The following is a 57,100-nucleotide window of genomic DNA, read 5'->3' as shown; positions in this document are numbered from 1 at the left end:
TAAAATTACGACACTGGATGATTTAGACATTTTTAAAGCACTTATAAAAGAGGAAAAACATGTTTAGTCAAAATAAAATTTATCAAAAATCTCTGGAAGTATTCTCGGAGGATATAAATTGGGATATATATTCTAATAAAAAAATTTTGATTGTTGGTGCTACTGGTTTGATAGGAAGCTACCTGATTGATATGTTGATGTATGTAAATAAAAGACAAAACAAAAATATTGGAATAGTAGCAGTTGCACGTAGTGAAGCTTCTGTGAAAGAAAGATTTGAGGAATATCTTTGTAATAGAAATTTCAGATATATAATCGCAGACATAAATAATGGCTTTAATTATCAGGAAAAAGTCGATTATTTATTGCACTTAGCAAGTAATACACATCCACTGGCCTATGCCGAAAAACCTATCGAAACATTAATGACTAATATTCATGGCACATATAATTTACTTAATTATGCAAAAGATTTTTTGAATAAAAGATTGCTCTTTTTGTCAAGTGTAGAGATTTACGGACAGATGGAAAATAATATAACAGGCTATAAAGAAGAAGATTGTGGTTATATTGATTGTAATTCGTTAAGAGCATGTTACAACGAAGGTAAAAGAGCAGGTGAAGCTTTATGCCAGGCTTTTATTAAAGAGTATGATTTAGATATAGTTATTCCCAGGTTATGTAGAATTTATGGACCAACTATAAAGCTGGACGATAGTAAAGCTTTATCGCAATTTTTAAAAAAAGCCATTAAAAAAGAAAATATTGTTTTAAAAAGCCCAGGCGAGCAATATTTTTCTTACTTATATGTTGGAGATGCGGTTACTGCACTTTTGCATTTACTAGAATTTGGAATAATGGGAGAAGCATATAACGTTGCAGATCAAAAATCAAATATAAAATTAAAAGATTTAGCTAAAATGATAGCCGATCATGTTGGTGTTGATGTAAGTTTTGAAATTGCAGATGAAATTGAGCAAACTGGATATTCCAAAGCAAGTAATGCAATATTGGATACTAAAAAAATAAACAGGCTTTCTTGGAAGGCAAAATACTCAATAAATGATGGTGTCAAAGAAGTTATTAATATTTATCAAGTTTAAAATAGTGGAGAATTTGTAAATATGAGTATGGCAAGTAAAAATAAAATATTGATAGTTCTACAAGGTATATTATGGCATTTTAAGTCAAAAAATAAGTTTAAAAAAGATAAACATAAAAATATTTTAATTATTCTTGAACTTCCAGGAATTGGCGATGCTGTATTACAGATCAACGTTTTGTATCATTTAAGTAGAGTTATGAAAGATCAAAGTGACTATAAATTATATATTGCTGGAAGTAAAATTACTTGTAATTTTCTCGAAAATATAAAGAGTACGTTTGATATAGAATTAGTCGAAGTAGATTTTTCATTTGAAAACAGAAGTAATTTTTCTATATTTAAAGATAATTATTTGAAACTTAATAGTAGATATTATTGTTATATAATTTCGTTTGATAATTTAAGTTCCTATACTAAGGCTTTAATTATTGGACTTGAATATGGTGGAATAGTTTTTAGTGAAGATCAAATTACAAAAAAATACTTATCTAAAGATTTTATTCTTAGATTACTACTTAAAAATATTAATTTGATAAAAACTAATTACTCAACACAATTATTAACGCATAAGTTACTTGTTTATAAAAATATTTTAAATTTTTTCTTGAAATGTGTAAATAAGGATTTGTTTGTTAATAAATATGAAGAATATAAGATTCCTATATTGGTTCAAACAATCAAAATTGAAGATAATTATTGTATCCTCAGTGCTGGGATAGCCCAAGGTCATGATTATCCCTATAGAAGTTGGAATATAGAAAAATTTGCAGCTGTAGCAAATTTTATTTTAGAAAATACAGATTTAACAATTTGCTTAGTTGGAACTAAAGATGATGAAGTGGCTAATTCGGAACTTTATAATATGATAAAAATGAAAAACAGAGTTATTGATTTGACAACAAAAACATCTTTTGCTGAATGGGTCGAAGTTTTGCGTAATGCAGAATTTGTTTTTGGAAATGATAGTGGTTATATACATTTGGCTTCTATGTTAAGAACGAAAAGTTTTGTTATAGCAGGTTTTTGGAATTATGGAAGATTTTTACCCTATAGTGATGATGTTGAAGTGTGCGCAAAACCGATAGATATAAGAACAGATAAACCCAAGTGTGCATTATGCAATTTTATTAAACATAAATGTATAGAAAAAGTAGAATGTGATAAAAAAGTTATTAAAGATGGTATTTATAAGTGTATAGATGATATTACTGCAGAAATGGCGATAGAAGCTGTAAAAAGCTATTATATTGGCCAAAAGGGATGAAAGCTTATGAATATTGATAATAAAGAAAATAATGATTTAATAAGTGTTATTGTTCCTGTGTATAATGTTGCTGCTTATTTAAGAAAGTGTTTAGATTCTATAGTTGGTCAAACATATAAAAATTTAGAAATAATTTTAGTCGATGATGGAAGCACTGATGGAAGTGGAAGTATTTGCGATGAATATGCTAAAGAAGATCGTAGAATAAAAGTTATACATAAAGACAATGGTGGAGTAAGTTCTGCACGAAATATCGGTATTTATAATGTTGAAGGTAAATATATTTTATTTGTAGATGCAGATGATATTGTTAACGAAAGATATGTAGAAATTTTATATACTGAGTTACTAAAACATAAAGTGGATATTGTATTTTGTGGCATAAAAAGTATATATGTTAAATCGAGAGAAGAAATAAGCATAGGAGTGGAAAAAGAGTTTCAAGGAAATATAAACAAGGATTTTATAAAATTTTACAGAGAAAATTTATTTCTTATAACAGCTGCACCTTCTGCTAAAATTTATAAAACTAATATAATAAAAAGTAATGAGCTAAAGTTTGACGAATCGTATAATAATGTTGAAGATTATTTGTTTAATTTGCAATATTATTCTTTTATTAAACTATTCTACGTTTCTCTAGACGTTTTATATCATTATTATCATTATGGTAGAGGTAGCGCAGCTGAAATATTTTCTGAAAAAAGGTGGAGTGATGAATTTAGAGCGCTATCTTTTTTAAGACAATGGTTAGAAGAGAGGAAAATAGCAGGAAGATACTTTATTATGACTACTAGAATAGTAGATATAGTTAGAATGTTTTTTGGAGATAAAACAAATAGATCTATCTGTAAAAAGTATTATGAATATAAAGAATTATGTAAAAAAGTAAATGAATACATTGATTACGAATATGAAGATGAATGCAAAGTAAAGCATTATTTTATTTTAATGACTATAAAAAATAAATGGTATCTACCATCATTTACATACTACTATATAAAATATTTGAGTAAAAAATAAATTTTAAAATTTTGATTGGAATATAGATATGAAAAATAACTATAAAAATATATTATTTTTTTTAATTTGTTTTTTTCTGATTTTCAATAACATACCCAAAATAATACAAATGAATTTCTGGGGGGGACCTATAGGAAATAAATTAGTATTTTATCCTTTGATAGTTGGATTTATTTATACGGGATATTGCCATTATAAATATAGAAATGTGTTAGTTTATTTTAATAGGTTTCTTAAATTTTGTAGTTTATATATTGTAGCAGCGATGCTGTCGTTGATAGTTGGATTATACACTTATCCTTATTATGACCTGGTGCTCAACGGCCCTATTGGTCAAATAGAAAAACTCCCTCACGTACTTGCTTTTTTTGCAAGCCACGGTATAGTTGTTGATCAAAAATTTGCTTTGGGTGCGTGGATGATAGCTCGTCAAGTAAAAGGTGTTTTTTTAGAAACATTTTGGTGTTTTGGCGGTGCTTATATGATTTTTTGTTGGTACTATAATAACTGGGAAACTGCTGTAAAAATTATTGCTAAAAGTATTTTTACATGTTTAGTTGTAATTTCTGTTTATAGTATAATAGAAATGTTTTATCTTGCAGGAAATGAAAATGCTAAAAATTTGCTTGTGGTTCTTACACCATATTTCCATTCTGTTAAAAATGATGGAACATGGTGGCCGCCGCTTCTATGGAGGGGTCAATTACGTTCTGTTTTTGCAGAACCTTCATATTTGGGAATATATAGTGCCTTTGCAATGCCATTTTTATGGAATAGTTTTACTAAAATTAGAACAGACAAGTCTAAATATTTATATTGTATAGTTTTTATCTTATTAAGTTTCTTTATTTTTCTAACTAAAGCGCGAACTGCCGTTGCGTTATTTGCTGGAGAACTTTTTTTATTAATAATTTTTACGATTTATCTGCGAGAAAAGCTTTTCTTTAAGCGTACTTTTACAATTATGATCTGTTCTATACTTGCTTTTTGGGGTGCTAACTATTTTATAAATAATTGTATGATAATCTCAAATATTACTGCTGCTTCTGACTTGCTTGAACAAACAGATAAATATTTTTCAGAAAACTTTACTTCCTTAGCAAGTAATAATAAGAGAAGTAATGGTGCAAGATATTCTATTATTTTAGCAGACTTAAAAATTGGTTTGGACAATCCTGTTTTAGGAGTGGGTGGTAATTTAAGAAATGCCTATATACCGCATTATTTACCTGAGATGGGTAAAAATAATAGTGAAGTAAAAATGTGGCTAACGAATCAAAGCGAAAAAGGCGTATTGCGATCAGGCTTTCCGCGATTAGGAGAATACACTGTACGATTTGCAGAAAATGGTGTTGCAGGACTTTTTTTATTTTTTATGCCATCAATATTTCTAATTTTGAATTTATATAGAAGAATAAAGAAATATCCAATGCTTTTATCTGGAGAAAAATATAATTACATATTTTTTAGTATCGCTTTCATTGGTGTTTTGATATCTGGTATAGGTGATAATTTGAATCTTACATATTGTTACTGGCTGTTATTGGGGTTAGGGTATGCAATGTGCTTTAGTGATGTTGGAGTTAAGCAAGATAAATGCGCATAGAACAGGCAAGTAAAAATATCAAATATTCTACAATTGCATATGTAATAAATAACCTGCTGAAGTTTGTGGTGCGTCTTGTTTTTGTTCGCTCGCTGCCCATAGAGTATTTAGGCATAAATGGTTTATTTACTAATTTGCTGGCCATGTTATCGTTAGCAGAGTTAGGCGTTGGCCCGGCGATTGTTTATAGTTTGTATAAGCCGCTGGCGGAAAATGATACAGCAACCGTGAATGCTTTGATGAAGCTGTTCCAAAAAGCGTATACCGTCATTGGCATTTTTATTATCGTTGCCGGCATTTGTGCACTGCCGTGGTTGGACTGGTTTATCAAAGGAAATGCTGTTGCTGATATACAATGGTTCTATATAATTTTTTTGCTGAATACTGGTGTTAGTTATTTTTATTCATATAAACGTAATTTATTGATTGCCGATCAAAAGCAGTATATTAACAGTATTTATCAAAGCTGTGGTCAGATTGTGCTGGCAGTACTGCAAATTGTTGTGTTGCTTGTATATCCAAGTTATTGGCTATATATTGTTTTGATGCTACTCGTAACAATTGGTGAAAATTTTGCGGTAGCTAAAAAAGCTGACCAGGTTTATCCTTTTTTGCAAGATAAAGAAGTGAAAAAATTGGATAGCGGCATTAAGAATACTATTATCAAAAATGTTAAGGCTATGGTCGCGCATAAAATAGGTGGCATGGCAGTCTTTTCAACCTCTAATCTGATTTTATCCAAATTCGTTGGACTGGCGGCTGTAGGCTTATACAGTAATTATTATCTGGTTATCAGTGCAGTCAACAGCTTTGCCAGTCAGTTTTTCGCTTCAATAACGGCAAGTATTGGTAATCTGCTTGCCTTGGAAAGTGGAGATAAGAAAAATAAAATTTTTCAGGTTATGGAGTTTACTGTTGCCTGGCAGGCGATGATTGTCAGCTGTGGTTTTTATGTGCTTTTCAATCCACTTATAGAACTGTGGTTAGGCAAACGTTTTTTGTTTGAGAGTATTATTGTGGATTGTTTAATAGTGAATTTTTATTTGATGTATATGCGTAAAGCTGTGAGTACTTTTAAAGATGCCAGCGGTTTATATTGGAATGACCGTTATAAGCCGCTGGCAGAAGCAATAATAAATCTTGTTGCTTCTGTGTATCTTACTATTCATTACGGCATTATTGGCGTTATCTGGGGCGGCATCATCAGTACCTTGCTGACTTGTTTTTGGGTGGAGCCGTATGTTTTATTCAGAAACAGTATTGAGATCAAACTGAAAGACTATTTTAAGGATTATTTTAAATATACCGCTGTGACTTTGCTGATAGCTGTTTTCAGCAAGTGGCTGTATAGTAAGTTGTTCAGTGAAGTTACCATCGTTAACTTTGTACTTGGTGTGGTTTTATGTTTAGTTATTACTAATGTGGTGTGGATAGTTATTTTCAGGAAGCGTGAGGAAATGGCCTATCTGCGCAAAGTTGCCAGGGATAAATTTGGCATGAAATTTTTGTAGTTTTACATTGAACGTATTAAGTGTTGTGAAAGTGGACGTAAGTATTAGGAAAGATACTGATTTTGAATAAAGGAAGAATTTACGATGTATATCAAACGTCATTTGGAGACGACAATCGAAAAGCTGAGCAGTTGTTTTAAGGTGCTGCTGGTTACGGGGCCGCGGCAGGTAGGCAAGACTACTTTACTGCGCAGGCTTGCTACGGCTGAACGCACTTATGTGACTATGGACGACATCAACGTGCGCAGCCTGGCGATGACAGAGCCGGCGCTCTTTCTGCAGCGTTATAAGCCGCCGCTTTTGATCGACGAGATCCAGATGGCGCCGAAGCTATTGCCGTATATAAAAATGTATGTTGATGAACAGGGTAGGAACGGTGATTTTTGGCTGACCGGGTCGCAGGCCTTTGAGCTGATGAACGGAGTCAGTGAAAGTCTGACCGGCAGGATTGCCGTCGTTAATTTATTGGGTTTGAGTTATGGTGAATTGCTTGCCCGTCCTGCTGCGACATTTGTGCCGGAAACTGAATTTTTGCTGCATCGGGCTCAGGATTCGCTACTGCTGCCGATGAGCGATCTGTTTGAGCGGATCTGGCAGGGCAGTATGCCTGCTTTGAATAATGCTTCTGAGCAGGATTGGAATTGCTATTATTCGTCTTATGTGCAGACTTTTTTGCAGCGTGATGTGAAAGAGCTGGCACAGGTAAATGATGAATTGCAATTTTACAGGTTTTTATGTGCCGCTGCCAGCTATACTGGCAGTATGCTAAATTATGCAGCTTTGGCTAAAGAGGTGGAGATTACGCCGCCGACAGCCAAGCAGTGGTTAAAGGTTTTGGCTGCCGCAGGGCTGGTGTATTTTCTGGAACCGTTTGCACATCCTAATTTAAAGTATGCTGTCAAAGCGCCGAAGCTTTATTTTACTGATACGGGACTTGCTGCTTATTTGCTGCGCTGGAGCAGTGCGGCGACTTTGGAAGCGGGAGCGATGGCGTCTAATTTTTTTGAGACCTGGGTAGTGAACGAGATTTATAAAAGCTTTATTAACTGCGGTCAGGTGCCGCCGCTCAGTTATTTCCGTGATTTTAATACAAAAGAAATCGAATTGCTGATTGAGACAGATGGATGTGTATATCCGCTGGCAATTCGTAAAAGTGCCCAGCCTGCTCGTGAAATCAAAAAGTTTGAAATTTTGAAACCGGTTACAGAAGGTGAAAGACCAATGATAATCGGTAACGGCGGTGTTATTTGCCTGGCGAGTGATTTACTGCCTGTCGATGCTAAAAACTGGTATATACCTGTGGGGTTATTGTAAAAGTAAAGCGGACTGCCTTTAAAGGCGGTCCGCTTTACTTTTACATACTTATTTAGTATATTTTTTGATAAATCTGGCGATACGTTTCAGTGCTTCCCGCAGATTGTCCTCGCTGTAGGCATAGGAGCAGCGGATAAAGCCTTCTCCGCTGGCGCCGAAGGAGCTGCCGGGAATAACAAGTACTTCTTCTTCAGCAAGCAGTTTTTCCACAAATCCCATACTTGTAAGTCCGGTCTGTTGAATGCAGGGGAACACGTAGAAGGCTCCTTCTGGTTCATAGAGGGGCAGGCCGATCTCTTTAAAGCCGTCAATCATGATCTGGCGGCGTTTTTCGTATTCGGTGACCATAGCCTGCATATCTTTTTCGCAGTATTTAAGTGCGGCGATCGCACCATATTGGGCCGTGATATTGGCGCAGAGGACTACATTTTGATGGAGCAGGTTTGCTGCCTGGACGAATGCGGCCGGAGCGGTAAAGTAACCGAGACGCAGTCCGGTCATGGCATATGCTTTGGAGAAACCGTTTAAAACCACGGTACGGTCTTTAAATTCAGGGAAAGCAGTAAACATGGTGTGCTTTTTGCCGCCGTAAGTTAGGTGGGCATAAAGTTCGTCGGAAATGATCATAAGGTCATGTTTTACGGCCCAGTCACCAATGGCTTTGATCTGTTCTTTACTCATGATAGCGCCGGTAGGGTTGTTGGGATAACCCAGCAGGATAGCGCGGGTTTTATCGGTCACAGCTTTTTCCAGGTCTGTTATAGCTGGTACGAAGCCGTTTTCTAATTTTGTTTCTACTGGCACTGGTTTGCCGCCTGCTAAAATGATGCAGGCTTTATTGGCAACGTAGCATGGTTCAGGAATAATGATCTCGCCGCCCGGCACCATGATCGTGCGGATAACGACGTCTAAGGCTTCGCTGACGCCTACAGTGACCATGATTTCAGTTTTAGGGTCATATTGCACGCCGTAATTTTTGAGGGTATCAGCGGCGATCGCTTCGCGCAGCTCCAGCATTCCCAGAGTAGAGGTGTAGTTGCTTTTACCTGCTTTCAGGCTGTCGATGCAGGCTTCGCGCACTTTATCCGGAATATCGAAATCAGGCTCGCCGACGCTGAGCGGCACAATGTCAGGGTTGTTGGCTGTGATTTCCAGAAATTTTGCCAATCCGGACGGCGGAAGGGCTTTAATAAAGGGGGAGATCATTTTGTCGATGTTGAAGCTCATGGAAGTCATTCCACCTTTCATATATAATACTAATAATAAACAAACTCAATCTAACACATCTGCATATCGCTTGCAAGTTTAATTGTTAAAATATTTTGTATACATGTTAAGTGTAAAGGATTAAACAGGTTTTGCAGTTATTTATTAAGAAAAACTTGTGCAGAGGGCGTAACTATGATATAATATCACACGGTGTAAAAATACACACGCAGAATGATCGCCCGCTGTCCGCTTGCGGTGAGGGTTAGAGACGATTTCTGCGGAGGAAAAAACAGGAGGCAAATAAAAATGGCTATTATTTCCATGAAACAATTACTTGAAGCTGGTGTTCATTTCGGTCACCAAACCCGTCGCTGGAACCCTAAGATGGCTCCGTACATTTTCACTGAAAGAAACGGCATCTACATCATCGACCTGCAAAAAACCGTTAAAAAAGTTGAAGAATGCTACAATTTCCTGCGCGATGTTGCTGCCCGCGGCGAAAACATTTTGTTCGTAGGCACTAAAAAACAGGCTCAGGAAGCTATGCGTGAAGAAGCTTTACGCTGCAACATGTTCTATGTCAACGAACGTTGGCTGGGCGGTATGCTGACTAACTTCAAAACTATCCAGACCCGTATCAGCCGTCTGCGTAAACTGGAAGCTATGGAAGCTGACGGAACTTTCGACGTACTGACTAAAAAAGAAGTGCTTGGTCTCCGTCATGAGATGGAAAAACTGAACAAATATCTTGGCGGTATCAAAGACATGAAAAAATTGCCGGGCGCGCTCTTTATTGTTGACCCCCGCAAAGAAAATATTGCTGTGCTCGAAGCACGCAAACTGAACATTCCTATCGTTGCTACTGTTGACACCAACTGCGATCCTGACGTTATCGATCATGTGATCCCGGCTAACGATGACGCTATCCGCGCTGTAAAACTTCTGACTGCCAAAATGGCTGACGCTGTTTTGGAAGGCCGTCAGGGTATGCAGATGGAAGAAGCTGCCGCAGCTGAAGAAGTTGCTGCTGAAGACGCTGAATAATAATCAAATACTGGAGGACGAATAAATGGCTGAAATTACTGCTGCATTAGTAAAAGAACTGCGCGAACGTACTGGCGCAGGTATGATGGACTGCAAAAAAGCTTTGAGCGCAACCGATGGCGATCTTGAAAAAGCGATCGACTTCCTGCGTGAAAAAGGCCTGGCTGCTGCCGCTAAAAAAGCTGGCCGTGTAGCTGCTGAAGGTTTAGTTGAAGCTTATATCCATGGCGGCGGACGTATCGGCGTTTTGGTAGAAGTCAACTGCGAAACTGACTTTGTTGCTAAAACTGATGCTTTCAAAGAATTGGTAAAAGACATTGCTATGCACATTGCTGCAACCAATCCGTCTTACCTCAAACGCGAAGAAGTTCCTACTGCTGAGCTTGAGCATGAACAGGCTGTTTTGGCTGAACAGGCTCGCAACGAAGGCAAACCTGAAAAAATCATTGAAAAAATGGTTGCAGGCCGTATCGAAAAATACTACAAAGAAGTATGCCTGATGGAACAGCCTTTCGTTAAAGATCCCGATAAAACTATTTCTGATCTGATCACCGAATCCATTGCAAAAATCGGTGAGAACATCTCTATCCGCCGTTTCTCCCGTTATCAATTGGGCGAAGGCATTGAGAAAAAAGAAGAAAACTTTGCAGAAGAAGTTATGTCTTTTGTAAAATAATGAGAAACCGCATAAGAGAACACTTCGGTGTTCTCTTATTTTTTGCCCGAATGGCTGTAATTCACAAAAAACTCAAGGTAAAAAAGAGGAAATATTGGTACAATGTAGAATATGAAATAGGATATAGAGTTGCAGAAAATAGGAGGTCGTGGAAGTGGCGGAGAAATCAAAGTACAAGCGTGTCATTTTAAAATTGAGCGGTGAAGCTTTAGCAGGTGATAAAGGGTTTGGTATTGACCCGGAAACAGTTGAATCCATTGCTTCACAAATCAAAGATGTTACGGAATGTGGTTTAGAAGTCGCTATTGTCAACGGCGGTGGCAACATCTGGCGTGGCTTATCGGGAAGCTCGAAAGGTATGGACCGCGCTACTGCAGATTATATGGGGATGCTGGCTACAGTTATCAATTCTTTGGCGCTGCAGGATGCTTTGGAAACTTTAGGAGTTCCGACCCGTGTACAGACAGCGATCGAGATGCGGCAGATCGCGGAAACGTATATTCGCAGACGTGCGATACGTCATATGGAAAAAGAGCGTGTAGTTATTTTTGCCGCTGGTACAGGTAATCCTTACTTTTCAACAGATACCACGGCTGCTTTGAGAGCGGCTGAGGTGGAAGCCGATGCGATTTTAATGGCTAAAAAGGGCGTTAACGGTGTTTATGATTGCGATCCGGCTAAAAATAAAGATGCGGTAATGTTTGAGAAGCTTGATTATCTTGAAGTTATTCAAAGGAAATTGAGCGTAATGGATTCTACGGCGATCAGCCTGTGCATGGATAATAAAATTCCTATCGTAGTATTTAATATTGATAAACCGGGTAACATTTTGCGTGCTGCCTTAGGCGAAGAGATCGGTACCCTGGTGGGAGGGAAATAATCATGGCAACAGTAAAAGAAATTATTGAATTAGCAGAAGGTAAAATGCACAAAACTACTGACGTATTGCGCGTCGATCTTGCTTCCGTTCGTGCGGGACGTGCTACTCCGGCCTTGCTGGAAAAGGTTATGGTGGATTACTACGGCACGCCGACACCTGTCAACCAGGTGGCAAGCGTTACGGTCCCGGAACCGCGAATGATCATCATTCAGCCCTGGGAGAAAAATCTTCTGAAAGATATTGAAAGAGCGATCATGAAATCTGACTTGGGCCTGAACCCTAACAGCGATGGTTCTGTGATCCGTTTAAATCTGCCTCAGCTGACGGAAGAGCGCCGTAAGGAGATCGTCAAAACTGTGCATAAAAAATCTGAAGATGCACGTGTTGTCATACGTAACCTGCGACGTGACGCTAACGATGCTGTGAAAAAAGCTGAAAAAGCCAAAGAGATCACTGAGGATGAAGCTAAAAAAGGTACTGAAGATATTCAGAAGATGACGGATAAGATCATCAAGGAAATCGACACTATCATGGCCAATAAAGAGAAAGAAGTTATGGAGATCTGATGCTGATACCTGATGTGTTGGCGCTGCCTTTGGCAGAAGCTATTGCCAGACTGGAAGCTGCCGGGATCGGATATACGGTTGCAGTTACGCAGCCGCCGCGCCGGCAAAACGAAGTTATGGCGGAGAAGATAGCTGTTGAATATGTAGTTAGGCAGAGTTTGCTGTCTGACAATAAAGTAGCTCTTGTAACAGTAAAAAGATACAGAAAGGAGGTGCTGGAGAATGGCATTGTCAATCAATAGAGAAGAATGTATCGGTTGCGGTTCCTGCGCTTCTACCTGCCCCGTAGGTGCTATCAAAGAAGCTGACGGTAAATATGAAATCGGTGAAGAGTGTGTTGAATGCGGCGCTTGCGCTGGTGTTTGCCCTGTAGGTGCTATTAAACAACCTTGATTTTAAGTTTTTAGGACTGCAAGGCCCCCTCTCAGAGGGGGTCTGTCAGTTTTATTTATCCCAGGGAAGGGTTGGTGTGCTTGTGTTTAACAGCTTGTTCAAAATCAAGAAGAATACAAACCCCGACGTAAATATCGATATTGACGGCATCGATTTAGACAACGTGCCGCAGCATATAGCAATTATTATGGACGGTAACGGCCGCTGGGCCAAAGCGCAGGGAAAAGTGCGGACCTTTGGACACCAGGCTGGAGCTGAAACCTTAAAAACTATTGTCAAAACTGCCGATAAGATCGGCGTTAAAGTTATCAGTGCTTATGCTTTTTCAACAGAAAACTGGAAACGGCCTGTTACAGAGGTCAGTTTCATTATGGAGCTGTTAAGCCGTTATCTGACCAGTGAGATCGAAGAATTTAATCAAAACAATGTTCAGGTTCGTTTTATGGGCTCGCGTGAGGGTTTACCGGAAGTTGTAAAACAGAAAATGGATCATGCTGTAGCAGCAACTAAAAACAATACCGGTATTATTTTAAACTTGGCAATAAACTACGGCGGTCAGGCTGAAATCCTGCAGGCAATACAGCGTATTGCGGCAGATACAGAAAAAGGCCTGCTGAAGGTAGAAGATATACAGGCAGGAACTTTTGAAAATTATCTCTATACGGCAGGGCTGCCGGCGCCTGACCTTTTGATCAGACCGGGCGGAGACAACCGTATCAGTAATTTTATGCTGTGGCAAATTGCCTATGCGGAAATTTGGACTACGGATGCATATTGGCCTGCTTTTACTCCTGAGATGTTTTTGCAGGCGATCAGGGAATATCAGGGGCGCGAACGCCGTTTCGGCGGGTTGGTGACAAAATAAATTAAGCAGGTGCAAAGATATGTTGACTCGTATTTTGACAGGGTTGGTAGGTATTCCGATAGTAGTCTGGCTGCTGCACAGCGGCGGTATGCTTTTTAATGCCGCAGTATTTGTGCTGGCGGCTATCGGCTGGCTGGAATTTTATAATATGGCTAAGAACAAAGGCTATAATGTTTTTTATTTTTCCTCCGGTATCATGACTTTGGTGCTGGTAGGCAGTTTGATGTATCTGGATGATTCTATTTATACCTTGTATTCACTGCCGCTCTTTTTGGTCGTAACGATCATTGCCATTTTGCTGGAGGGCTTACATAAGCACTGCAAGGGCAACTTGGTCGAGAACGTAGGTTTATCGGTGATGGCGGTTTTGTATATCGGCATCCTGTTTTTCCACTTTGGCCTGCTGCGGCAGCTGCCTTTTAAACCGGTAGTTCTGGGGTCGTTTGTTTTAGAAGGCGGCGAATGTTTTTTCTGGCTGATCATGCTTGGAACCTGGGCCAGTGATACTTTTGCCTATTTTGTCGGCTGTGCGGTCGGCAAACGCAAATTATGCCCCAATGTCAGCCCTAATAAATCTGTAGAAGGCGCCGTGGCCGGATTTATCGGCTGTCTGGCCGTAATGGTTTATCTGGGAGTGCAGGTGTTGGATATGGCCGTATTACAGGCGGCTGCTTTAGGCTTATGTGTAGCTGTTTTTGCACCGCTGGGGGATTTGGTAGAGTCTATTTTGAAGCGTTCTTTTGGCGTTAAAGATTCAGGTAAGATCTTTCCGGGACATGGCGGAGTTTTAGACCGCTGTGACAGCTTGCTGTTTGCTATACCGCTTGGTTATTATGTTTTGGTGTTTTCGGTTTTACTGACTAGAACACATTGATTATATGATTCGGAGGCTTGAAAATGAAAAACATTTCTGTGCTTGGCAGTACCGGGTCCATTGGTAAACAGACGTTAGAGGTTGCGGCTGCCAATCCTGATAAAATAAAAATCAGAGCGCTGGCCGCGCATACAAGTGATGTTTTATTAGAAGAGCAGATCAATCTTTTTCAGCCTGATATTGCGGCGTTGTCGGATGAAGCTGCTGCAGCGAGACTGAAAAAACGCTATACCGGCAAGACGAAAATCCTGGCTGGCGAAGCTGGTCTGCTGGAAGCTGCTACTTTCAGCGAAGTCGATACTGTTTTAGCTTCAATGGTTGGTTATGCAGGCCTGCGTCCTACACTGGCCGCTATTGAATATGGCAAAAACATTGCTTTGGCTAATAAGGAAACGCTGGTTGCTGCTGGCAGTATCGTTATGGATGCTGTAGCCAGGCATAAGGTCAGTTTATTGCCGGTCGACAGTGAGCACAGCGCTATTTTCCAGGCTTTGGCAGGCGGTAAACATCAGGAAGTCAAACGTTTACTGATCACTGCTTCGGGCGGACCTTTTCGCGGCAGAAGCAAAGCCGAGCTTGCAGATGTGACCTTAGAACAGTGCCTGAAACATCCTAACTGGAGTATGGGCAGAAAAATAACAGTTGATTCTTCTACTCTTGCTAATAAAGGGTTGGAAGTGATCGAGGCGCATTGGCTTTTTGCTATGCCTTATGAAAAAATCGATGTGGTGGTGCATCCGCAAAGTGTGATCCATTCTCTGGTGGAATATCAGGATGGTTCGGTTTTGGCGCAGCTGGGGCTGCCTGATATGCGGCTGCCGATCCAGTACGCTTTTTCTTATCCCGAGCGTTTTGCTAATGCTTTCGGGCAGCTGGATCTGGTTAAAGCGGGGCAGCTGACGTTTGAAGCGCCTGACCTGGAAGCCTTCCCGGCACTGAAGCTGGCGATCGAATGCGGCAAAGCCGGCGGTACCTTGCCCTGTGCTTTCAATGCTGCTAATGAAGAAGCTGTGTACGCATTTTTAGATAATAAGATAAAATATCTTGATATTCCGCTGACTATCGAAAAAATCGTTGCCGGACATCAGAATATATTGCAGCCTGCTATTGAGGATATCGAGCAGACAGATGCTGAAACTCGCAGGCTGACCAGAGAAATCTTACAAAACTTGTAATGAGAGGGGGAACTCGGACATGACAACTATTTTAGCGGCTATTTTTGTTTTTGGTGTTTTGATCACCGTACATGAATTTGGCCACTTTATTACGGCGAAGATGACAGGCATGCGCGTGGACGAGTTTGCCATTGGTTTCGGGCCTAACATTTTTCAGAAAAAAGTTGGGGAAACCTTATATAGCTTAAGGATCATCCCTTTAGGCGGATATAATAAAATAGCCGGGATGGACCCGGATGAGCCTGCTACTGAGGATTCGTTCAAATCAAAATCCATTCCCGCCAGAATGCTGGTCATTTTGGCAGGTTCACTGATGAATTTTCTGCTGCCGGTAATTTTATTTTTCAGTATTTTTATGATCAACGGTATTCAAAAACCGGTCGATCAGCCTGTTTTAGGTACGATCATGGCAGATAAAGCGGCGGCAAAAGCCGGGCTGCAGGTTGGTGACAGGATCATTTCCATCAATGGTGAGAAGATCGTTACCTGGAATGATCTGGTTGTTACTTTGCAGAAGTATCCAGATAAAGAGATCACGGTTACAGCAGAGCATCAGGGTGAAGTGAAAAACTATCAAATGGTGCCGGCTTATGACGCGCAGTACGGCAGGCCGTTGATCGGTATATCGCCCAAATACGAGCATTATCAGCCCGGCGTAGCGGAAGCTGCTGCTATGGGTGCCGGTTATACCAAGCATATTATTTTTGCAATGATTGATGGCTTACAGAAAATCATTACCGGGGCTGCTCCTGCCGATGTTGCCGGACCTATCGGCGTGGCGAAGATGGCAGGCGAGATGGCGCATCAGGGTATGCTGCCGCTCCTCAATTTTATTGCGTTTCTGAGTATCAATTTAGGTGTGATCAATTTATTGCCATTACCGGCTTTGGACGGCGGGCATTTTGTTTTGCTGCTCTTGGAAGCGGTACGCGGCAAGCCTTTAGGCGCACGTGCGACCAATGCCATTCAGATGGTGGGTGTGGCGATCATTCTCAGCATTACTGTTTTGGCGGTGTTTAACGACATCAGCCGATAGAATAAAGAGGTGTCTTTATGAAGCGCAGAATAACCAGACAATTACAGTTAGGATCGGTATTTATTGGCGGCGATGCTCCTGTTTTAGTACAGTCGATGACGAATACGCGCACAGATGACGCTGCTGCTACCTTGAAACAGATCAGGGAGCTGGCGGCAGCCGGTTGTGATATTATTCGTTGCGCGGTGCCTGATATGGCCGCAGCGCAGGCTTTGCGGGAAATAACTGCCCAAAGTCCGATCCCGGTAATAGCTGATATTCATTTTGATTACAAACTTGCTTTGGCGGCTATAGAAGCAGGTGTCAACGGACTGCGTTTAAATCCTGGCAATATCGGCGGCAGGGAAAAGGTGGAAGCGGTAGTTGCTGCAGCCAGAGTGAAAAATATACCTATCCGCATCGGTGTTAATGCTGGTTCTCTGCCAAAGGATTTATTGGAAAAATATGGGCATCCAACAGCAGAAGCATTGGTAGAAGCGGCCTGGCGGCATATCCGTATTTTAGAAGAGCTGGATTACCGTAATATCAAGATTTCTTTAAAAGCACATGACGTACCGTTAACGATTGCGGCTTACAGACTTTTGGCTGCTCAATGTGATTATCCGCTGCATGTGGGGATCACTGAGGCCGGCACTGTCAATTCAGGTATCATCAAATCGGCAGTCGGCATAGGTACGCTGCTGGCGGAGGGGATCGGCGATACGATCCGTGTTTCGCTCACTGGTGATCCTGTTAATGAAGTGAAGGTCGCCTACAATATTTTAAAAGCGCTGGGACTTAGAGAATATGGCCCAACTTTGATTTCCTGCCCGACCTGCGGCAGGACCAGAATCAATCTGGAGAAGCTTGCTTTAGAGGTCGAACGCCGTTTAGACGAAATAGCAGAGCCGATCACGGTCGCAGTTATGGGCTGCGTGGTCAACGGACCGGGTGAAGCCCGGGAAGCCGACATTGGTATTGCCGGCGGTATTGGCGAAGGCCTGCTGTTCCGTAAGGGCGAGATCATAAAAAAAGTCAGCGAGGATAAAATCGTTGACGAGCTGTTTGATGAAATCAAGAAAATTTTGGTTGAGAGGAAGATGAAATAATGCGAGTTTCCAAACTGTATGCTCCTACTTTGCGTGAGGTACCTGCAGAGGCGGAGGTTGTTAGTCACCAATTGATGCTGCGTGCTGGTTTTATGCGTAAGGCTGCCGGAGGTATTTATACTTATCTGCCGCTTGCCTGGCGTGTATTGAAAAAAATAGAAAGAATAGTACGCGAGGAAATGGATGCCAAAGGCTCGCAGGAGCTTTTGATGCCGATCGTACAGCCGGCCGAGATCTGGCAGGAAAGCGGACGTTGGGACGTATATGGTGCGGAAATGTTCAGATTGCAGGATCGTCATAATCGCTGCTTCTGTCTTGGACCTACACATGAAGAAATGGTAACTACTTTGATTCGCGGCGACGTGCGCTCTTATCGCCAGCTGCCGCTGAGTGTTTACCAGATCCAGAATAAATATCGTGATGAACGCCGTCCCCGTTTTGGTTTGATGCGCGGTCGTGAATTCATTATGAAAGACGCTTATTCCTTTGACCGTGACGAAGCTGGCCTTGATAAGTCCTATCAGGATATGTATGATGCTTACACCAATATCTTTACCCGTTGCGGGCTGAATTTCCGCCCTGTTGAAGCTGATTCCGGAGCTATCGGCGGCAGTGGTTCCCATGAATTTATGGTAATTGCTGACAGCGGTGAAGCGGAGATCGTTTTCTGCAACAGCTGCAATTATGCTGCCAATGTTGAAAAAGCAGAGCTGTTCCCGCTGGAAGCGGCAGAAGAAGCACTGCTGGACAAAGAAGAGGTAGTAACTCCGGACTGCAAAACTATTGCCGATGTCTGCGCTTATTTGAAACTGCCTGTTGATCATTCGGTTAAAGCAGTTGCTTATAACAGTGAAAAAGGCCTGATCCTTTGTTTTGTACGTGGTGACCATGAGGTCAACGAAATCAAAGTGATCAATACCTGCGGCGTTATCGATCTGGAAATGGCAACAGAGGAGCAGTTGGCTGAGGCAGGTACTGTCGGCGGTTATATGGGCCCTGTCGGTATTGATAATAAAAAAGTTATGGTGATAGTTGACGCTACCGTTATGAAAATGCATAATGTTTGTTGTGGAGCTAATAAAGAAGGCTATCATTTTATCAATGTCAATCCGGGACGTGATTTCACGCCTACCCATGTAGCAGATATCCGTCTGATCCAGGAAGGTGACCCATGCCCGCATTGCGGCGGCGAAGTGAGCAAGGCCCGCGGCATTGAAGTTGGTCAGGTCTTTAAACTGTTTACCAAATACAGCTCGGCTTTGAAAGCGACCTATCTTGATGAAAATGGCAAAGAACAGCCAATGGTCATGGGCTGCTATGGTGTTGGCGTCAGCAGAACGATGGCGGCTGCTATCGAGCAGAATTATGATGAGAACGGCATTATCTGGCCGATAGAAATTGCTCCGTATCATGTGCTGGTCGTACCTGTTAATACTAAGGACGAAGCCTCTGCCGCTAAAGCGGAAGAGATTTATATGCAGCTGAAAAAAGTAGGACTGGAAACAGTTATCGACGACCGTAACGAGCGCCCTGGTGTTAAATTTAAAGATGCCGACCTGATCGGCTATCCGCTGCGCGTTGTCATCGGGCCGAAAACCCTGACCGAAGGTAAGCTGGAAGTAAAAATCAGGAAAACTGGTGAGATCAGATATTTACCGCTGGACGGCGATTATATCCAGGACATCAAAAATATTATTGCAGAACTTGCGTTTACAAAATAAGTACTTAAACGGACAGTAGGGAGGTGCCGATAAATGGGTTCTCATGATTGGGAAATGCTTATGCGTCTATTATTGGCTGCTGTTTTAGGCGGAATCGTCGGCATCGAACGCGGCAGCGGTGACAGGCCGGCTGGTTTTAGGACGCATATTTTAGTTTGTGCCGGTGCGGCGTTATTCATGCTGGTTTCCATGTATGGCTATGATTATTATGACCTGCATGGGGAAGAATTCCCGCGCAACCGCGATTCTTCCCGTATAGCGGCGCAGGTAGTCAGCGGTATCGGTTTTCTGGGTGCGGGAACGATCATGCACGAGGGCGTTACCGTACGCGGCCTGACCACAGCTGCCAGCCTGTGGATGATCTCGGCAATCGGGTTGGCGGCAGGCGCCGGAATGTATATTTTAAGTATTGGTTCCACAGCTGTAATGATGGTAACTTTAGTCACTTTTCACAGCTGGGAAAAACGTTTTGCCGGCAGCAGCAGAAATGCACGCCGTTTTATCCGTATCGTTGCGGAAAATGAGCCTGGTATCATAACGAATATTACAGCGTATCTGACTGAAAACGGTGTGAAGGTACGAACTTTAAACGTAAAAAACAACTCCAGAAAAAATGAGGTCGTTTTAGAGCTGTATCTTAAAATAAGTAAGGAACGAGATGATATCGATATTATTCGCGGTCTGCAAAGTATCGAAGGTATCATCACTTTAGAGAATGTTGGTTGATTGGCAAGAAAGGACGCAAGCATGAAGGCGAAATATTGTATTGTTCCCGATAAAAATAAGTTTTTTGCTTTTTTAGCCGAGCAGTCCTTAACGGAAGCAGAATTATTGCGTGCTCGTTTGATCCAGCCGGAGAAAATCTTTATGGATATCGAGGCTGCCGTATGGCAGATAGAATATAAAGCAGTTGCTCCCGTGACAGAAACTTTACTTGCAGCGGTAGCAGATAAGCTTACCGCTGCTTTTAATTTGGCAAAGGTTGAGCTGCAGCAGATAAACATACTGGAAGCTGAAGTTAAGACGGAAGCGGTTGAAACAGAAAATAAAATTGCTGAAGAACATAAGGCTGCGCAGGAAGAGCCGATGCAGGAAGATATCCCGCTGCCACCGGAAGAACCTGAAGCAGTTGAAATAGGAGAGGCGACTGCTTTTGAAGCAGTACCGCCTTGTGAAGCAGAACGCAAAGACGATGCCTATGAAAAGGCTTATAATCTTCTCTATGGCGGCAATAAAAAAGCCGATGGCCTGATTTTCGGCAAAGCCTTTAAAGGTAAACCAAGACCGATGATCGATATCGTCGAAGAAGAGAACCGGGTAGTCGTAGAAGGAACCTTTGTCAAAAGCATCGATAAGGACGGAAAGCTGACCGCCTTTATTGAGCGGGTATTACGTACCGGTAATGTGATGCTCACTTTCAATTTAAGCGATGAAAGCAGCGGGCTTTACGTCAGGATCCGCTTTGAGAATCTGGAAGAGTGCCTGCAGTTTAAAAAGAAAATCAAACCGGGCATGCAGCTGCGTATTATGGGTAATGTCGCTCCGGACAGGTTTTTGTTTGATGAAATGGTTATCAGTCCTCAGGGAATCATGGTCATTCCCAAAAAAGAGCGGATGGATAATGCCGAAGTTAAACGTGTCGAGCTGCATTGCCATACGAAAATGAGTAAAATGGACGGCGTAACGCCAATGGAAGAATTGGTGGAGACTGCGATCAAATGGGGCCACAAGGCACTGGCGATCACAGATCACGGTGTCGTGCAGGCCTTCCCTTTCTGTTTTGATGTCGCTGAAAAAGCGGACATCAAGCTGATTTTTGGCATGGAAGGCTATTTGATGAATGACGATGGCCATGACATTGACTTAGAGCCGACTGATACGATCAAGAAAAGCCGGGTCAAAAAGGTAAAAAATAACCATATCATTATTTTGGCTAAAAATGAAACAGGGCTGCGTAATCTCTACAAACTGGTGACGATCAGCCATTTGCGTTATCTGCATAAACGGCCGATGCTGCCGCGTGAGGTTATCGAAGAATATCGTGAAGGCCTGATCTTAGGCTCAGCCTGCGAAGCAGGTGAGCTGTACCGGGCTATTCTGGCAGGCCGTCCTGACGAAGAATTGGAAAAGATCGCTGCTTTTTATGATTATCTGGAGATCCAGCCGACCGGCAACAATATGTTTTTGGTCAGACAGGAGCGCTGCAGTGTCAAACAGCTGCAGGAGTATAACCGGAAGATTTATGAACTTGGCAAAAAAATGGGCAAGCTGACGGTTGCTACCTGTGACGTACATTTTCTGCATCCTGAGGACGCGCAGCTGCGGGCTATTCTGCAGGCCGGGCAAAATTATTCTGATGCAGATCAGCAGGCACCGCTGTACTTTAGAACAACGGAAGAAATGCTGAAGGAATTTGAGTATTTTGGCAAAGAAATTGCTTACGAACTGTGTGTGACCAATCCTAACAAGATTGCCGAAATGGTGGAGAAAATCAAACCTGTGCCTGATCGTGATCAGCTGTATTCACCGTTTATCCCAGGCGCTGAAAAAGCGATCAAGGAAATGTCCTATCAGCGCGCGCACGAATGGTATGGCGAAAATCTGCCGCAGGTAGTCAGCGACAGGCTGAAAATGGAATTGGATTCCATTATCAATCATGGTTTTTCGGTTCTCTATTATATTGCGCATAAGCTTGTAAGAAAATCCTTGGATGACGGTTATCTGGTTGGTTCCCGTGGTTCGGTCGGGTCCTCTTTTGTTGCGACGATGATCGATATTACAGAAGTTAATCCTTTGAAGCCGCATTACCGCTGTCCCAAATGTAAACACAGCGAGTTTTTTATGAAAGAAGAGGTTGCGTCAGGTTTTGACCTGCCCTTTAAAGCCTGCCCGGAGTGCGGTACGGAAATGATCCGTGATGGTCACGATATCCCGTTTGCCGTATTTATGGGTTTTCATGGTGATAAGGTACCTGATATTGATCTGAACTTTTCCGGTGACTATCAGCCGACGGCACATAAATATACGGAAGAACTTTTCGGACGCGATAATGTTTGCCGCGCCGGTACGATTTCTACGATTGCCATTAAAACGGCTTTTGGTTATGTTAAAAAATATTATGAGGCTAAAAATCTGCATGTACATTCAGCGCACGTAGCAGGCCTTGTAGAAGGGTTTGCCGGCATTAAACGTACAACAGGTCAGCATCCCGGCGGCATCATGGTCGTGCCGCGTAATATGGATATTCACTACATTTCGCCGATGAACAGGCCAGCCGATGAAAAAGATTCGGAAACAGTAACTACTCATTTTGATTATCATTCGATCAATGACCGTCTGGTCAAGCTTGATATACTTGGTCACGACGATCCGACGGTTATCAAAATGCTGGAGGAATTGACAAATATTCCGCCGCAGCAGATACCCGTCGGCGACGAAAAAACCATGTCGATCTTTCGTTCGACCGAAGCTTTTGGCGTAACGCCGGAGCAGATAGGCAGTGCCGTTGGTACCTATGGTATCCCTGAATGCGGCACACAGTTTGTGCGGCAGATGATCCAGGATGTACAGCCGAAGAATTTCAGTCAGGTAGTCAGGGTATCCGGCTACTCGCATGGTACTGATGTGTGGTTGAACAATGCACAGGATCTTATCCGTGAAGGTAAGCCCAGTGAAGAAACGATCTCGACTCGTGATGATATTATGACGAATCTGATCGCTAAAGGCGTCGATCCCAGTATGTCTTTTAAGATCATGGAATATGTTCGTAAAGGCAAAGCTGCTAAAGGCGGACTGGAAGCGCCGATGCTGGAAGCAATGCGGGCGGCGAAGGTACCGGAATGGTATATTGAGTCCTGTAATAAGGTCCAGTATCTTTTCCCGAAAGCACATGCCGTAGCTTATGTTATGATGGCTTACCGTATCGCCTACTGCAAAGTACATTATCCGCGCGAGTTTTATGCGGCATACTTTACTGTACGCGCACCGGATTTTGATATGGACCATGTCGTCAAAGGCGTTGATTACATGAAACGTTATATCAAAGACGTTTATGCGCAGGGCTATAAGGCCAGCAACAGGGATAAGGATACGGTAACTTATCTGGAATTGGTCATTGAAATGCTGGCTCGCGGTTTTGAAATGGAACGTATCGATTTGTACAAATCCCATCCGACACGGTTTACCGTTACCGAAAAAGGTTTGCGGCCGCCGCTTGCAGCTTTGGGAGGTATTGGCGTTACCGCTGCTCAAAGCATCAGCGAAGCCAGAGAAAGCGGTCATCCGTTTATTTCACAGGAAGATCTGCGGGTGAGGGCCAAGGTTGGTAAAGCGGTAGTTGAAAAATTAGCCGAACACGGAGCCTTGGGAGATCTGCCCGAAACAGATCAGATAGATCTATTCTGACATCAGGAGGCGATTATTATGTTGGAAGCAGGTGTAAAAGCACCGGAATTCACGTTGCAGGACAAAGATGGCAACAGTGTGAGCCTGAAGGATTTTTCAGGGAAGAAAGTAGTTATTTATTTTTATCCGAAGGATGCTACTCCAGGCTGTACACGTCAGGCCTGCTCTTTCCGCAATAATTACGGCGAGTATAAAAAATTGGGCATCGAGGTTATCGGTATCAGTAAAGACAGCGTAAAATCTCATGCTAATTTTGCTGCCAAGCAGGAGCTGCCGTTTATTCTTTTAGCGGACCCGGAACGTCAGGCGATCGAAGCTTATGACGTATGGCAGGAAAAGAAATTGTATGGCAAGGTATCGATGGGCGTAGTCAGAACGACTTATATTGTTGATGAAAAGGGTATGATCGAAAAGGCATATCCTAACGCTAATCCTGATACCAATGCGGAAGAGATCTTAGCTTATCTGAAAGGTTAAGCGGTGTAGCGCGTTCTTGTAAAAGAGAACGCGCTTTTTGATAAATTATTGCGGGAGGATCACGATGCAGATAATTATTTCCCCGGCTAAAAAAATGCGTATCGATAATGACGATCTGGCACCTGCTACTGAACCGCGCTTTTTAAAAGACACGGAAATTTTGCTGTCGGCACTGAAGCAAATGCAGTATGATGAGCTTAAAAGGCTGTGGCAATGCAACGATGAGATCGCAGCTTTAAATTATAAACGTCTGCAATCCATGCGGCTGCAGGATAACCTGACGCCGGCAGTGCTGGCCTATGATGGTATTCAATATCAATATATGGCGCCGCGTGTTTTTGAAAATGCGCAGCTTGACTATGTCGCAGAACATTTAAATATCTTATCTGGCTTTTACGGTATTTTAAAAGCTATGGACGGCGTTGTTCCTTATCGTTTGGAGATGCAGGCAAAGCTTCAGGCGGGCGGTTATAAAAATCTGTACGATTTTTGGGGAAACAGGCTTTATCTTGAGCTTACGCAAAATGATAAAAGTATCCTCAATCTGGCTTCGAAAGAATACAGTAAAGCAGTTGAAAAGTATTTGAAGCCGGAGGTCGAATATGTAACCTGTGTTTTTGGTATGCGGCAGGAGGGGAAGATCAAGGTCAAAGCTACCGAGGCTAAAATGGCCCGCGGCGAAATGGTGCGCTGGTGTGCTGAGCATAATGTTCTGCAGATCGAAACCGTGAAAAATTTTGACCGCCTGGGTTACCGCTATCAAGAAGATAAATCAACAGCAGAGAAATTTGTTTTTTTGAAAGGCTGAATTTGTAGTGTGATTTGAGCCAAGCTTCAATTTTGCACATATATTGTAGGAAAGTAAACAAAATAACTTGTAATTAATTTTACAGGGTGGTATAATATAAGCAGAAAATTTATGACTTCTTTTGAGAGAGTGGGTGCTATACCCGCTCTTTCCGCTTATTTGAGCTAAATACAGACCGGAGGTGAGTATTGTGCAGAAAGAAGCCCTGGAAGCTTTAATTGCTGATCTTGTAACGCCGCTTTTAGAAGATACTGATCTGACTTTGGTAGATGTGGAATATGTGCGTGAGAAAGACTGGTATCTGCGTATCTACATTGATAAACCTGGTGGAGTTGAAATCGATGACTGTCAATTAGTCAGCGAAAAGCTGACGACGGTTTTAGATGAAAAAGACCCGATCAAAGAGAAATATTACCTGGAAGTTTCATCTCCCGGCAGCGACCGGCCGTTGAAAAAGGACAAGGATTTTACTGCTGCTTATGGCACTAAAGTAGATATTTCCTTTTTTGCTCCGTGGGAAGGACTGAAAGACCTGGTTGGGATCTTAGTAAGTCACAGTGATGAGACGATCGCGGTAAAAACGATCATTAAAGGGAAAGAAGCTAAGAATCCTGTCAGTATTGACCGCAAGCTTATCGCGATGATCAGACCGCATATCGATTTTTAAGGATTTTAGAGTATAGGAGGATTAAGAAACGTGAATGCAGATTTTATTCTGGCAATAGGGGAATTGGGAAGAGAAAAGGGGATCGATCCGGAGCTCCTGTTCCAGGCGGTCGAAGAAGCTCTTGTAACAGCTTATAAGAAAAATTTTGGTTCTAACCAGAATGTCCGCGTAGATATGAACAAGGAAACAGGAGAACTTCATGTATATGCGCAGCGTCATATCGTAGAAGAGGTCGGTGATGATCCCAATGAGATTTCTTTGGAGGAAGCACGCAAAATAGACCCTCGTTATGAAGTTGACGACATCGTGGAAACTGAAGTTACTCCGCGCAACTTTGGACGTATTGCGGCACAAAATGCCAAACAGGTCGTAGTGCAGCGTATCCGCGAAGCTGAACGAGGTATGGTCTTTGAAAAATTTTCCAGCAGAGAAAAGGATATCGTGACCGGTATCATTCAGCGTATGGAAAATAAAAATGTTTATATTGATTTAGGTAAGGCCGAGGCTATTTTGACTCCTAACGAGCAGATCCCCGGCGAGATCTACCAATATCACGACAGAATGAAAACCTATATCGTGGAAGTGAAAAAGACCAGCAAAGGTCCGCAGATCATGGTTTCCAGAACACATCCGGGCCTGTTGAAAAGGCTGTTTGAGCTTGAAGTACCGGAAATCCATGACGGATTGGTCGAAATCAAGTCGGTAGCACGTGAGCCGGGTATGCGTTCTAAAATATCTGTTTACACTAAAGACGAGAATATCGATCCGGTCGGCGCCTGTGTGGGCCATAAAGGCATGCGCGTTCAGACGATCGTCAATGAGCTGCGCGGTGAGAAAATCGATATTGTCAAATACAGTGCCGAGCCTGACCAGTATGTAGCTAACGCTTTGTCGCCGGCGAAAGTTGTCAGTACCGAGGTTCTGGAAGAGGAAAAAATCTGCCGGGTTATTGTTCCCGATTATCAATTGTCTCTGGCTATTGGTAAGGAAGGACAAAACGCACGTCTGGCAGCGAAGCTGACAGGCTGGAAAATTGATATCAAAAGTGAATCTCAGGCTGCCGAAGAAGCAGAACAGGGAACACAAGAAGCTGGTGTAGCCTATGAAGCAGACGAAGATTAAAAAAATCCCGCAACGTAAATGTGTGGGCTGCAATGAAATGAAAGAAAAAAAAGCGCTGCTGAGAATTGTTCGTTCTCCCGAAGGTGAGATCAGCCTTGATCTGACCGGGAAAAAAGCAGGGCGTGGAGCTTACGTTTGCCAATCAAAAGAATGTATCACTAAAGCAGTGAAGGAAAAACGCCTGGAACGGGCATTGGAAAAGCCTGTCAGCGACGAAGTTTATGCTAAATTGCTGGAGGATCTGCCTGATGGCGAATAATGGCGTGACTTTTGCTTTAGGGCTGGCTCAGAAAGCCGGTAAGCTGGCATCGGGAGATTACGCCGTCAGATCGGCGCTGAAAAGCGGTAAAGCTAAATTACTGGTGGTAGCTGTAGACGCTGCTGAAAATTCTAAAAAGGATATGTATTTTATGGCAGAGATGTCTGAAACGCCGGTAGTTGAATGTTTGTCCAGAGATGAACTGGGCTGGGCGATTGGCAAAGCAAAAAGAACCGCAGTAGTTGTTTTGGATAACAGCTTTGCGAATATGATAAATAAAAATTTATGACATAAATACGCTTGGAGGTGGATGAATGGGTAAGCATAGAGTATATGAGATAGCAAAAGAACTTGGTAAGACAAACCAGGAAGTAATCGATATTTTAGCTAAAAATAACATTCAGGTAAAAAGTACGTTAAGTACCGTAGATGATACGGTCAGGGATTTGGTAGTTAAAAACTCTGCCAAAAAGTCCGCACCTGAGAAAAAAGCGGCTCCGGCACCCCAGCCCGCTGTAAAAAAAGAGCCGGCAAAACAGACGGCAGCAGTACCCCAGCAGGCAAAAACTCAGCCTGCACCTGCCGCTACTGCGCAACGTCCGCAGCAGCAACAACAGGGACAACAACGCCCTAACAATCAGCAGCAGGGACAACGCCCTGTCCAGAATCAACAGCAGGGCCAGCGCTCGATCAATAATCATCAACAGGGCCAGACTGCTGGTCAGAATCGTCCCAATCAGGGCAGTAATCAGCAGAACCGCCCTAATAATCAGCAGGGCCAGCGTCCCCAGCAGGGACAACGACCTGCTCAGAACCAACAGCAGGGACAACGTTTTAACCAAAACCGTCCTAACCAGGGCAGTAACCAGCAGAACCGTCCCGGCAATCAGCAGGGACAGCGTCCCCAGCAGGGCAACAGGCCGCAGCAGCGTCCGCAGGGCGGTATTTATATCGGTCCTCGCGGTCAGCAGCCTGGCCAGCCTAACCCAAATGCCCGTCCGCAGCAAGGCGGCACCCGCCCTCAGCAGGGCAATACGCGTCCCCAACAGGGTAATATGAACAATAACACTCGTCCCCAGCAGGGTAATACCGGCAACGGCCAGCGTCCGCAGTCTAATGCCAACCGCCCGGCAGGTACCAGTGCTAATAATAAGCCGTTCAATAAAAATGCCCGCAAGGACAAACCGCAGATCAAGGGTTCCTATGCTACGAAGGACAGCCGTCCCAACCGCAGCAACAACCATATGGGCCGCAGCAATAAACGCCAGGGCAACAATAATGCTCCGCGCGTGCAGCAGCCTGTAGTGGAGGTCCAGAAGCCTACTTATGTAGAGATAGGTGAAACTATCAATGTCAAAGACTTTGCAACCTTATTGAAGCGCGAAGTCAGCGAAGTTATCAAATCGTTGTTTATGCTGGGCGTAGTCGTTACGATCAATCAGGATATTGATTTTGATACGGCGTTGCTGGTCGGCAGTGAGTTTGACGTAGAAGTTGCTGCTTTGCCGCCTGAAGAGGACCCGACTGAGATCCCCGAGGTGGAAGATGATCCGGCGAAACGCCTGCCGAGACCGCCTGTGATCACCGTTATGGGTCACGTCGATCACGGTAAAACTTCCTTGCTTGACGCTATCCGTAAGGCTAACGTTACAGCACGTGAAGCTGGCGGTATCACGCAGCATATCGGCGCTTATCAGGTCAATTATCAGGGTAAAAAGATCGTTTTCCTCGATACTCCCGGTCATGAAGCTTTTACAGCTATGCGTGCGCGCGGCGCTCAGGTAACTGACGTAGCTATTTTGGTGGTAGCTGCCGATGACGGCGTTATGCCGCAGACACTTGAAGCTATCAACCATGCTAAAGCAGCCAAGGTGCCTATTATCGTTGCCATCAATAAAATGGATCGTCCCGGAGCTAATCCGGACCACGTCAAGCAGCAGCTTGCCGAGCATGAACTGATCCCGGAAGACTGGGGCGGCGATACGATTATGGTTCCGGTTTCCGCACATCAGAAAACAGGTATTCCCGAGCTTTTGGAAATGATTTTGTTAGTTGCGGAAATGCAGGATCTGAAAGCCAACCCAAGCCTGCCGGCTCACGGCACGATCATTGAAGCACAGCTTGATAAAGGCCGCGGCCCTGTAGCTACTGTTTTAGTTCAGCGTGGTACTTTGCAGATCGGTGATACGATCATTGCCGGAACTGCTTATGGTAAGGTACGTGCTATGGTCAATGACCGTGGCGAAAAGGTCAAAAAAGCACTGCCTTCTACTCCGGTAGAGGTTCTGGGCTTGAACGATGTACCGCTGGCCGGTGACATCCTCGATTCGACCGACGAAAAAATTGCCCGCAGCGTTGCTGAAAAACGTGTTGCGAAAAAACGTATTGAAGAGATCCAGCAGAATTCCAAGGTTTCTCTGGATGACTTGTTCCAACGTATCCAGGAGGGCGAGATCAAAGACCTGAATATCGTCGTTAAAGCTGACGTTCAGGGTACTATCGAAGCTTTGCGCTCTTCTTTGCAGAATATTAAAAATGATGAAGTCAAAGTCGTTGTCGTCCATGCAGGCGTAGGCGCTATTACCGAGTCTGACGTTATGCTGGCCTCGGCTGCCAATGCCCTGATTATTGGCTTTAATGTCCGTCCTGATGCTAACGCCCGTAAAGCCGCGGAAGCAGAAAAGGTAGACGTTCGTACTTACCGCGTTATCTATGACGCGCTGAACGATGTTGAAGCAGCGATCAAAAGCATGCTGGCACCGAAATTCCAGGAGACTATCCAGGGGCGCGTCGAGGTTCGTCAGCTGATCACTATTTCCAAAATGCTGATCGCCGGCTGCTATGTGCTGGAAGGCAAGATCACTAACACTTCTAAGGTACGCGTAGTCAGAGACGGTATCGTTATCAATGAAGACGAAATCGACACTTTGCGCCGTTTTAAAGACGACGTTAAGGAAGTCGCCGCTGGTTATGAATGCGGCGTTACCCTGGAAAAATTCCGTGATTTGAAAGAAGGCGACGTGTTCGAAGTCTTCACTATGGAAGAAGTCGCCGTCGAATAGGTGAACTATGGCTAGATTAAGAGTTGAAAAAGTACAGGAAGCAATCAAGCAGGAGCTCAGTAAAATGCTGCTGATGGACATCAAAGATCCGCGGATCCAGTTTGTGACCATTACCGGCGTCGAGCTTACTGACGATATGAGTATTGCTAAAGTATATGTCAGCCTTTATGGTCCTGAAAAGGACCATGAAGCTGCCTGGCAGGGCCTGAACAAAGCGCTGGGCTTCATGCGTACGGAAATAGCAAAGCGGATACGTCTCCGCTTTGCCCCTAATTTGATTTTAGTGAAGGATACTTCGATGGAGTACAGTGCCCATATCGAAGGATTACTGAAAAAAATCAAAGAAGAGGAAGGTCCCTTGCATGAGTAAGCATTGTTCCCTGCAGGACACAGCCGCTTTACTGCAGGCTGCCAAAAAAATAGTATTATGTTCTCATGTGAGCCCAGACGGTGATACGCTGGGCTCTGCTTTGAGTTTGATGAAAGCGTTGCAGAAGCTTGGTAAAGACGTTATTGTGACTGTTGATGATGAAATATCCAAGGTCTATAAGTTTTTACCAGGCATCGAAAGCTTCGTCCGTTTTCAAAATGATGAGCGTATCGACGCCGATCTTTTAGTCGTGATCGATGCCAGCTCTCTGGACAGGGCCGGTAACGTGGCCCAGTGCGTCAGGGCACCGAAAATGCTCAATATCGACCATCATATTTCTAACACTGAATATGCTGATTATCTGTATCTGGATACAATGGCGGCTGCTACCGGTGAAATTATGTATGAACTGGTCGGCGCTTTAGGCGTTGAACTGGATCTGGAGATGGCGACGTGCATTTATACGGCGCTGTATACGGACTGCGGTTCTTTTAAATATTCCAATACGATGCCGAAAACGATGCGGATCGCGGCAGCGCTGTTGGAACTGGGCGTCAAGCCAAACGAGATTTCCGACAGTATGGAGATCAAACCGCGCTCCAATATTGAGCTGCTGACAAAGGTTTTGGAAACTCTGACCTTTGATGCCGACGGTCGGATCGCCTATATTTCTATCAGCAATGAAATGTATGACAAAGACGTCGATACAGATACCTTTATTTCGTATCCGCGCTATATTGAAGGCGTGGAAGTAGCTATTATGTTTAAAGCCGTGGAAAAGGCTGTCACCCGTGTCAGTATGCGGTCCCGGAACCTTGATGTTTCGGCGATCGCCATTACCTTCGGCGGCGGTGGTCATTTGCGTGCGGCCGGCTGCACTATCGAAGCGGCTTTGCCGGAAGCACAGCAGCTGCTGCTAGAGGCGTTGAAGGAAAAACTGGAATGACATCAGGGATACTGAATGTACTGAAACCCTGCGGCATGACCTCTCACGATGTAGTTGGCTTTCTGCGCCGGACTTTGCAGACTAAAAAAATCGGCCACGGCGGCACGCTTGATCCTGACGCAGCGGGCGTACTGCCTGTTTTTATCGGCACAGCGACCAGGCTGCTGGAATATGCTGTCGAAGGGCGCAAGAATTACCGGGCGGAGCTGCAGTTCGGGATCAAGACAGATACGGGCGACGACAGTGGTAAGATCATTGCTGCTTCTGAAGTCCGTACTCTTACCGAAGCAGAAATCCGGGAAGCTCTGCAAAAATTTGTCGGTGAGCAGCAGCAGATCCCGCCGATGTATTCTGCTATTAAAAAAGACGGACAAAAGCTTTATCAGCTGGCGAGACAGGGCATCGAGGTAGAACGGGAAGCGCGGAGCATCACTATTGACGCTTTAGAGCTGCTTCATCAAACTGATACTTCTTTGACGCTTGATATAGTATGCTCCAAAGGCACGTACATCAGGACTTTGTTGGAAGATATAGCTGCAGAACTGGGAATGTGCGGGACAATGAGCTTTTTGCTGCGTAAGCAGGTCGGTGATTTTTATTTGGCCGAGGCGAAAACGCTGGAAGAAATTGCCGCTGCCCCGGCTGCTTATCTGCTGCCTGCCGAAACGGCGGTGCAGGATCTGCAGGAACTGGTTTTGACAGATAAACAGGCGCTGCGGATCACGCAGGGCGTTAAGACCACTGTGCGCGGCATTACTGACGGTACTTACCGTCTGAAAACGGTTACCGGTGATTTTCTTGGTATCGGCAGTGCGGAATCCGAGCTTGTTAAAGCTGAAAAAATATTAAAACAATTTCAAGCAGGTGCAGAATTGCTTTAGATTGAGGCAGATATGGAAATCATTACTTCATTAGAAGCTGTGAAAACTGAATATAGTCCCAGCGTTATCGCGTTGGGGACCTTTGACGGACTGCATTTGGGTCATCAGGATATTATTAAAACGGCACGTTCTTATGCCGAAAAACATGGATTGAAGCTGATCGTTTTTACATTCAGCAATCACCCTTTATCCCTGATCAAGCCTGATTTAGTGCCGGTGCGGATCATTACGCAGCAGCAAAAAATAAAATACCTGGAAAAATGGGGCGTTGATATTTTAGTCAATGTACCTTTTGATCAGGCTCTGGCCGAACTGTCGCCGGATGAATTTTTGAAAAAACTGTCGGTGTTTAATTACCGGTGTTTAGTCGTTGGTGAAAATTTCAGCTATGGCTTTTTAGGCAGCGGTAAAACGGATACCCTGCAGCGTACCGGTCTGCACGATCATTTTACTGTGATTATCAGGCCTTTGGTAAAATGTGGTAAAAACGTCATCAGCAGTACAGGTATCAGAAGTCTGATTCAGGCAGGGCATGTGGAGCATGCCAACCAGATGCTGGGACGTGTTTATTCGCTGACAGGCATTGTTACCCATGGCGCACAGCGCGGCAGAACTATCGGCTTTCCTACCGCTAATATCGAGCTGCAGCGCAGTGAGACTGCGGTGCCTGCAACAGGCGGTTATGCGGTCAGGGTCAGGGTCGATGATAAGCTGTATTTCGGTATGGCCAACATCGGTAACAATCCTACCTTCGGCGATGTGGAGCATGCCCGTTTAGAAGTAAACCTGTTTGATTTTCGAGGCGATCTGTATGGTAGAGAGATCACAGTTTATTTTTACAAATATGTACGCGGCGAAGAGAAGTTTGCCAGTATCGATGAGTTGAAAGCACGCATTACTGAAGACTGCGAAAATATTAAAAACTATTTCCAATGTTACAAAAAATAGTTGTCTTTGAAAGTTAAGTGTGGTATACTACATAAGTACTTTAACCAATGCTTGGAAGCTCGCTTCTCCAACGACTTCTATGCTTTGGGGATTATAAAAAAATGGAGGAATTACAATGTTAACTGCTGAAAAAAAACAACAACTTATTCTCGAAAATGCCCGTCATGAAGGCGATACCGGATCTCCGGAAGTACAAATCGCTGTTTTGACTGAACGTATCAAATATTTGACCGAGCATCTGAAAGAACATAAAAAAGATCATCATTCCCGTCGCGGCCTGCTGAAAATGGTTGGTCAACGCCGTGGTCTGCTGAACTATCTGATGGCTAAAGATATCGAACGTTATCGTGCTATCATTGCTAAACTTGGTATTCGTAAATAATTTTGAATATCGGAGCCTGCCTTTTTGGCAGGCTTTTTTATTTGGGACTAAGTTAACAGCGTTTTGTAAAATCTGGTTCTGTTTTTGCATTAGTGCTGTTAGTATCAGTCATTTTGCTATATAATAGGAATAGATAATATGCAAAGAAAACTACGCCGGGAGGTTAAATGATGAGCAATTATTCCTTGCCGTTGTTTATGCAGGTCAAAGAAAATGCAGTTCAGGATCTTAATAAAAATTTAAGCTTATATATGCCCAAGCTTATTCATGCCAAAACTTTGATTTTGACTACTGATGGGTTATTGCAGACTTTGGAAAAAAAGGTCGTTGTTTTACTAAAACAACTGCTGGATTTTGAGATCATCACCGTTCAGGAAAGTTCCTTTGATTTTGCTGTCGACGTTGCCAAAAAAGTGGCGATGAACAATATCAGCCTGATCATCGGCCTGGGTGGAGGTACGGCGCTGGACACGGCCAAATATGCCGCTTTTGTCGCCAACGTCGCTTATATAGCGATACCGACGACGCTCAGTAATGACGGCGTTGCTTCGCCTGTTTCTGTACTGTTTGCCGAAAACGGACGCAAGCATTCCTTTACCTCTAAAATTCCGGACGGCTTGCTGATCGATACGGATATTATTTTTGACGCACCGCGGCTTTTGATGAAAGCCGGTGTCGGCGATACGATCAGTAATTATACGGCGCTGTATGACTGGAAGCTGGGCTGTGAAGAAAACAGCGACCGCCCTAACGACTTTGCCTATATGCTTTCAGAGACTGCGTTTACTTCGCTTTTATATTCGGAGGCCAAATCCTTAACGACGGTGCCGGGTATTCAAATGCTGGCCCAGTCGCTGGTCCTGAGCGGACTGGCAATGCAGATCGCCGGTGATTCGCGGCCCTGCAGCGGTTCCGAGCATTTGTTCTGCCACGCTATGGATGAATTATTTGAACATAATATCCCGCATGGTATTTTAGTAGCGCTGGGCAGCGTTGTAGCCTGCCGGCTGCAGGGGCGAGACCATCATATGCTGCTGGACTTTTTGGACGCTTACGATATTTCTGTGAGCCCGAAAACCCTGAATATCACCGAGGAAGAATTTATCAAAGCCTGGATTTTTGCGAAAGAAGTTCGGAAGCGGTATACGATTTTAAACAAAATCAATTTGCAGCCGGAGATATTCAGACAGATGTATGAGATGCTGGTGAAGGAATGTAAATAAAATGCTGTATCTACAGAAATTTATTGCTGCCTGGCTGCTGCTGCAGGGGCTAGAGCGGCAGTATGTTCCTCCGGTTTCAGTGCGCAGCACAGGCAAAGTAGATGCCATAGTCGTTCTTGGTGGCGGTGCGATCAGTAATGTGACTGATATCAGTGCCAGGGAAGCCTTATCGGCGATTTCCATGAACAGGCTGATTACCGGTTTGCGGCTGCAGAAGCGTTTAGATGTGCCTATCATTATCAGCGGCGGGCAGGTTTTTGCCGATAGCGGTACGGAAGCCTCCGTAGCAGAGAAAGTGCTGCTGGAGCTTGGTGTGCCCGCAGAGCAGATCTTCACTGATACTGAAGCGAGAAATACAACTGAAAATGCCGCTAATGTTGCTGCTTTATGCCGTAAGCAGAACTGGCATAACATAGTACTCGTGACTTCGGCGTTTCATATGCCGCGCAGTATGCTGAATTTTGCTGACAGAGGATTAGAAGTTGTGCCTTTTCCCTGCGATTATCAGCTGAGCGGTCAAATGCAGCTCAGTATTTTCAGTTTCGTGCCGCAGGGGTTTGCCCTGGAGATTTCGGCGATAGCGCTGAAGGAATATTTGGGGATACTGGCTTTAAAGATCTTGTAAAATAATGAATGTTAAAATAAAGAACGCCTGACGTTAAAAGCTGAAACAAGCGATTGCAGCAGAAGTCAGGCGTTTTTGTTATTTTTGTAAAAGTTTTTGAATTACGGTTTCGTCCGGCGTAGCATAATAGGTCGTTTGATCGGTATAGATCACAAAGCCCGGCTTGGCGCCGTTGGGTTTCTTGACAAAGCGGCGTTCGGTACAGTCGACGGGAACTTTACTGCCGCTGCGGCTTTTGCTGAAATAAGCAGCCAGCATAGCGGCGGCGTCAATATCGCTTGCCGCTGCCTGGGGCAGCGTAGTTTTTAGAATAACATGTGAGCCGGGAATATTTTTTGTATGGAACCACAGGTCCTTACCGCGGGCCAGAGAAAAGGTCACATAGTCGTTTTGTTTATTGTTTTTACCGATATATAAGGTCGTTTCGTCAGATAGCTTTACCAGCAGGGGTTCAGATTTAGGAGGCTGGCCTTTATGCTTTTTGCCCTGAGGCTGCAGCAGTCCGGCTGTGATCAGCTCCTGCTTGATCTCGGCGATCTCGTTTTTAGTGGTTGCTGTAGTCAGGGAGGCGTCGATAGAAGCCAGATAACTCAGCATTTCCCTGGTCGTTTCGATCTGGTTCTGTACTTCGCTTTGCGCCCGTTTATATTTATTATAACGCTTGTAGTAAGCCTGAGCATTTTCAGTAGGCGAAAGCAGGGGCGATAATTGGATCTCAAACGGCTCGCCGTCATAAATATTCAGCAGCTGGCAGGAGCTTTGTCCTTTGCTGAGCTGATAAATATTAGCCATGATCGTATCGGCGATCATCCGCTGCGTTTCGGCCTTATCGGCGGTCAGCAGGTCTTTTTCCAGGACCGGCAGCTTCTTTTCCAGACGCTGGCTTTCAGCGGCGACTAATTTTTGCAGTGTTTCCTGTTCAGGCAGTTGGATCGGCGTCAGGGTGACGGCATAATTAAGCGCGCTGTTAATATCCACCAGCTGTTTAGCGCTGCAGCCTGTTTCTAAAACCTGGGGCTCGAAGGGCAGAATAGTTTTGACCTGATTAGTGCGGCTGATGACAGCATAAACCGGCACTGCCGGTTGCTGACCGACAATTTGCTGCAACGAGGTAACAGCGTCTGCCAAACGTTTTTCTTCGTCGGCAGTCAAAGTCTCTGCGCTGCTGTCGATACCTGCTGCGGCAAAAAGCTCGGCGGCAGTTGTTTTGCCGATGCCTGTAGTAACGGCGATCAAAGCAGCAAGGCTGGTTTTAGCGTCAGAATTACGCAGGGCATCGATGATCGCGCTGGCTGGAGCCGTTAAAATAGAAAGTCCGGTCTGCTGCGGCGGCGCAAGATAAGGCAGGTTGGGCATGATCTGCCGGAAAGAGCTCATTGCTTTATTGACATGCTTTAAGCTGTCGGCGATCAGGCCGTTTTCGGTAAAAATAATATTACTGTTTTTGCCGGTCAGCTCAAAAATCAGCTGCTTGGTGACTATTTGTCTGGCGGTACCGATCGTATCGATATCTATGGTGATGATACGGTCCAGACCGCTTTGCTCGATCCTGGTGATGCGGCCTTCTTCCAGATGCTTGCGCAGCAGCATACAAAACGCCGGCGGACTTTCGGGCCGCTCCGGCAGATTATCCGGCAGATACAGCATCGGTGAACCGCCGCTGAAATCGGCAAGCAGGGCTGCCGTATCGCGTTCGCGTTTGACTAAAAGCAGCAGCGATTCATGCGAGGGCATAAAAACCTTGTAGATTTTTCCGCCTAAAAGCTCGGTTTGTAGTTTATTTGTTAAAATATGTAAGGTCAAACCTTCTAAATTCATTGATTTGCTCCTTCTTACTTCGTTTTTTAATGATTTTGATTTGCACGGGCAAGCAGAATAAGATATAATAATAGTTCAAGAATAAGTATACAACAGATTTTGCGATTAGCAAATAATCGGAAGGGGATACGATTATGAAAAATCTGCTTTTAGCGCTGTGCCTGTTTGTTGTTTGTCTGCAGGCAGAAGCGGCGCTTCCAGCCAGTGACCAGAATTTAGCAGCGGCTATTGCTTATGGCAAAAGCTATCAGGGTGAAAAAAATGATGCGGCGATGCTGCAGCCCTGGGTGATTGCTGAAAGCTTTGAAACTAATCCTTATCGTGATGAGGAGAAGATCGTAGTTTATACGCCTTATCTGCTGACAGCCCTGGACACGGCCGGAAAGGCGCAGGATGCTGCCGATGTCAGTGTGGAAGCTGCTAAAGAGCTGGTAACGCGTTATGATGGGGTGCTCGTTATCCGTGCGTTGATCAATGCGCCGATCATGCTGAGCGAAAAGGATCTGGAAGTACAGCTGGTGCAGAATGGCACTTTTGTCACACCTTACTACAGTGAATATCTGGACGGCAAATATCTTGAAAAAACTGTTAATAGGCCAGTTGTCGATGCAGAGGTCCAAAAGAAGCTGGACCGGATGGAAACGATCCAGGAAAAAGCAGCAGCGCTGCAGAAACAGCTGGAAGCTTTGAAGCGGAATAAAATCAAGCCTGCTGACATCGAGCTGGAGCAAAAGGCGCCTGCTGATGCCAAAGCTGAGCCGGTGGAGGTAAAACAAAAAATCTGCCAGCTGCAGTATAATTTTTATTTTGATCAGGCTGAATTTGATGCCAATAAACCTTATTTGCTGGTTATTAAAGACGCTTACTGCGGCGGACGCGAATTTGCCGTTGATCCTGCGTTATTAAAATAAAATCGATCATAAAATTTAGGAGGTTTTAGCTTGCTGAAAAGTATGACTGGCTTTGGCCGCGGTGAATATGAAGACGAGCAGTTTTCAGTAACGATTGAAATGAAAACGGTCAATCACCGTTATAACGAAGTGGCTATCCGCTTACCGCGCTTTTTGAATCCGGTAGAGGACAGGATCAGGAAAACGATCCTTAAATCTGTTAACCGCGGACGCATCGATGTTTTTATCAATGCTTCCTATACCAATACAGAAAATGTTTCTATTAAGGTAGATAAAGCTTTGGCGCTGGCATATCATAATGCTTTGCGCGACGTTGGTTCCGCTATAGGCTGCGAAGACTGTAAGCTCAACGAGCAATCGGAGATTTTATATTTGTCGCGCTGCCCGGATGTGATCAACGCTCAGGAAGGCTTTTTTGATGTGGAAAGCGTGTGGCCGAAGCTGGAGCAGGCTTTGCAGCAGGCTATCAGTAATCTGGTCGCTATGCGCGAGGCTGAAGGCAGCAATATCTACGGCGATTTTATCAAACGCGCCGATCTGATCGCTGAAAAGCTGGCTGTGGTCGAAGCACGTTCACCGCAGGTAGTCGAAGAATATCAGTCCCGCTTGAGTGACAGGATCAACGAGCTTCTGGAGAAGCACAATCAGGTCATCGAGCCGGAACGGCTGCTGCAGGAGGTCGCTATTTTTGCCGACCGTACCAGCATTACCGAGGAGATCGTGAGACTGAAAAGCCATATCAAGCAGTTCAAGCTGATCATTGATTCCGACCAGCCTGTCGGACGCAAGCTCGACTTCCTTATTCAGGAATTCAACCGTGAGGCAAATACCATCGCTTCCAAAGCCAACGATTATACTTTGGCGCAGGTCGTTGTGGAGATCAAAGCTGAGATAGAAAAAATCAGAGAACAGATCCAGAATATCGAGTAATCGGGAAAGGGTGAAAGTATGGATATCAAATTGATCAATATCGGGTTTGGCAATATCGTAGCTGCCAACAGGATCATTTCTATCATCAGTCCTGAGTCTGCTCCCATCAAAAGGATCATTCAGGAAGCGCGCGACAGAGGCATGCTGATCGATGCTACCTACGGCCGCAGGACCAGAGCCGTTATCGTGACTGACAGCGGTCATATCATTTTATCGGCTGTACAGCCGGAAACAGTCGCCAACCGTTTAGTGCAGACTGACGACGAAGACGAAGAATAAATAAAACGGAAGGTGGGCTGATCGTGAAGCCGCAGGGATTATTATTAGTTTTGTCCGGGCCGTCAGGCGCCGGCAAGGGAACGATTTGTCAGATGCTTAGGGAAAAGCTTCCCGACTTGGCTTATTCCGTTTCGGTTACTACCAGGCAGGCGCGTACCGGAGAGGTGGACGGCGTCAATTACTTTTTTAAATCTGTGGAAGAAGTAAAGGATATGATCGCAGAGGGAGAACTGCTGGAATACGCCGAGGTTTACGGCAATTATTACGGCACGCCCCGTTCTTATGTGATGGAGCTGCTCAATCAGGGCAAGGATGTCATTTTGGAGATCGACATCCAGGGCGCGATGCAGATCAAAAAACGCTTCCCTGACGGAGTGTTTGTGTTTATCGTACCGCCGTCACTGGACGAGCTGTGCTCGCGTATCTATAAACGCGGTACGGACAGCGAAGACGTGATCAAGCGCCGGCTGGCTTCGGCAACAGGCGAGCTGGCTTATGCCAATGAATATGATTATATCGTCGTCAACGATGTGGCGCAGAAAGCTACTAATAAAGTTTTGACGATCATGGAAGCAGAGCGTTACCGTGCTGCCAGAACCTATTTTATTATCAATGAAATTTGCCATGCGGCACATAAGGAGAGAGAAATATGAGTATGGTTGACCCTTCTATCGATTATTTAGCTGAGAAAGTTGACAGTAAATACACCCTGGTGATTTTAGCCGCCAAACGTGCCCGCGAACTGACTGTCGGCAATCAGAATATGCCTCAGAAAGAAGTAAGCACTGCTTTGCGCGAGATCGCTGACGACGTTATTACTTACGAGCGTAAAGTACGCTGAGATAAGGGGGCTTAGTGCCTTGTTACTAAAAGGGAAGAAAATCGTTTTAGGCGTTACCGGCGGTATCGCCGTTTATAAAGCTGTCGATCTGGTCAGCCGTCTGCGCAAGCAGGGGGCCGAGGTGCGTGTCGTTATGACCGAGCATGCTCAGAAGTTCGTCACGCCGCTGACCTTTAAAGAAATCAGCGGCAACGCTGTTGCGACGTCTATGTGGAACAGCAATCAGGAATTCAATGTCGAGCATATCGCTCTTGCCAATTGGGCCGATGTTTTTGTAGTAGCTCCGGCTACTGCCAATATTCTGGCGAAAATGGCGCACGGCCTGGCTGACGATCTGCTTTCTACGACTTTGCTGGCAGCGCAGGCGCCGATCATCGTCTGTCCGGCGATGAATACCGGTATGTATGAAAATGCGGTGACGCAGGAAAATATTGCCAGCCTGCAAGCGCATGGCGTAACTGTGATGACGCCGGCAACAGGCTTTTTAGCCTGCGGTACTTCAGGAGCGGGACGTTTACCTGAACCGGCTGAGATCGTGGAATTTATCAAAGCCTTCTTTGCCAGAAGCTGCGGTGATATGAAAGGTCTGCGTGTTCTGGTAACTGCTGCCGGTACCCGTGAGCCGATCGATCCGGTCCGCTATGTCGGCAACCGTTCCAGCGGCAAGATGGGTTATGCGATCGCGCAGGCTGCTGCTGAACGCGGCGCTGAGGTGACTTTGGTTTCAGGGCCCTCGGTGCTGACGCCGCCTGCCAATGTCAAAACAGTGCAGGTCGAGACTACGCAGCAGATGATGGACGCCTGCCTGGCAGTTTACGGCGGGGTGGATATCGTGATCAAGGCTGCCGCAGTAGCTGATTACCGGCCCCATGATGTAGCCGACCAGAAAATCAAAAAGAAAACTGACGACGCCTTAACTGTCGTTATGGATAAAAATCCTGATATTTTGAAAGCTTTGGGCGAGCGTAAGGAAAAACAGTTTTTGGTAGGCTTTGCCGCCGAAACTCAAAATCTGGTCGCTAACGCCAAAGAAAAAATCTGCAAAAAAAATCTGGATATGATCGTTGCCAATGATGTTACTTTGCAGGGGGCTGGCTTTAACGCTGATACCAATATCGTTAAGTTCCTGTTTCCAGACGGCGAAGTGCGCGAGCTGGAAAAAATGACCAAAGCAGAAGTTGCAGAAGAGCTTTTGAATACTGTCCTGCGTTTACGCAAATGATTGCCGCTAGGCCGGGGGGCGTAGCATTAAGCGCCATTAGGCCGCAGGATGTAAATTTGAAAGATTTTTGTAAAATCTGTTGCAATTTGGCAGTCGTTCCGCTATAATAAGCATTGTAACTGAATACTACTCATCAAGAGCTGGTGGAGGGAATGGCCCTGTGAAACCGCAGCAACCATTGTAAGAGGAAAGTCTTGCAAAACGGTGCTAAGTCCTGCGATAATTCGTGAGATGAGAATGCTGAACAATGATACACAGCGCTCTCATTATGAGAGCGCTTTTTTTAGTAAGCAGGCAGATTGATGATGTGTACTTTATTTAAAGGAGGCTAATTATGAGAAAATTATTTACTTCTGAGTCTGTAACAGAAGGACATCCGGATAAGATCGCCGATCAGATTTCTGATGCGGTTTTAGACGCTATCTTAGAACAGGACCCGATGGGACGTGTAGCATGCGAGACTTTGGTAGCAACGGGTCAGATCCATGTTGTCGGTGAGATCTCTACCAACTGCTATGTGGATATTCCCAAGATCGCCCGTGAGACTGTAGTCAATATTGGCTATGACCGTGCTAAATACGGCTTTGACGGCAATACCTGCGGTGTGCTGATCTCTATCGACGAACAGTCTGCAGATATTGCTTTAGGCGTTGATAAAGCGCTGGAGGCCAAGGAAGGCAAGGCCGAGGAGACCGAAGTCGGCGCTGGCGACCAGGGGATGATGTTTGGTTACGCTACTAACGAGACCGAAGAATACATGCCGCTGCCGATTAGCCTGGCCCACAAGCTGGCCCGCCGCTTATCGGAAGTGCGTAAAAACGGTACACTGCCGTATCTGCGTCCTGACGGCAAAACTCAGGTCACGGTAGAATATGACGACGGCAAACCCGTACGCATCGACGCTATCGTTGTTTCTTCCCAGCACGCTCCGGAGATCCCGATGGAGCAGATCCGTGCCGATATTATGGAGCATGTTATTAAACCGATCGTGCCGGCAGAGATGCTGGACGCTGATACCAAATACTATATCAATCCTACCGGCCGTTTCGTTATCGGCGGTCCGCAGGGTGACTCCGGCCTGACTGGACGCAAGATCATTGTCGATACCTACGGCGGCATGGCCCGTCACGGCGGCGGCGCTTTCTCGGGCAAAGACCCTACAAAGGTAGACCGCAGCGCTGCTTATGCCGCGCGCTATGTTGCTAAAAACATCGTTGCCGCAGGTCTGGCTGATAAATGCGAGATCCAGCTGGCTTACGCTATCGGCGTAGCGCAGCCGGTATCCGTTTTAGTTGATACCTTTGGTACCGGCAAGATCGCCGAGGATAAGATCGCCGAGCTGGTAAGCAAAAACTTCTCGCTGAGCCCGGCTGCGATCATCAAAGCTTTGGACCTGCGCCGCCCGATCTATAAACAAACGGCTGCTTACGGTCACATGGGCCGTACTGACATCGATCTGCCGTGGGAGCGTACTGATAAAGCTGCTTCCCTGAAAGAACAGGCAGGCTTATAATTTAAAACTTGTATACAGTCACAGCTCCTGCGGGAGCTGTGATTTTCTTTATCTTAGTATTTAAACTGCTGGCTGGAGGAAAAATAAAGGAATTTTCATGAAAATAGTAGAAATATAATAAGCTAAAGTTTGCAGTAATGGAGTATTAAATGAAATATGTAAATGTGGCAATCAACCTGCCTGTAAAAAACCTGTTTAAACAATTTACATACAGCTTACCGCCGCAGCTGGGCCATGTCGATGTGGGCTGGCGCGTTGTGGTGCCCTTTGGGCATCAGACGGTAGAGGGCTTTGTGACCTCGCTGGCAGCGGCTGCCCCGGCCGAATACGACTGTAAAGAAATTTTAGCGACGCTGGATACGCGTCCCTGGTTCGATACGGAAATGCTGGCAACAGCCAACTGGCTGTCCGAATATTATTTGTGCTCGCCGGCAGAGGCGATGCGGCTATTTATTCCCGGCAAAACCAGTATCAAACGGCAGGCTGTCTATAACGATGAAGGTAAGCTGATAGCTTATGATTACGAAAATAAAATGAAGATCAAGACCCGCAGCTGTTTTGCTGTGACTGCGGCAGGACGTGAGGCGCTGGCAGCATATAACAAACGGCTGCGGGCACAGATGCACGCCCTGGAAGTGCTGGCAGAAGCCGGACGCCCTTTGAGCAGTGAGGAACTGGCGGCAGTGCAGGTGAGTGCGGCGACGCTGCGGAACCTGTGCGAAAAAGGCTGGAGCGAGCGCAGTGAAGAACGTGTTTTGCGTAACAGCTATGCCAACAGAACGGAGCTGAAAGAAAGCCTGCAGCTGACAGACGAGCAGCGGCAGGCTGTCGAGGCGATCAGCAGCGCGATCACAGAGCCGCGTCAGGAAACCTTTTTATTGCAGGGCATAACCGGCAGCGGTAAGACTGAAGTCTACCTGCGGGCGGCAGCGCAGGCTGTGGAAGCCGGCAGGCAGGTGCTGCTGCTGGTGCCCGAGATCGCGCTGACAGCGCAGATCGTTAAACGCTTTCAGGCCTGGTTCGGCGATGAAGTTGCAGTTGCCCACAGCAAGCTGTCGCAGAACGAACGTGCCGATGTGTGGTATAAAATGCGTACCAACAACGCCAAGCTGCTGATCGGCGTCCGTTCAGCCGTTTTTGCGCCTTTCAGCGATCTGGGGCTGATCATTATTGATGAAGAACATGAAGGCAGCTATAAGCAGGACGAGCGGCCCAACTATCATGCGCGGACAGTAGCCCTGAAACGGGCGCAGCTGAGCGGCGTACCGGTGGTGCTGGGTAGTGCGACGCCTGATCTGGAAAGCTTTTATAAAGCGCGGCAGGGCATATATACACATCTGCGTTTGCTGCAGCGAGCTAACGGCAGTATGCTGCCGCAGGTCGAAATTGCCGATATGCGGCTGGAATTGCAGCGCGGTAATAAATCGGTGCTGTCGGCGGCGCTGAGCGATGCGCTACTGCAAACGGCAGTACAGGGAGAGCAGGCTATAGTGCTGCTAAATCGGCGCGGTTTTTCGACTTTTGTGATGTGCCGTGACTGCGGTGAAAGCATCGTCTGCCCGCATTGCGCCGTGGCGCTGGTTTATCATAGCGCCGGAGAAGCCATGCGTTGCCATTACTGTGGTAATACCGCGCCGATACCGGACGAATGTCCGAACTGCCACAGCCGCCGGATCAGATTTTTCGGCACGGGTACGCAGAAGGCGGAAGCCGAGATCGCTGAGCTGCCGGAGATCAGGATATTACGCATGGATCAGGATTCGACTGTCAAAAAATTTGCGCACGAGGATATTCTTAAATCCTTCAGCAGCGGTGAATATAATGTGCTTTTGGGCACGCAGATGGTGGCCAAAGGGCATGATATACCAAACGTCACGCTGGTCGGTATCCTTTCGGCGGATTCGACGTTGAACCTGCCCGATTTCCGGGCTTCGGAACGAACCTTTGCCCTGCTGACGCAGGCTGCCGGCAGAGCCGGGCGCGGTGACAGGGCCGGGCATGTGGTCTTGCAGACCTATGACCCTGCTAACCCTGTGATCAAGCTGGCGGCGACGCAGGATTATGACGCTTTTGCTGCCGGCGAGCTGGCAACCAGGCAGGAGCTGGGCTATCCTCCTTATACCGAGCTGTTGAAAATAACAGTTTTAGATAAAGAGGAGGTACGCGGCAGCAGTCTGGCGCAGCGGATCGTCAACTTTTTGCAGACACTGCAGCTGGAGCAGCCGGAACAGGAAATTTTGGTTCTGGGCCCGTTTCCTGCGATCGTCGCCAAAGTGCGCGATCTGTACCGTATGAACATTCTCGTAAAATGTCCGCAGATGGAGCTGGTCAAGCGTGCCTTGTGGAATTCTGAATTTAAAGAATGCCGCAATGTCTTTTTTGACGTCGACCCGGTCAGCGTTGTTTAGAAATTGCCTGAAATTTGCTAAATATGGTATAATATGAACACTTGGCGAGGTGTTTTCGAGCCTAGTGAGAATATATGCCCTTGTGGTATAATATAAGGCACGAAAAATTAAGGAGGTCCGACCGTGGCTAAATTAGAAATTATTGTTGCCGGTAACCCAGTGCTGCGGTTAAAGGCAGAAGAAGTAGCACGTATAGATAAAAAAACGGTCCGTTTGCTGAACGATATGGCGGAAACAATGTATGCGGCAGACGGCGTAGGTCTGGCTGCGCCCCAGGTGGGCGTGTCCAAACGGATAGTCGTTATCGACGTCGGCGAAGGGCTGATCGAGCTGATCAATCCTGTCATCACCAAAAGGGAAGGCTCTGTAGTCGGCGGCGAAGGCTGCCTGTCGGTGCCTAACTTTGAAGGCGAAGTAGAACGCGCCGAATATATCGAATGTGAATTTTTTGACCGTAAGGGCAAACGCATGAGGCTTGCCAGCGACGGTATTCTGGCGATCGCCGTACAGCACGAGCTGGATCATCTGGACGGGATCTTGTTTATTGACAAGGCTACCGTCCTGACACCTAAAGAAACAGCGCCTGCCGGCATCGAATAAGCCGCAGCCAAAGGAGACTAAAATGAGAATTGTATTTATGGGTACGCCCGATTTTGCCGTGGGCACCTTGCAGGCTCTGGTAGAATCAGGTAAGCACGAGATCGTTGCCGTTATCACGCAGCCCGACCGTCCCAAAGGGCGCGGGCAGAAAATGCTTATGACGCCTGTAAAAGAATACGCTTTAACGCAGGCTTTGCCTGTGTATCAGCCGGCTAAGGTCAAAACGCCCGAGTTTATCGCGCAGCTGCGGGAATTGCAGCCCGAGATCATCGTCGTTGCCGCTTTCGGCCAGCTGCTCAATCAGGAAATATTGACGCTGCCGCCTTTAGGCTGCGTCAATGTGCACGCTTCGCTGCTGCCTAAATACCGCGGTGCGGCGCCGATCCATTATGCGATCATGCAGGGCGAAAAAGAATCCGGCGTAACGATCATGCAGATGGATATCGGCATGGATACGGGCGCTATGCTCAGTAAAGTTACCGTGCCTATCGGCAGTGAAATGACGATGGGCGAGCTGCACGACGAGCTGAAGGTCAAAGGTGCGGAGCTGTTGGTGCGGACGTTGGACGAGCTTGCCGCAGGGACGGTAAAGCCTGAAGCGCAAAATGAAGCCGAGGCGACCTATGCCAGACTGCTGGACCGGGCGATGGAAAAAATCGACTGGACGCAGCCGGCCGCCAAAATACATGACCTGGTGCGGGGCTTTAACCCTGCGCCCGGAGCCTTTACCCGACTGCCAGACGGCAAGAGCCTGAAAATCTGGAAAACTGCTTTGGCAGCAGGGGCGTCTGCTTCAGCCGGCACAGTTACCGCTGTTACTAAAAAGGGCTTTATCGTAGCCTGCGGCAGCGGCGCACTGGAAGTGCTGGAAGTGCAGCCTGAATCGAAAAAACGTATGGAAGCAAAAGTTTTCTGCAATGGCCGCGGCGTAGAGCCCGGCACTGTCTTAGGTAATATCGAGGGGTAAGCAATGATTGAACTGGAAAATGTTTTTAAACCGAAAAAGAGGGTTTTTGTTTCGCTGACTTTGGCCAGCGCCGTTCTTGGCGCGATGGTCATTTATATGGCCTGGCGCGTAGCTCTGCCGGGTCTGCAGCAAATCAACGCCAAGCTGCCGGTAGTGTTCGGCGGCATCGGTATCGCCATTGCTTTAGCTTTGCTGGCTGGCGTTGCCGGTATCGTGCTGGCGATCCTGGGCGTACCTATCATGAAGATATTTTACTTTTGGGCTTGGAAGGCTGTGAATATTTTATTCCCCTTCGCTGTTGTTTTAGGCCGCATTTTTGATATCCCGCGCAGTAAGATAGAACAGTCCTTTATCGAAGTCAGCAATCATCTGGTCAAGCAGCACCGCGTCAAAGTGCCTGCCGACCGTATCATGATCCTGACTCCGCACTGTATCCAGCTGGATACCTGTGTGCATAAGATCACCCGCAATATCGAAAACTGCCGTCAGTGCGGCGGCTGCAGCGTCGGCGCTATGCTGGGGCTGGCGCATAAATACGGTATCCATATGGCGGTCGCCACAGGCGGTACCTTAGCGCGGCAAATGGTCAAACAGATCCGGCCGAAAGCTATTGTTGCCGTTGCCTGTGAGCGCGACCTGACCAGCGGTATCCAGGACGTGTTCCCGCTGCCGGTCATCGGCGTACTCAACGAGCGGCCCTTCGGGCCCTGCTTCAATACCCGCGTCGATATCAAACGTGTGGAAGCCGCTGTACTGGACTTTTTAGAAGTTGAGGAAAAGCATGGCTAACAATAAAGAAAAAAAAGCTGTGGCAAACACTCTGCCTAATGCCCGTTTAACAGCGGTGCAGGTGATAAACAGCGTTTTTACCGGCGGTGCTTACGCCAATATCGCGCTCAGCAAAGCGCTGGGCCAACAAAAATATAGTGAACAGGACAGAAGGTTCGTTACCGAGCTGGTTTACGGCACGGTGAAAGCCAAAGGCACTATCGACTGGCTGCTGCAGCAGCTGGTATCGCGGCCTCTGGGCAAAATCGAACCGATGATTTTAAATATTTTACGGCTGGGTGTTTTCCAAATTTATTTTTTTGAACGCATACCGGCCTCTGCTGCTTGTAATGAGTCCGTTAATCTGGCGAAGAAATTCGGGCATGACGGCATCGTAAAATTTGTGAACGGCGTACTGCGGGGAGCGGTACGCAGCAAAGAAAATATCGTTTATCCCGATGCGGAAAAAGACTCCAAAGAGTATTTGGCGCTAAAGGAATTTCACCCGGACTGGCTGGTAAAACGCTGGCTCAAGCAATTTGGCTTTGAAGGGGCGCAGGCGTTGTGCCGCTTTGATAATGAGCCGCCGCCGCTGACCCTGCGGGTAAACACTTTAGTGACCGACCGTAAAACCCTGCTGGCGAATTTACTGGAGGACGGTTTTGCAGCTGAACCTTCACGGTGGTGCGGGGACGGTATCGTCTGTACCAGGATTCCGTCTCTTGGCGTACTGTTCAGCAAATATAACGATATGTTTTATGTACAGGACGAAAGCTCGATGCTGGTAGCGCCGGTTCTGGCGCCGCAGCCGGGACAGACCGTGATCGACGTGTGCAGCGCGCCGGGCGGTAAAACTACCCATCTGGCGCAGCTGATGCAAAATCAGGGCCTTATTTACGCTACTGATATCCATGAGCATAAAATCAAGCTGATCGAAGAAAACAGCAGGCGTTTGGGCATCACTATCATTCAGCCGTCGGTGCACGACGCGGCTGAGTTCAAGCCGGAGTGGGAGGAACTGGCCGACTGCGTGCTGGTTGACGCTCCCTGTTCGGGGCTGGGCGTACTGCGCCGCCGTGCCGAAGCGCGCTGGACCAAAACTAAAGCGGACCTCAAAACCTTCCCGCCGCTGCAGCGCGAGATTCTGCGCAACGCTGCACGCTACGTTAAACCGGGCGGCAGGCTGGTCTATAGTACCTGCACTTTAGAGCAGGCCGAAAACCACTACATCCCCGCCGAATTTTTAGAAAACAATCCCAACTGGCAGTATGCCGGTTTTCAGCACCCGCTGACAGGTGAAACTGTGGACGAGCTGCAGCTGCTGCCGCAGCGTGACGGTACCGATGGTTTCTATATCTGCGCTTTGGTGCGTAAGGAGTAAATCGTGAAAAAAGAGCTGTTTGGCTTATCCTTAAGTGAATTACAGGAACTTCTGGCCGCCGCCGGACTGAAAAAATTCCGTGCGGCCCAGGTCTATCAATGGTTATATCAAAAATCCGTCACTGCTTTTGACCAGATGCGCAACCTTTCCAAAGCAGACATCGCGGTTCTGGAAGCAAACTTTACGATCCTGCCGCAGCAGCTTAAAATATTGCGCGAACAGGTATCTCAGGACGACCTGACCCGCAAGGTGCTGCTGGAATTTCCTGACGGCAATTCGGTCGAGACGGTGCTGATGCACCACGACTATGGTTACAGCGTCTGCGTATCCAGCCAGGTGGGCTGCGATATGGGCTGCGCTTTTTGTGCCAGCGGCTTGAACGGCTGCGTGCGCAACCTGACAGCCGCCGAGATTTTGGCGCAGGTCTATCTTTTTAACAGTATGCTGGTCCGGGAAGGCAAACAGGTCAGCCGCGTCGTCGTTATGGGCAGCGGTGAGCCGATGCTCAACTTTGACGCCGTTATCGGCGCCTTGCAGTTCCTGCACCAGGAAAATACCATGTATATGAGCTACCGCAATATGACGATCTCGACCTGCGGCATCATTCCCGGTATCGAAAAACTGGCGGCGCTGGGACTGCCCATCAATCTGGCGATCTCGCTGCACGCAGCCGAGCCCGGCCTCAGGACCGAGCTGATGCCGGTCAACAAGGGTTTTCCTTTTCAGGACGTTATCCAGGCCGCCGAAGCCTATGTGGGGCACACTGGCAGGCAGGTGACCTATGAATATATCCTGATCGCCGGTAAAAATGACAGCCCCGTAGCAGCCGAGCTGCTGGCTAATCATCTGCGCTTCAAGCACGCCAGCGTCAATCTGATCCCGGCAAATCCAGTGCCCGAAAAAGGCTATGCGCGCCCAACCAAAAAAGTGGTCGAAGCCTTTTTAAAGGTACTGCAAAAACATAAAATCAACGCTACCGTCCGCAAGGAAATGGGCAATGACATCGACGCCGCCTGCGGACAGCTGCGCGCCAGCTTTGCCCAGGAGCAGCAGGCGTAAAGGCAGCGGCGTTATCAGTGAGAAAAACAGATATAAGCTATAAAGTAAGGAGGTTCGCCAATGTTCGTTATCAGTAAAACCCATGTGGGCATGGTAAGAACGGTCAACGAAGACGCTTTGTTGACAACAGGACCTGAGCTTTTTGCACTTGCCGACGGTATGGGCGGTTATGCTGCCGGAGATACCGCCAGTAAGGAAGCCCTGCAGGTTTTGCAGCAGGAAGCAGAAAAATTCAAACCGCTTACAGGAGCGGCGCTGTGCGCAGCTATGAGGTCAGCCGTACAGCAGGCCAACGCGCATATCCGCCGCATGGCGCAGACTGAAGAAAAATATCATGATATGGGTACGACGCTGGTGGCGGTCTATCTGGCAGCCGACGGTAAAGCCTATGCGGCTAACGTGGGCGACAGCAGACTGTATACCTGGCGCGAAGGCGTTTTACAGCAGATCACCCGTGACCATTCCTACGTCGCCGAACTGCTGGCCAGCGGTGAGATCACAGCGCAGGAGGCCTTTAAGCATCCGCAGAAAAATATTATCCTGCGGGCGGTGGGCGCCGAAGACGAGCTGGAAGTAGATTGTTTTACCATAGAATTGACTGAAGCTACGAAGCTGCTTTTGTGCAGCGACGGGTTGAGCGATATGGTGGCTGACAGCCAGATCAGTGCGATATTGCAGGAACATCAGACAGCGGCAGCTGCCGAAGCGCTGCTGGAAGCAGCTTTAGACAACGGCGGGCGGGATAATGTTTCGCTGATACTGATCGACCTGACACCGGCAGAGGAGGATAAAAGATCATGACAGATATGATAGGAAAAATTTTACATAACCGTTATAAGATCCTGCGTCCTGTCGGTGTCGGCGGTATGGCAGAAGTTTATCTGGCACAGGATATGCTGCTGGACAGGGAAGTCGCCGTCAAAATACTGCGCGCCCAGTTCAATAACGATAAAAGCCTGCTCGAGCAGTTCCGCCGCGAGGCTCAGTCTGCCGCGCGCCTGATCCATCCTTCTATCGTCAATATTTTTGACGTCTGCGAAGAAAACAGCCTGTATTTTATCGTGATGGAATATGTGGACGGCAGAACGCTGAAAAGTATCTTAGAGGAGCAGGGCCCGCTCAAACCCTTCTGGGCCGTGCATATCGCCTGCGAACTGGCGGCTGCGCTGCAGCACGCCCATAACCGCAATATCATTCACTGCGACATCAAGCCGCATAATATCCTTATCAATAAAAGCATGACCCCTAAAATCGCCGATTTCGGCATCGCGCGCATGGTCACCAGCCAGACGATGGTCTATACCTCGTCGGTAATAGGCTCGGTGCACTATCTGTCGCCTGAACAGGCCGGAGGCTGCCCTGTAACGGCGCAGTCCGACATCTATTCACTGGGCATCGTGCTGTATGAAATGCTGACCGGGCACGTGCCTTTTGACGGCAAAACCGCCGTCGCCGTGGCGATGATGCACCTTGAAAAAACGCCGCCGCCGCTGAAAAGCTATGACCCCGAACTGCCTGATTCACTGCAGGAGGTTATCGACAAGGCACTGGCCAAAGACCCGGCTGACCGCTATGCGACCGCCGAAGAAATGTGGCAGGACCTGTATAACATCAAAACTAAAATGCTGCAGGAAAGCGTAGAAGAAGATTATGCCGAAATGCTGGGCATCACGGCGATCGCGAAAAACGAACTGGCAGAGCCTACCGGAAAAATCTACGACTGGGCTGAGGATACTGAGGAAGGCGCTCCTGAAGAAACCATCATCATGAAACCGGCCTTCAATAAAAGCACTGACGAGATCGTGCAGGAGGCGGCCGCCGTCAACAGACGGGAACGCCGCAATAAATATATCAAGCTGTTCGCGCTGGTCGCGATCCTATCTGCCGTCTTTTTGCTGGTCGGCAACGTCTTCAGCCGCAAAACTGTCGATGTGCCCAACGTCATCGGCAAATCGGTAGTGGAAGCGCAGAAAACCCTGGAAAAATCGGGCTTTACTGTCAAGCTGGACGAAGAATACGACGAAAAGGTGACCCCCGGCTACGTTATCAAACAGGAGCCGGAAGGCATCAGCAAACGCAAGGAAGGCAGCGAGATCACCCTGGTAGTCAGCAAAGGACTGGAAATGCTGGAAATGCCGGATCTGATCGGGCGTAAGCTGGATAATGCTAAAAAACTTTTAAGCGATCTGGGGTATGAAACCGGCATCGTCACCTATAAATTTGTGGCAGGCAAGCCGGCCGAAACCGTTTTGGAACAGGCCCCGAAAGCTAAAAATAAGACCCCGAAAGGCTCGAAGGTAGACCTGGTCGTATGCCGCGACCCCAAAGACATGACTATGCCCGACGTGATGGGCAATACTTTAGACGATGCTAAAAAAGCCCTGACGGAACTAGGGATCATGGATATTACCGTGCGCTATGTGTCAAGCGGCAGCCGGGAAGGCACGATAGTGGGCCTGGAGCCGCCTGTCGGCTCAAAATTTGCCAATGACGGCAAAGTCGTGCTGCAGGTATCCTCCGGCAGTCATCCGCAAAGCGTCAATAAATATGCCGAATTTGTTGTGCCGCAGGGCAGCGGCACGCAGGACGTGCAGATCATCCTGATCGACGACAATGGTCAGCGCACCGTTTACCAGGGCGCGCAGAAAGCAGGCGTACGTATCCGCCAGAAGGTAGAAGTTACCGGCAGCGGCAAAGTACAGTTCTTCTGCAATAATAAAATGGTCGAGGAGAAAAATCTGTGAGTATCGGCCAGGGAAGAATCATCAAAACCTATAACGGTTATTACTATGTCGACAGCGGCAATGGCGAGCTTGTCACCTGCAAGGTCAAGGGCAAGCTCAAGCAGATCCGCTTTTCGCTCTGCACCGGCGACATGGTCGAATTTGAAACCAATCATAACGGCGAGAGCATGATCACCAGGATATTGCCGCGGCGTAATTTTATGCTGCGCCCGACGATCGCCAACGTCGATCTGATCATCGTTGCTTTTGCCTGCGTCAACCCTGATTTCAGCTACCTGTTGGCCGATAAGCTGCTGGTACTGGCAGAGCAGGCGGGTATCCCGGCTATTATCTGCCTGAATAAAATCGATCTGGCGCCGGCTGGCTTTGTGGAAGAGGTCAAAGCAGTATATGCAAAGATCGGCTATGAAGTATTTGCTGTTTCCGCCCGGCAGGGCACTAATATCGCAGCCCTGAAAGAGCGGTTATACGGTAAAATAACAGTCTTTGCCGGGCCCTCCGGCGTAGGCAAGTCATCGACGCTCAACGCTATCGAACCGGGTATGCAGCTGGTCACAGGCAGCGTCAGCGAAAAAATAGGGCGGGGCAGGCACACCACACGCTTTGCCCACCTGCTGCCCTTTGCCGGCGGCTATATGGCTGATACGCCTGGTTTTGGCAACTTGAACCTGGAAGAACTGGACGACAAAAAGCTGGCATCGTGCTTCCGCGAATTTGCCGATTTTGAACAGGGCTGCAAGTTTACGCCCTGCACCCATACGCACGAACCGGTCTGCGGCGTCAAGGACGCGCTGGCGGCAGGCGAGATAGCGCCGTCGCGTTATGAATCGTACCTGACTATTTTAGAAGAAATAAAATCCAAAAAGGAAAAGGACGGAAGAAAATGATCAAAGTAGCGCCTTCAATCTTATCTGCCGATTTTGCTTATCTGGCAGACGAAATCAAAAAAATCGAAACTGCCGGAGCTGACTGGGTACATATCGACGTGATGGACGGCGCCTTTGTGCCGAACCTGACCTTTGGCGCGCCTGTCGTGCAAAAGATCCGTAAGGTCACAGGCCTCTTTTTTGACTGTCACCTGATGGTCAATAATCCTGAGCAATATATCGACGATTTCGCTGCTGCCGGAGCCGATATGATAGTTGTGCATGCCGAAGCTACCAAGCATCTGCACCGCTGCGTGCAATATATCAAAAACAAAGGCCTGCAGGCAGGTGTGGCGCTGAACCCGGCTTCGCCCCTGTGCCTGGTAGAAGAAATTTTGCCCGAGTTGGATATGGTGCTTTTGATGAGCGTCAACCCCGGCTTTGGCGGACAGAGCTTCATTGAAACTACAGTGCCAAAAATAGCCCGGCTGCGGAAAATGATCGATGACGCAGGCCTGAACGTGGAGATACAGGTAGACGGCGGTATCAACGATAAAACATCTAAATTAGTCCGCGAAGCAGGCGCTACCGTGCTGGTAGCAGGCTCGTATGTTTACGGAGCCGCCGATACCAAAGCGGCTATCGCCAGTTTAAAAGCATAATTGGTAATCAATATTATAACCGTACAGTATTTAGCTGTGCGGTTTTACTTTTCTATAGTAGATTTTTCAACGAAATTTGACTATTATGTTATACTAGGATATATGGAGAGAAGGTTGTACTTTGGATATTAAAATCATAAAAATGTTATGTGAAAAAAATGCCATTCGCTGGACTAATCATATTCTAATACGACTTTTACAACGTGGAATATCTATTAAGGATATTAAACATGGGTTATTATGTGGTAAAATAATAGAAGAGTATCCTAATGATTATCCTCATCCAAGCTGTTTAGTTTTAGGAATGTCTGTAAATAGACAATATATACATGTAGTTTGTGGTATTGCATATGATGAATTATGGTTGATAACGGCTTATTATCCCAATCCTGATGAATGGAATAATGATTTTACGCAAAGAAGGAGGCAACAACGATGAAACACTGTTTTATGTGTAAAGGAATGCTAGAAGATAAAGCAACGACTTTTATGGCTGATTTAGGTAATTGTATCGTCATTATTAAAAATGTACCATCACAGGTTTGCATTCAGTGTGGAGAGATTTCCTATAGTGACGAAGTTGCCGTTGAATTGGAACGAATCAGTAATTCGCTTAAGCAATCAGTTACAGAAATTGCAATTATTGATTTTACTAAGGCTGCTTAAAGCAACAGTTAAATCAGTTGAGTGAATTTAAAATATCTGTAATTTAAAATACCGCTATGAAGTATACTTCATAGCGGTATTTATGTTATTTATTATTCAGGACGCGCAGCAGCAGACGCAGCCAGTTCAGTAAACTCCTGGTTTTATTATTGATCGCAAGCCTCCTTGACATTTGAGTTGTTATTGCTCGTTGTGGTTATTTTGCAGCAGCGCCTTGCTCAGCTCGTTCAGGCACTCAGTAAGCCTGTCCAGCCGCTGCTCCATGCGCAGCAGCAGATACCAGCTCAGCACCATCGGAAACCCGAAATTGCCGACAGCGCTGCAAAGCTCTTTGGTATCCATAAGCTTACGCCAGTACGGAAACAGTAACGGTTTTGATACGCGCTTCCACAAATTCAGTCAAAGCACAGCCGCTGCTGGTAATAACGCCAGCTTCAATGATCTTGTCGGCGGCTGCCTTAGCCTCGGCTAAAGTAACATCCTCACGCGGATCAGCAATACTTAAAGTTTTTTTGCTGCCGTCGTTTTTAGTAAAGACCAGTTCTAAAGTTTTTTCCATGATTTTCTCCTTTCAGCTTATAGTTTTTGTATGTAACCAAAAGTTACAGTGTTTTATTATTTTTACTTAAATATAGCAGTTCTTGGTGCTATATAGTAGGTTTTAAAGCGCATTGTGAAGGATGAAAAGCTTATTCAGCTTTTTCAAGCGCCGCTTTCTCGCTTACATATACGTTAACGACGGGATGGGCCATCAACTCGCCGATAGCCTCGGCAACTGCATAACACTTCGCATTTTCGGCATCAATAACAACACTGCCGATCAGCGCGCTTTTGGTCTGCATAGCACCCAAAGCATTTACACCGTCCTCTGCTTCCAAATACAATTTTAAAGAAGTTATATTTTTAGTAACACTCATCCTTTTCACCTCCTTTTACGGCGTCAGGCACCGCTGATTATTTTTACTCTAAAGTTACAGCTGACGGCAGGCGCGCCCGGCGTAAAGCCTCCAAATACCAAAGCGCCTTACCGCGCAGGACTTCTCCGCCCGGTTTCATCATGTCGTCGCCGGGAGAATCGTGCACATACCACAAATCCCAGCGGGTCTCCGCATCGCCGCTGTAAGGCCCGTAACCGTCCAGCAGCGCCGCCTCGCAATGGGTCAGAACAGTAAAACGGTCAACAGCAAGGTCAAGTCCGTCTGTGAGCTGGGCTGTTAATTTAGCGGCCGCGTCGATTTGCTGCGGCGTGGGCGGATAACTGCCAAAAGCAGTATCGTAGCCGTGGTGGGGCAAAGCCCCTAAAGCGCAGCAAAGGGCGATACCGATTGAACCGCTGTTGCGGTGCCAGGTATGCGGCTTATAATCAGTCAGCAATGCGCAGGTACGGTAAATGCTGCCGTCGGCGTCAATATTAAAATGATAATCGTCGTACAGCTCGCCGTAACGTCCTGCCGTCCAGTGCAGATAGATCTGTGCGATACGGTTGCGTCCCAGGACAGTCAGATCCCGCAGCTTAGCTGCGGTCAGTACAGGTGTTGCTGCTTTCTGTAATCTCATATTTGCTCCTCCTTTCAGTCTGGGGCAGCTGCCTGTAAAACAGCGTGCCCGAAACTTGATCGTTCGGGGTGATTAACCCTTACACTTATAAAAGAGCAGCAAAATCGCGTTTTTATGCTATGTTTACACAAATAAAATGCAAAAGACCGTTTTTGTAAAACAAAACACCTCTAAAGCAGGGCAAAAACCTTACTTTAGAGGTGTTTATTTGTTTGTGATAATATATTGCAAGCATAAAAATAAAATAACGAACTTTAGTTTGTAAACTTGATTGCAAAGTGCTATACTAGGGCAAGAGATAGCAAATGAGTTGGCTTATCAGTCCCGTAACGGATTGGTGGTGGGACTATGAGCGTATATCAGGCATTGTCATTAATGATAGCG

At 46.2% G+C, this 57,100-nt stretch carries 61 protein-coding genes and 1 riboswitch (2 of these 62 running past the window's edge); of the genes, 55 read left to right on the top strand and 6 right to left on the bottom strand.

Annotated features, from left to right (window positions below):
• The 7 genes from Q4G98_RS01500 to Q4G98_RS01470 form a co-directional block, all read left to right on the top strand.
• Positions 1-67: the 3' end of a 2-C-methyl-D-erythritol 4-phosphate cytidylyltransferase gene (locus Q4G98_RS01500; RefSeq protein ID WP_298564852.1), read on the top strand. 638 nt of this gene lie to the left of the window's left edge; the window shows 67 of its 705 coding nt (coding positions 639-705); its start codon lies off the left edge, out of view; it ends in the stop codon at positions 65-67.
• Positions 60-1,103 carry an NAD(P)-dependent oxidoreductase gene (locus tag Q4G98_RS01495; RefSeq protein ID WP_298564855.1) on the top strand — a complete coding sequence of 348 codons (1,044 nt, stop codon included), beginning with the start codon at positions 60-62 and terminating at the stop codon, positions 1,101-1,103. Before Q4G98_RS01500 ends, Q4G98_RS01495 begins: the two co-directional genes overlap by 8 nt.
• 21 nt (positions 1,104-1,124) lie before the next feature.
• Entirely contained in the window at positions 1,125-2,369 is a 1,245-nt protein-coding gene (locus Q4G98_RS01490; protein ID WP_298564858.1) for a glycosyltransferase family 9 protein, read from the top strand.
• Positions 2,370-2,375: 6 nt separating this feature from the next.
• Positions 2,376-3,392: a glycosyltransferase family 2 protein gene (locus tag Q4G98_RS01485; RefSeq protein WP_298564861.1), complete on the top strand. Its 1,017-nt coding sequence runs from the start codon at positions 2,376-2,378 to the stop codon at positions 3,390-3,392.
• Between the two features lie 28 nt (positions 3,393-3,420).
• Positions 3,421-4,998, top strand: a complete 1,578-nt coding sequence (locus tag Q4G98_RS01480) for an O-antigen ligase (protein WP_298564864.1) — start codon at positions 3,421-3,423, stop codon at positions 4,996-4,998.
• Entirely contained in the window at positions 4,989-6,509 is a 1,521-nt protein-coding gene (locus tag Q4G98_RS01475) for a lipopolysaccharide biosynthesis protein (protein WP_298564866.1), read from the top strand. The genes Q4G98_RS01480 and Q4G98_RS01475 overlap by 10 nt, the downstream gene beginning before the upstream one ends.
• Positions 6,510-6,593: 84 nt before the next feature.
• Positions 6,594-7,823, top strand: a complete 1,230-nt coding sequence (locus tag Q4G98_RS01470; RefSeq protein ID WP_298564869.1) for an ATP-binding protein — start codon at positions 6,594-6,596, stop codon at positions 7,821-7,823.
• A 48-nt stretch (positions 7,824-7,871) separates the two neighbouring features.
• Here Q4G98_RS01470 and Q4G98_RS01465 read toward each other — a convergent pair whose 3' ends face one another.
• Entirely contained in the window at positions 7,872-9,050 is a 1,179-nt protein-coding gene (locus tag Q4G98_RS01465) for a pyridoxal phosphate-dependent aminotransferase (RefSeq protein WP_298564871.1), read from the bottom strand.
• Between the two features lie 288 nt (positions 9,051-9,338).
• On the opposite strand from Q4G98_RS01465, the gene rpsB reads away from it, so the two are divergent.
• The 28 genes from rpsB to Q4G98_RS01325 all read left to right on the top strand — a co-directional run bounded on the left by rpsB (position 9,339) and on the right by Q4G98_RS01325 (position 35,524).
• Positions 9,339-10,076, top strand: coding sequence for a 30S ribosomal protein S2 (gene rpsB, locus Q4G98_RS01460; protein WP_177561316.1), 738 nt, complete (start codon positions 9,339-9,341; stop codon positions 10,074-10,076).
• A 25-nt stretch (positions 10,077-10,101) separates the two neighbouring features.
• Complete coding sequence (gene tsf, locus Q4G98_RS01455) at positions 10,102-10,752, top strand: translation elongation factor Ts (RefSeq protein ID WP_177561315.1); 651 nt, start codon at positions 10,102-10,104, stop codon at positions 10,750-10,752.
• 154 nt (positions 10,753-10,906) lie between these two features.
• The gene (gene pyrH, locus Q4G98_RS01450; RefSeq protein WP_298564877.1) at positions 10,907-11,632 is read left to right on the top strand and encodes a UMP kinase; all 726 of its coding nucleotides are present in this window, start codon (positions 10,907-10,909) and stop codon (positions 11,630-11,632) included.
• Positions 11,633-11,634: 2 nt separating this feature from the next.
• Positions 11,635-12,198, top strand: coding sequence for a ribosome recycling factor (frr, locus tag Q4G98_RS01445; protein ID WP_293661444.1), 564 nt, complete (start codon positions 11,635-11,637; stop codon positions 12,196-12,198).
• Positions 12,198-12,440 carry a hypothetical protein gene (locus Q4G98_RS01440; RefSeq protein WP_293661442.1) on the top strand — a complete coding sequence of 81 codons (243 nt, stop codon included), beginning with the start codon at positions 12,198-12,200 and terminating at the stop codon, positions 12,438-12,440. The genes frr and Q4G98_RS01440 overlap by 1 nt, the downstream gene beginning before the upstream one ends.
• Positions 12,421-12,591 (top strand): 4Fe-4S binding protein, encoded by a 171-nt coding sequence (locus Q4G98_RS01435; protein ID WP_177561311.1) that lies wholly within the window; start codon positions 12,421-12,423, stop codon positions 12,589-12,591. The genes Q4G98_RS01440 and Q4G98_RS01435 overlap by 20 nt, the downstream gene beginning before the upstream one ends.
• A gap of 103 nt (positions 12,592-12,694) precedes the next feature.
• Complete coding sequence (locus Q4G98_RS01430) at positions 12,695-13,456, top strand: isoprenyl transferase (RefSeq protein ID WP_366917008.1); 762 nt, start codon at positions 12,695-12,697, stop codon at positions 13,454-13,456.
• Between the two features lie 19 nt (positions 13,457-13,475).
• Positions 13,476-14,330 carry a phosphatidate cytidylyltransferase gene (locus Q4G98_RS01425; protein ID WP_298564886.1) on the top strand — a complete coding sequence of 285 codons (855 nt, stop codon included), beginning with the start codon at positions 13,476-13,478 and terminating at the stop codon, positions 14,328-14,330.
• Positions 14,331-14,353: 23 nt separating this feature from the next.
• Positions 14,354-15,505, top strand: a complete 1,152-nt coding sequence (locus Q4G98_RS01420; RefSeq protein WP_298564889.1) for a 1-deoxy-D-xylulose-5-phosphate reductoisomerase — start codon at positions 14,354-14,356, stop codon at positions 15,503-15,505.
• 19 nt (positions 15,506-15,524) lie between these two features.
• The gene (gene rseP, locus Q4G98_RS01415; RefSeq protein WP_298564891.1) at positions 15,525-16,541 is read left to right on the top strand and encodes an RIP metalloprotease RseP; all 1,017 of its coding nucleotides are present in this window, start codon (positions 15,525-15,527) and stop codon (positions 16,539-16,541) included.
• 17 nt (positions 16,542-16,558) lie between these two features.
• Entirely contained in the window at positions 16,559-17,629 is a 1,071-nt protein-coding gene (ispG, locus tag Q4G98_RS01410; protein ID WP_298564894.1) for a flavodoxin-dependent (E)-4-hydroxy-3-methylbut-2-enyl-diphosphate synthase, read from the top strand.
• Complete coding sequence (locus tag Q4G98_RS01405) at positions 17,629-19,350, top strand: proline--tRNA ligase (RefSeq protein ID WP_293661432.1); 1,722 nt, start codon at positions 17,629-17,631, stop codon at positions 19,348-19,350. The genes ispG and Q4G98_RS01405 overlap by 1 nt, the downstream gene beginning before the upstream one ends.
• 33 nt (positions 19,351-19,383) lie before the next feature.
• Positions 19,384-20,076: an MgtC/SapB family protein gene (locus tag Q4G98_RS01400; protein WP_177561304.1), complete on the top strand. Its 693-nt coding sequence runs from the start codon at positions 19,384-19,386 to the stop codon at positions 20,074-20,076.
• Positions 20,077-20,097: 21 nt separating this feature from the next.
• A complete protein-coding gene (locus Q4G98_RS01395; protein ID WP_298564897.1) occupies positions 20,098-23,754 on the top strand; it encodes a PolC-type DNA polymerase III in 3,657 nt (1,218 codons plus the stop codon).
• 18 nt (positions 23,755-23,772) lie between these two features.
• A complete protein-coding gene (bcp, locus tag Q4G98_RS01390) occupies positions 23,773-24,231 on the top strand; it encodes a thioredoxin-dependent thiol peroxidase (RefSeq protein WP_177561302.1) in 459 nt (152 codons plus the stop codon).
• 64 nt (positions 24,232-24,295) lie between these two features.
• Positions 24,296-25,039, top strand: a complete 744-nt coding sequence (gene yaaA, locus Q4G98_RS01385; protein ID WP_298564899.1) for a peroxide stress protein YaaA — start codon at positions 24,296-24,298, stop codon at positions 25,037-25,039.
• 190 nt (positions 25,040-25,229) lie between these two features.
• The gene (gene rimP / locus Q4G98_RS01380; protein WP_298564901.1) at positions 25,230-25,706 is read left to right on the top strand and encodes a ribosome maturation factor RimP; all 477 of its coding nucleotides are present in this window, start codon (positions 25,230-25,232) and stop codon (positions 25,704-25,706) included.
• A 30-nt stretch (positions 25,707-25,736) separates the two neighbouring features.
• Complete coding sequence (gene nusA / locus Q4G98_RS01375) at positions 25,737-26,828, top strand: transcription termination factor NusA (protein ID WP_298564903.1); 1,092 nt, start codon at positions 25,737-25,739, stop codon at positions 26,826-26,828.
• Positions 26,809-27,087, top strand: a complete 279-nt coding sequence (locus Q4G98_RS01370) for a YlxR family protein (protein ID WP_177561298.1) — start codon at positions 26,809-26,811, stop codon at positions 27,085-27,087. Before nusA ends, Q4G98_RS01370 begins: the two co-directional genes overlap by 20 nt.
• Positions 27,077-27,376, top strand: a complete 300-nt coding sequence (locus tag Q4G98_RS01365; protein ID WP_293661423.1) for a ribosomal L7Ae/L30e/S12e/Gadd45 family protein — start codon at positions 27,077-27,079, stop codon at positions 27,374-27,376. Before Q4G98_RS01370 ends, Q4G98_RS01365 begins: the two co-directional genes overlap by 11 nt.
• 25 nt (positions 27,377-27,401) lie before the next feature.
• Positions 27,402-30,149, top strand: coding sequence for a translation initiation factor IF-2 (gene infB / locus Q4G98_RS01360; protein WP_301961807.1), 2,748 nt, complete (start codon positions 27,402-27,404; stop codon positions 30,147-30,149).
• A 7-nt stretch (positions 30,150-30,156) separates the two neighbouring features.
• The gene (gene rbfA, locus Q4G98_RS01355; RefSeq protein ID WP_177561295.1) at positions 30,157-30,519 is read left to right on the top strand and encodes a 30S ribosome-binding factor RbfA; all 363 of its coding nucleotides are present in this window, start codon (positions 30,157-30,159) and stop codon (positions 30,517-30,519) included.
• Positions 30,512-31,465, top strand: a complete 954-nt coding sequence (locus Q4G98_RS01350) for a bifunctional oligoribonuclease/PAP phosphatase NrnA (RefSeq protein ID WP_298564907.1) — start codon at positions 30,512-30,514, stop codon at positions 31,463-31,465. The genes rbfA and Q4G98_RS01350 overlap by 8 nt, the downstream gene beginning before the upstream one ends.
• Entirely contained in the window at positions 31,462-32,346 is an 885-nt protein-coding gene (gene truB / locus Q4G98_RS01345) for a tRNA pseudouridine(55) synthase TruB (protein WP_298564909.1), read from the top strand. The genes Q4G98_RS01350 and truB overlap by 4 nt, the downstream gene beginning before the upstream one ends.
• 12 nt (positions 32,347-32,358) lie before the next feature.
• A complete protein-coding gene (locus Q4G98_RS01340; protein WP_298564911.1) occupies positions 32,359-33,294 on the top strand; it encodes a bifunctional riboflavin kinase/FAD synthetase in 936 nt (311 codons plus the stop codon).
• Positions 33,295-33,409: 115 nt separating this feature from the next.
• Positions 33,410-33,676, top strand: coding sequence for a 30S ribosomal protein S15 (gene rpsO, locus Q4G98_RS01335; RefSeq protein ID WP_177561291.1), 267 nt, complete (start codon positions 33,410-33,412; stop codon positions 33,674-33,676).
• A 167-nt stretch (positions 33,677-33,843) separates the two neighbouring features.
• Entirely contained in the window at positions 33,844-34,899 is a 1,056-nt protein-coding gene (locus tag Q4G98_RS01330; protein WP_298564913.1) for an iron-containing alcohol dehydrogenase family protein, read from the top strand.
• Between the two features lies 1 nt (position 34,900).
• Positions 34,901-35,524 carry a YdcF family protein gene (locus Q4G98_RS01325; RefSeq protein WP_298564915.1) on the top strand — a complete coding sequence of 208 codons (624 nt, stop codon included), beginning with the start codon at positions 34,901-34,903 and terminating at the stop codon, positions 35,522-35,524.
• Between the two features lie 78 nt (positions 35,525-35,602).
• On the opposite strand, the gene Q4G98_RS01320 is transcribed toward Q4G98_RS01325, so the two are convergent.
• A complete protein-coding gene (locus tag Q4G98_RS01320; protein WP_298564917.1) occupies positions 35,603-37,342 on the bottom strand; it encodes an NFACT family protein in 1,740 nt (579 codons plus the stop codon).
• 134 nt (positions 37,343-37,476) lie between these two features.
• Between Q4G98_RS01320 and Q4G98_RS01315 the strand changes: the two genes are divergently transcribed.
• The 19 genes from Q4G98_RS01315 (at position 37,477) to Q4G98_RS01225 (ending at position 55,159) form a co-directional block, all read left to right on the top strand.
• Entirely contained in the window at positions 37,477-38,253 is a 777-nt protein-coding gene (locus tag Q4G98_RS01315) for a hypothetical protein (RefSeq protein WP_293547099.1), read from the top strand.
• A gap of 30 nt (positions 38,254-38,283) precedes the next feature.
• Entirely contained in the window at positions 38,284-39,183 is a 900-nt protein-coding gene (locus Q4G98_RS01310; protein WP_298564921.1) for a YicC/YloC family endoribonuclease, read from the top strand.
• Positions 39,184-39,201: 18 nt separating this feature from the next.
• Positions 39,202-39,462, top strand: a complete 261-nt coding sequence (remA, locus tag Q4G98_RS01305; protein ID WP_021718410.1) for an extracellular matrix/biofilm regulator RemA — start codon at positions 39,202-39,204, stop codon at positions 39,460-39,462.
• Between the two features lie 23 nt (positions 39,463-39,485).
• Entirely contained in the window at positions 39,486-40,115 is a 630-nt protein-coding gene (gene gmk, locus Q4G98_RS01300; RefSeq protein ID WP_177561286.1) for a guanylate kinase, read from the top strand.
• A 2-nt stretch (positions 40,116-40,117) separates the two neighbouring features.
• Positions 40,118-40,303 (top strand): DNA-directed RNA polymerase subunit omega, encoded by a 186-nt coding sequence (gene rpoZ / locus Q4G98_RS01295; protein WP_113077352.1) that lies wholly within the window; start codon positions 40,118-40,120, stop codon positions 40,301-40,303.
• A gap of 19 nt (positions 40,304-40,322) precedes the next feature.
• Positions 40,323-41,525 (top strand): bifunctional phosphopantothenoylcysteine decarboxylase/phosphopantothenate--cysteine ligase CoaBC, encoded by a 1,203-nt coding sequence (coaBC, locus tag Q4G98_RS01290; protein WP_298564923.1) that lies wholly within the window; start codon positions 40,323-40,325, stop codon positions 41,523-41,525.
• A gap of 127 nt (positions 41,526-41,652) precedes the next feature.
• A riboswitch (SAM riboswitch) is annotated at positions 41,653-41,763 on the top strand.
• Positions 41,764-41,859: 96 nt separating this feature from the next.
• Entirely contained in the window at positions 41,860-43,038 is a 1,179-nt protein-coding gene (metK, locus tag Q4G98_RS01285; RefSeq protein ID WP_177561284.1) for a methionine adenosyltransferase, read from the top strand.
• Positions 43,039-43,187: 149 nt separating this feature from the next.
• On the top strand, positions 43,188-45,446 hold the full coding sequence (gene priA / locus Q4G98_RS01280; protein ID WP_298564925.1) for a primosomal protein N': 2,259 nt from the start codon (positions 43,188-43,190) through the stop codon (positions 45,444-45,446).
• A gap of 123 nt (positions 45,447-45,569) precedes the next feature.
• A complete protein-coding gene (gene def, locus Q4G98_RS01275) occupies positions 45,570-46,046 on the top strand; it encodes a peptide deformylase (RefSeq protein ID WP_177561282.1) in 477 nt (158 codons plus the stop codon).
• A gap of 22 nt (positions 46,047-46,068) precedes the next feature.
• A complete protein-coding gene (gene fmt / locus Q4G98_RS01270) occupies positions 46,069-47,013 on the top strand; it encodes a methionyl-tRNA formyltransferase (RefSeq protein WP_298564928.1) in 945 nt (314 codons plus the stop codon).
• 3 nt (positions 47,014-47,016) lie between these two features.
• Positions 47,017-47,802, top strand: coding sequence for a DUF116 domain-containing protein (locus Q4G98_RS01265; RefSeq protein WP_177561280.1), 786 nt, complete (start codon positions 47,017-47,019; stop codon positions 47,800-47,802).
• Positions 47,795-49,162, top strand: a complete 1,368-nt coding sequence (rsmB, locus tag Q4G98_RS01260) for a 16S rRNA (cytosine(967)-C(5))-methyltransferase RsmB (protein WP_301961806.1) — start codon at positions 47,795-47,797, stop codon at positions 49,160-49,162. Before Q4G98_RS01265 ends, rsmB begins: the two co-directional genes overlap by 8 nt.
• Entirely contained in the window at positions 49,163-50,221 is a 1,059-nt protein-coding gene (gene rlmN, locus Q4G98_RS01255) for a 23S rRNA (adenine(2503)-C(2))-methyltransferase RlmN (protein ID WP_366917009.1), read from the top strand.
• A gap of 60 nt (positions 50,222-50,281) precedes the next feature.
• Positions 50,282-51,022: a Stp1/IreP family PP2C-type Ser/Thr phosphatase gene (locus tag Q4G98_RS01250; RefSeq protein ID WP_298564938.1), complete on the top strand. Its 741-nt coding sequence runs from the start codon at positions 50,282-50,284 to the stop codon at positions 51,020-51,022.
• The gene (gene pknB, locus Q4G98_RS01245) at positions 51,019-52,965 is read left to right on the top strand and encodes a Stk1 family PASTA domain-containing Ser/Thr kinase (RefSeq protein WP_298564940.1); all 1,947 of its coding nucleotides are present in this window, start codon (positions 51,019-51,021) and stop codon (positions 52,963-52,965) included. The genes Q4G98_RS01250 and pknB overlap by 4 nt, the downstream gene beginning before the upstream one ends.
• Complete coding sequence (gene rsgA, locus Q4G98_RS01240) at positions 52,962-53,852, top strand: ribosome small subunit-dependent GTPase A (protein ID WP_301961805.1); 891 nt, start codon at positions 52,962-52,964, stop codon at positions 53,850-53,852. Before pknB ends, rsgA begins: the two co-directional genes overlap by 4 nt.
• The gene (gene rpe / locus Q4G98_RS01235) at positions 53,849-54,493 is read left to right on the top strand and encodes a ribulose-phosphate 3-epimerase (RefSeq protein WP_298564946.1); all 645 of its coding nucleotides are present in this window, start codon (positions 53,849-53,851) and stop codon (positions 54,491-54,493) included. The genes rsgA and rpe overlap by 4 nt, the downstream gene beginning before the upstream one ends.
• Before the next feature lie 121 nt (positions 54,494-54,614).
• Positions 54,615-54,932 (top strand): DUF4258 domain-containing protein, encoded by a 318-nt coding sequence (locus Q4G98_RS01230; protein ID WP_293717916.1) that lies wholly within the window; start codon positions 54,615-54,617, stop codon positions 54,930-54,932.
• Positions 54,929-55,159 carry a type II toxin-antitoxin system MqsA family antitoxin gene (locus Q4G98_RS01225; protein ID WP_298564952.1) on the top strand — a complete coding sequence of 77 codons (231 nt, stop codon included), beginning with the start codon at positions 54,929-54,931 and terminating at the stop codon, positions 55,157-55,159. The genes Q4G98_RS01230 and Q4G98_RS01225 overlap by 4 nt, the downstream gene beginning before the upstream one ends.
• 180 nt (positions 55,160-55,339) lie before the next feature.
• Here the strand turns inward: Q4G98_RS01225 and Q4G98_RS01220 are convergent, their stop codons facing one another.
• The 4 genes from Q4G98_RS01220 to Q4G98_RS01205 form a co-directional block, all read right to left on the bottom strand.
• A complete protein-coding gene (locus Q4G98_RS01220) occupies positions 55,340-55,501 on the bottom strand; it encodes a YvrJ family protein (RefSeq protein WP_177561274.1) in 162 nt (53 codons plus the stop codon).
• A 4-nt stretch (positions 55,502-55,505) separates the two neighbouring features.
• Positions 55,506-55,718: a DUF2922 domain-containing protein gene (locus Q4G98_RS01215; RefSeq protein WP_293547047.1), complete on the bottom strand. Its 213-nt coding sequence runs from the start codon at positions 55,716-55,718 to the stop codon at positions 55,506-55,508.
• Positions 55,719-55,848: 130 nt separating this feature from the next.
• Positions 55,849-56,076: a hypothetical protein gene (locus Q4G98_RS01210; protein ID WP_177561272.1), complete on the bottom strand. Its 228-nt coding sequence runs from the start codon at positions 56,074-56,076 to the stop codon at positions 55,849-55,851.
• A 43-nt stretch (positions 56,077-56,119) separates the two neighbouring features.
• On the bottom strand, positions 56,120-56,716 hold the full coding sequence (locus Q4G98_RS01205) for a peptidoglycan recognition family protein (RefSeq protein WP_298564953.1): 597 nt from the start codon (positions 56,714-56,716) through the stop codon (positions 56,120-56,122).
• A 348-nt stretch (positions 56,717-57,064) separates the two neighbouring features.
• On the opposite strand from Q4G98_RS01205, the gene Q4G98_RS12365 reads away from it, so the two are divergent.
• Positions 57,065-57,100, top strand: partial view of a putative holin-like toxin gene (locus Q4G98_RS12365; protein ID WP_366780843.1) — the beginning only. Its footprint extends 42 nt past the window's final position; the window shows 36 of its 78 coding nt (coding positions 1-36); the start codon lies at positions 57,065-57,067; its stop codon lies off the right edge, out of view.

The organism is uncultured Phascolarctobacterium sp. (assembly GCF_958349595.1).
Taxonomy (GTDB): Bacteria; Bacillota; Negativicutes; order Acidaminococcales; family Acidaminococcaceae; genus Phascolarctobacterium.
The sequence above is the reverse complement of the archived record's forward strand: the minus strand, read 5'-3'. Positions and strand labels throughout refer to the sequence as shown.

What these genes read in the sequence shown, in the direction of transcription:
- Q4G98_RS01495 (WP_298564855.1), top strand. Translation starts at nt 60, where the DNA reads ATGTTTAGTCAAAATAAAATTTATCAAAAATCTCTGGAAGTATTCTCG.
- Q4G98_RS01490 (WP_298564858.1), top strand. Translation starts at nt 1,125, where the DNA reads ATGAGTATGGCAAGTAAAAATAAAATATTGATAGTTCTACAAGGTATA.
- Q4G98_RS01485 (WP_298564861.1), top strand. Translation starts at nt 2,376, where the DNA reads ATGAATATTGATAATAAAGAAAATAATGATTTAATAAGTGTTATTGTT.
- Q4G98_RS01480 (WP_298564864.1), top strand. Translation starts at nt 3,421, where the DNA reads ATGAAAAATAACTATAAAAATATATTATTTTTTTTAATTTGTTTTTTT.
- Q4G98_RS01475 (WP_298564866.1), top strand. Translation starts at nt 4,989, where the DNA reads ATGCGCATAGAACAGGCAAGTAAAAATATCAAATATTCTACAATTGCA.
- Q4G98_RS01470 (WP_298564869.1), top strand. Translation starts at nt 6,594, where the DNA reads ATGTATATCAAACGTCATTTGGAGACGACAATCGAAAAGCTGAGCAGT.
- Q4G98_RS01465 (WP_298564871.1), bottom strand. Translation starts at nt 9,050, where the DNA reads ATGAGCTTCAACATCGACAAAATGATCTCCCCCTTTATTAAAGCCCTT.
- rpsB (WP_177561316.1), top strand. Translation starts at nt 9,339, where the DNA reads ATGGCTATTATTTCCATGAAACAATTACTTGAAGCTGGTGTTCATTTC.
- tsf (WP_177561315.1), top strand. Translation starts at nt 10,102, where the DNA reads ATGGCTGAAATTACTGCTGCATTAGTAAAAGAACTGCGCGAACGTACT.
- frr (WP_293661444.1), top strand. Translation starts at nt 11,635, where the DNA reads ATGGCAACAGTAAAAGAAATTATTGAATTAGCAGAAGGTAAAATGCAC.
- Q4G98_RS01440 (WP_293661442.1), top strand. Translation starts at nt 12,198, where the DNA reads ATGCTGATACCTGATGTGTTGGCGCTGCCTTTGGCAGAAGCTATTGCC.
- Q4G98_RS01435 (WP_177561311.1), top strand. Translation starts at nt 12,421, where the DNA reads ATGGCATTGTCAATCAATAGAGAAGAATGTATCGGTTGCGGTTCCTGC.
- Q4G98_RS01425 (WP_298564886.1), top strand. Translation starts at nt 13,476, where the DNA reads ATGTTGACTCGTATTTTGACAGGGTTGGTAGGTATTCCGATAGTAGTC.
- Q4G98_RS01420 (WP_298564889.1), top strand. Translation starts at nt 14,354, where the DNA reads ATGAAAAACATTTCTGTGCTTGGCAGTACCGGGTCCATTGGTAAACAG.
- rseP (WP_298564891.1), top strand. Translation starts at nt 15,525, where the DNA reads ATGACAACTATTTTAGCGGCTATTTTTGTTTTTGGTGTTTTGATCACC.
- ispG (WP_298564894.1), top strand. Translation starts at nt 16,559, where the DNA reads ATGAAGCGCAGAATAACCAGACAATTACAGTTAGGATCGGTATTTATT.
- Q4G98_RS01405 (WP_293661432.1), top strand. Translation starts at nt 17,629, where the DNA reads ATGCGAGTTTCCAAACTGTATGCTCCTACTTTGCGTGAGGTACCTGCA.
- Q4G98_RS01400 (WP_177561304.1), top strand. Translation starts at nt 19,384, where the DNA reads ATGGGTTCTCATGATTGGGAAATGCTTATGCGTCTATTATTGGCTGCT.
- Q4G98_RS01395 (WP_298564897.1), top strand. Translation starts at nt 20,098, where the DNA reads ATGAAGGCGAAATATTGTATTGTTCCCGATAAAAATAAGTTTTTTGCT.
- bcp (WP_177561302.1), top strand. Translation starts at nt 23,773, where the DNA reads ATGTTGGAAGCAGGTGTAAAAGCACCGGAATTCACGTTGCAGGACAAA.
- yaaA (WP_298564899.1), top strand. Translation starts at nt 24,296, where the DNA reads ATGCAGATAATTATTTCCCCGGCTAAAAAAATGCGTATCGATAATGAC.
- Q4G98_RS01370 (WP_177561298.1), top strand. Translation starts at nt 26,809, where the DNA reads ATGAAGCAGACGAAGATTAAAAAAATCCCGCAACGTAAATGTGTGGGC.
- Q4G98_RS01365 (WP_293661423.1), top strand. Translation starts at nt 27,077, where the DNA reads ATGGCGAATAATGGCGTGACTTTTGCTTTAGGGCTGGCTCAGAAAGCC.
- infB (WP_301961807.1), top strand. Translation starts at nt 27,402, where the DNA reads ATGGGTAAGCATAGAGTATATGAGATAGCAAAAGAACTTGGTAAGACA.
- rbfA (WP_177561295.1), top strand. Translation starts at nt 30,157, where the DNA reads ATGGCTAGATTAAGAGTTGAAAAAGTACAGGAAGCAATCAAGCAGGAG.
- Q4G98_RS01350 (WP_298564907.1), top strand. Translation starts at nt 30,512, where the DNA reads ATGAGTAAGCATTGTTCCCTGCAGGACACAGCCGCTTTACTGCAGGCT.
- truB (WP_298564909.1), top strand. Translation starts at nt 31,462, where the DNA reads ATGACATCAGGGATACTGAATGTACTGAAACCCTGCGGCATGACCTCT.
- Q4G98_RS01340 (WP_298564911.1), top strand. Translation starts at nt 32,359, where the DNA reads ATGGAAATCATTACTTCATTAGAAGCTGTGAAAACTGAATATAGTCCC.
- rpsO (WP_177561291.1), top strand. Translation starts at nt 33,410, where the DNA reads ATGTTAACTGCTGAAAAAAAACAACAACTTATTCTCGAAAATGCCCGT.
- Q4G98_RS01330 (WP_298564913.1), top strand. Translation starts at nt 33,844, where the DNA reads ATGATGAGCAATTATTCCTTGCCGTTGTTTATGCAGGTCAAAGAAAAT.
- Q4G98_RS01325 (WP_298564915.1), top strand. Translation starts at nt 34,901, where the DNA reads ATGCTGTATCTACAGAAATTTATTGCTGCCTGGCTGCTGCTGCAGGGG.
- Q4G98_RS01320 (WP_298564917.1), bottom strand. Translation starts at nt 37,342, where the DNA reads ATGAATTTAGAAGGTTTGACCTTACATATTTTAACAAATAAACTACAA.
- Q4G98_RS01315 (WP_293547099.1), top strand. Translation starts at nt 37,477, where the DNA reads ATGAAAAATCTGCTTTTAGCGCTGTGCCTGTTTGTTGTTTGTCTGCAG.
- remA (WP_021718410.1), top strand. Translation starts at nt 39,202, where the DNA reads ATGGATATCAAATTGATCAATATCGGGTTTGGCAATATCGTAGCTGCC.
- rpoZ (WP_113077352.1), top strand. Translation starts at nt 40,118, where the DNA reads ATGGTTGACCCTTCTATCGATTATTTAGCTGAGAAAGTTGACAGTAAA.
- metK (WP_177561284.1), top strand. Translation starts at nt 41,860, where the DNA reads ATGAGAAAATTATTTACTTCTGAGTCTGTAACAGAAGGACATCCGGAT.
- priA (WP_298564925.1), top strand. Translation starts at nt 43,188, where the DNA reads ATGAAATATGTAAATGTGGCAATCAACCTGCCTGTAAAAAACCTGTTT.
- fmt (WP_298564928.1), top strand. Translation starts at nt 46,069, where the DNA reads ATGAGAATTGTATTTATGGGTACGCCCGATTTTGCCGTGGGCACCTTG.
- Q4G98_RS01265 (WP_177561280.1), top strand. Translation starts at nt 47,017, where the DNA reads ATGATTGAACTGGAAAATGTTTTTAAACCGAAAAAGAGGGTTTTTGTT.
- rsmB (WP_301961806.1), top strand. Translation starts at nt 47,795, where the DNA reads ATGGCTAACAATAAAGAAAAAAAAGCTGTGGCAAACACTCTGCCTAAT.
- Q4G98_RS01250 (WP_298564938.1), top strand. Translation starts at nt 50,282, where the DNA reads ATGTTCGTTATCAGTAAAACCCATGTGGGCATGGTAAGAACGGTCAAC.
- pknB (WP_298564940.1), top strand. Translation starts at nt 51,019, where the DNA reads ATGACAGATATGATAGGAAAAATTTTACATAACCGTTATAAGATCCTG.
- rpe (WP_298564946.1), top strand. Translation starts at nt 53,849, where the DNA reads ATGATCAAAGTAGCGCCTTCAATCTTATCTGCCGATTTTGCTTATCTG.
- Q4G98_RS01225 (WP_298564952.1), top strand. Translation starts at nt 54,929, where the DNA reads ATGAAACACTGTTTTATGTGTAAAGGAATGCTAGAAGATAAAGCAACG.
- Q4G98_RS01220 (WP_177561274.1), bottom strand. Translation starts at nt 55,501, where the DNA reads ATGGATACCAAAGAGCTTTGCAGCGCTGTCGGCAATTTCGGGTTTCCG.
- Q4G98_RS01215 (WP_293547047.1), bottom strand. Translation starts at nt 55,718, where the DNA reads ATGGAAAAAACTTTAGAACTGGTCTTTACTAAAAACGACGGCAGCAAA.
- Q4G98_RS01210 (WP_177561272.1), bottom strand. Translation starts at nt 56,076, where the DNA reads ATGAGTGTTACTAAAAATATAACTTCTTTAAAATTGTATTTGGAAGCA.
- Q4G98_RS01205 (WP_298564953.1), bottom strand. Translation starts at nt 56,716, where the DNA reads ATGAGATTACAGAAAGCAGCAACACCTGTACTGACCGCAGCTAAGCTG.